The 57671-nt window shown below is 62.7% G+C and carries 48 protein-coding genes, 1 tRNA gene and 1 pseudogene (1 of these 50 running past the window's edge); 35 read left to right on the top strand and 15 right to left on the bottom strand.

Features of this window, described 5'->3' with window-relative positions; all coding sequences use genetic code 11:
- Window positions 1-325, top strand: partial view of a malonate transporter subunit MadL gene (gene madL / locus BM186_RS11235; RefSeq protein ID WP_072423615.1) — the 3' portion only. It extends 77 nt beyond the left edge of the window; 325 of the gene's 402 nt are visible here — the last part of the coding sequence; its start codon lies beyond the left edge, outside the window; the stop codon is at window positions 323-325.
- A gap of 5 nt (window positions 326-330) precedes the next feature.
- Complete coding sequence (gene madM, locus BM186_RS11230) at window positions 331-1095, top strand: malonate transporter subunit MadM (RefSeq protein ID WP_072423614.1); 765 nt, start codon at window positions 331-333, stop codon at window positions 1093-1095.
- A gap of 226 nt (window positions 1096-1321) precedes the next feature.
- Here madM and BM186_RS11225 read toward each other — a convergent pair whose 3' ends face one another.
- Window positions 1322-2233, bottom strand: coding sequence for a LysR family transcriptional regulator (locus tag BM186_RS11225; RefSeq protein ID WP_074915336.1), 912 nt, complete (start codon window positions 2231-2233; stop codon window positions 1322-1324).
- A gap of 226 nt (window positions 2234-2459) precedes the next feature.
- Between BM186_RS11225 and BM186_RS11220 the strand changes: the two genes are divergently transcribed.
- Together BM186_RS11220 and BM186_RS11215 are read left to right on the top strand one after the other, a co-directional pair.
- Window positions 2460-2912 carry a PaaI family thioesterase gene (locus tag BM186_RS11220; RefSeq protein WP_074915334.1) on the top strand — a complete coding sequence of 151 codons (453 nt, stop codon included), beginning with the start codon at window positions 2460-2462 and terminating at the stop codon, window positions 2910-2912.
- Window positions 2909-3925: a zinc-dependent alcohol dehydrogenase gene (locus tag BM186_RS11215; protein WP_074915332.1), complete on the top strand. Its 1017-nt coding sequence runs from the start codon at window positions 2909-2911 to the stop codon at window positions 3923-3925. The genes BM186_RS11220 and BM186_RS11215 overlap by 4 nt, the downstream gene beginning before the upstream one ends.
- Before the next feature lie 6 nt (window positions 3926-3931).
- Here the strand turns inward: BM186_RS11215 and BM186_RS11210 are convergent, their stop codons facing one another.
- Entirely contained in the window at window positions 3932-4399 is a 468-nt protein-coding gene (locus BM186_RS11210; protein WP_074915330.1) for a MarR family winged helix-turn-helix transcriptional regulator, read from the bottom strand.
- Window positions 4400-4478: 79 nt separating this feature from the next.
- Between BM186_RS11210 and BM186_RS11205 the strand changes: the two genes are divergently transcribed.
- The 9 genes from BM186_RS11205 (at window position 4479) to BM186_RS11165 (ending at window position 19616) form a co-directional block, all read left to right on the top strand.
- Window positions 4479-5084: a glutathione S-transferase gene (locus BM186_RS11205; RefSeq protein ID WP_072423609.1), complete on the top strand. Its 606-nt coding sequence runs from the start codon at window positions 4479-4481 to the stop codon at window positions 5082-5084.
- Between the two features lie 366 nt (window positions 5085-5450).
- A complete protein-coding gene (locus tag BM186_RS11200; protein WP_394327892.1) occupies window positions 5451-8222 on the top strand; it encodes a bifunctional glycoside hydrolase/polysaccharide deacetylase family protein in 2772 nt (923 codons plus the stop codon).
- On the top strand, window positions 8197-11799 hold the full coding sequence (locus BM186_RS11195; RefSeq protein ID WP_074915328.1) for a tetratricopeptide repeat protein: 3603 nt from the start codon (window positions 8197-8199) through the stop codon (window positions 11797-11799). Before BM186_RS11200 ends, BM186_RS11195 begins: the two co-directional genes overlap by 26 nt.
- 27 nt (window positions 11800-11826) lie before the next feature.
- Window positions 11827-12345: a penicillin-binding protein activator LpoB gene (locus BM186_RS11190; RefSeq protein ID WP_074915326.1), complete on the top strand. Its 519-nt coding sequence runs from the start codon at window positions 11827-11829 to the stop codon at window positions 12343-12345.
- A 5-nt stretch (window positions 12346-12350) separates the two neighbouring features.
- Window positions 12351-13718: a PelD GGDEF domain-containing protein gene (locus tag BM186_RS11185; protein WP_093048012.1), complete on the top strand. Its 1368-nt coding sequence runs from the start codon at window positions 12351-12353 to the stop codon at window positions 13716-13718.
- Window positions 13696-14685: a HEAT repeat domain-containing protein gene (locus tag BM186_RS11180; RefSeq protein WP_072423605.1), complete on the top strand. Its 990-nt coding sequence runs from the start codon at window positions 13696-13698 to the stop codon at window positions 14683-14685. The genes BM186_RS11185 and BM186_RS11180 overlap by 23 nt, the downstream gene beginning before the upstream one ends.
- Window positions 14682-16208 (top strand): GT4 family glycosyltransferase PelF, encoded by a 1527-nt coding sequence (gene pelF, locus BM186_RS11175; protein ID WP_074915321.1) that lies wholly within the window; start codon window positions 14682-14684, stop codon window positions 16206-16208. The genes BM186_RS11180 and pelF overlap by 4 nt, the downstream gene beginning before the upstream one ends.
- Window positions 16208-17578, top strand: a complete 1371-nt coding sequence (pelG, locus tag BM186_RS11170; RefSeq protein WP_072423603.1) for an exopolysaccharide Pel transporter PelG — start codon at window positions 16208-16210, stop codon at window positions 17576-17578. Before pelF ends, pelG begins: the two co-directional genes overlap by 1 nt.
- 454 nt (window positions 17579-18032) lie before the next feature.
- Window positions 18033-19616: an aldehyde dehydrogenase (NADP(+)) gene (locus BM186_RS11165; protein ID WP_074915319.1), complete on the top strand. Its 1584-nt coding sequence runs from the start codon at window positions 18033-18035 to the stop codon at window positions 19614-19616.
- A 69-nt stretch (window positions 19617-19685) separates the two neighbouring features.
- On the opposite strand, the gene BM186_RS11160 is transcribed toward BM186_RS11165, so the two are convergent.
- Window positions 19686-20459 (bottom strand): alpha/beta fold hydrolase, encoded by a 774-nt coding sequence (locus BM186_RS11160; protein ID WP_074915318.1) that lies wholly within the window; start codon window positions 20457-20459, stop codon window positions 19686-19688.
- Window positions 20460-20560: 101 nt separating this feature from the next.
- On the opposite strand from BM186_RS11160, the gene BM186_RS11155 reads away from it, so the two are divergent.
- A complete protein-coding gene (locus BM186_RS11155; RefSeq protein ID WP_074915316.1) occupies window positions 20561-21985 on the top strand; it encodes an HD domain-containing phosphohydrolase in 1425 nt (474 codons plus the stop codon).
- A 15-nt stretch (window positions 21986-22000) separates the two neighbouring features.
- On the opposite strand, the gene BM186_RS26285 is transcribed toward BM186_RS11155, so the two are convergent.
- Window positions 22001-22192 carry a hypothetical protein gene (locus BM186_RS26285; protein WP_139183718.1) on the bottom strand — a complete coding sequence of 64 codons (192 nt, stop codon included), beginning with the start codon at window positions 22190-22192 and terminating at the stop codon, window positions 22001-22003.
- Between the two features lie 109 nt (window positions 22193-22301).
- Window positions 22302-22378 (bottom strand) — tRNA-Arg (locus BM186_RS11150).
- 346 nt (window positions 22379-22724) lie between these two features.
- Between BM186_RS11150 and gabD the strand changes: the two genes are divergently transcribed.
- The 4 genes from gabD (at window position 22725) to BM186_RS11130 (ending at window position 27409) form a co-directional block, all read left to right on the top strand.
- A complete protein-coding gene (gene gabD / locus BM186_RS11145; RefSeq protein WP_074915314.1) occupies window positions 22725-24176 on the top strand; it encodes an NADP-dependent succinate-semialdehyde dehydrogenase in 1452 nt (483 codons plus the stop codon).
- Between the two features lie 140 nt (window positions 24177-24316).
- Complete coding sequence (gene gabT, locus BM186_RS11140; RefSeq protein ID WP_074915313.1) at window positions 24317-25597, top strand: 4-aminobutyrate--2-oxoglutarate transaminase; 1281 nt, start codon at window positions 24317-24319, stop codon at window positions 25595-25597.
- Between the two features lie 118 nt (window positions 25598-25715).
- Window positions 25716-26243, top strand: coding sequence for a TetR/AcrR family transcriptional regulator (locus BM186_RS11135; RefSeq protein ID WP_074915311.1), 528 nt, complete (start codon window positions 25716-25718; stop codon window positions 26241-26243).
- Window positions 26240-27409, top strand: a complete 1170-nt coding sequence (locus BM186_RS11130; protein WP_074915309.1) for an MFS transporter — start codon at window positions 26240-26242, stop codon at window positions 27407-27409. The genes BM186_RS11135 and BM186_RS11130 overlap by 4 nt, the downstream gene beginning before the upstream one ends.
- 74 nt (window positions 27410-27483) lie before the next feature.
- On the opposite strand, the gene BM186_RS11125 is transcribed toward BM186_RS11130, so the two are convergent.
- Complete coding sequence (locus tag BM186_RS11125; protein ID WP_074915308.1) at window positions 27484-27843, bottom strand: cupin domain-containing protein; 360 nt, start codon at window positions 27841-27843, stop codon at window positions 27484-27486.
- On the opposite strand from BM186_RS11125, the gene BM186_RS26635 reads away from it, so the two are divergent.
- The 3 genes from BM186_RS26635 (at window position 27836) to BM186_RS11115 (ending at window position 30931) form a co-directional block, all read left to right on the top strand.
- Entirely contained in the window at window positions 27836-27976 is a 141-nt protein-coding gene (locus tag BM186_RS26635) for a hypothetical protein (RefSeq protein WP_158234273.1), read from the top strand. The genes BM186_RS11125 and BM186_RS26635 overlap by 8 nt on opposite strands.
- 121 nt (window positions 27977-28097) lie before the next feature.
- Window positions 28098-29591, top strand: coding sequence for an aldehyde dehydrogenase (locus BM186_RS11120; protein WP_045733712.1), 1494 nt, complete (start codon window positions 28098-28100; stop codon window positions 29589-29591).
- A gap of 191 nt (window positions 29592-29782) precedes the next feature.
- A complete protein-coding gene (locus tag BM186_RS11115) occupies window positions 29783-30931 on the top strand; it encodes an MFS transporter (protein WP_017678271.1) in 1149 nt (382 codons plus the stop codon).
- A gap of 6 nt (window positions 30932-30937) precedes the next feature.
- On the opposite strand, the gene BM186_RS11110 is transcribed toward BM186_RS11115, so the two are convergent.
- The gene (locus tag BM186_RS11110; protein ID WP_074915306.1) at window positions 30938-32392 is read right to left on the bottom strand and encodes an aminotransferase-like domain-containing protein; all 1455 of its coding nucleotides are present in this window, start codon (window positions 32390-32392) and stop codon (window positions 30938-30940) included.
- 181 nt (window positions 32393-32573) lie between these two features.
- Here BM186_RS11110 and BM186_RS11105 point away from each other — a divergent pair, with 181 nt between their 5' ends.
- Complete coding sequence (locus BM186_RS11105) at window positions 32574-32798, top strand: DUF1127 domain-containing protein (RefSeq protein WP_074915304.1); 225 nt, start codon at window positions 32574-32576, stop codon at window positions 32796-32798.
- A 65-nt stretch (window positions 32799-32863) separates the two neighbouring features.
- Here the strand turns inward: BM186_RS11105 and BM186_RS11100 are convergent, their stop codons facing one another.
- Window positions 32864-34177, bottom strand: a complete 1314-nt coding sequence (locus BM186_RS11100; protein WP_074915302.1) for an NAD(P)/FAD-dependent oxidoreductase — start codon at window positions 34175-34177, stop codon at window positions 32864-32866.
- A 226-nt stretch (window positions 34178-34403) separates the two neighbouring features.
- Between BM186_RS11100 and BM186_RS11095 the strand changes: the two genes are divergently transcribed.
- The 4 genes from BM186_RS11095 (at window position 34404) to BM186_RS11080 (ending at window position 38861) form a co-directional block, all read left to right on the top strand.
- A complete protein-coding gene (locus tag BM186_RS11095) occupies window positions 34404-34757 on the top strand; it encodes a YkgJ family cysteine cluster protein (protein WP_074915300.1) in 354 nt (117 codons plus the stop codon).
- 60 nt (window positions 34758-34817) lie between these two features.
- Window positions 34818-35354 carry a sigma-70 family RNA polymerase sigma factor gene (locus BM186_RS11090; protein WP_074915298.1) on the top strand — a complete coding sequence of 179 codons (537 nt, stop codon included), beginning with the start codon at window positions 34818-34820 and terminating at the stop codon, window positions 35352-35354.
- 1 nt (window position 35355) lies between these two features.
- A complete protein-coding gene (locus BM186_RS11085; RefSeq protein ID WP_074915296.1) occupies window positions 35356-36201 on the top strand; it encodes a FecR family protein in 846 nt (281 codons plus the stop codon).
- Window positions 36202-36347: 146 nt separating this feature from the next.
- Window positions 36348-38861: a TonB-dependent siderophore receptor gene (locus BM186_RS11080; RefSeq protein ID WP_074915294.1), complete on the top strand. Its 2514-nt coding sequence runs from the start codon at window positions 36348-36350 to the stop codon at window positions 38859-38861.
- Between the two features lie 62 nt (window positions 38862-38923).
- Here BM186_RS11080 and dadR read toward each other — a convergent pair whose 3' ends face one another.
- Window positions 38924-39412 (bottom strand): transcriptional regulator DadR, encoded by a 489-nt coding sequence (gene dadR, locus BM186_RS11075; protein WP_013713454.1) that lies wholly within the window; start codon window positions 39410-39412, stop codon window positions 38924-38926.
- A gap of 156 nt (window positions 39413-39568) precedes the next feature.
- Here dadR and dadA point away from each other — a divergent pair, with 156 nt between their 5' ends.
- The 6 genes from dadA (at window position 39569) to BM186_RS11045 (ending at window position 46237) form a co-directional block, all read left to right on the top strand.
- Window positions 39569-40867 (top strand): D-amino acid dehydrogenase, encoded by a 1299-nt coding sequence (dadA, locus tag BM186_RS11070; RefSeq protein ID WP_074915292.1) that lies wholly within the window; start codon window positions 39569-39571, stop codon window positions 40865-40867.
- 39 nt (window positions 40868-40906) lie between these two features.
- Window positions 40907-41254, top strand: a complete 348-nt coding sequence (locus BM186_RS11065; RefSeq protein WP_074915290.1) for a RidA family protein — start codon at window positions 40907-40909, stop codon at window positions 41252-41254.
- A gap of 183 nt (window positions 41255-41437) precedes the next feature.
- Complete coding sequence (gene alr / locus BM186_RS11060) at window positions 41438-42511, top strand: alanine racemase (RefSeq protein ID WP_074915288.1); 1074 nt, start codon at window positions 41438-41440, stop codon at window positions 42509-42511.
- Between the two features lie 384 nt (window positions 42512-42895).
- Entirely contained in the window at window positions 42896-43444 is a 549-nt protein-coding gene (locus BM186_RS11055; protein ID WP_004423167.1) for a cupin domain-containing protein, read from the top strand.
- A gap of 113 nt (window positions 43445-43557) precedes the next feature.
- Window positions 43558-43980, top strand: a complete 423-nt coding sequence (locus BM186_RS11050) for a c-type cytochrome (protein ID WP_074915285.1) — start codon at window positions 43558-43560, stop codon at window positions 43978-43980.
- Window positions 43981-44104: 124 nt separating this feature from the next.
- The gene (locus tag BM186_RS11045; protein WP_074915283.1) at window positions 44105-46237 is read left to right on the top strand and encodes an acetyl-CoA hydrolase/transferase C-terminal domain-containing protein; all 2133 of its coding nucleotides are present in this window, start codon (window positions 44105-44107) and stop codon (window positions 46235-46237) included.
- On the opposite strand, the gene BM186_RS11040 is transcribed toward BM186_RS11045, so the two are convergent.
- The 3 genes from BM186_RS11040 to rep all read right to left on the bottom strand — a co-directional run bounded on the left by BM186_RS11040 (window position 46234) and on the right by rep (window position 49609).
- Window positions 46234-46806, bottom strand: coding sequence for a xanthine phosphoribosyltransferase (locus BM186_RS11040; protein WP_072423583.1), 573 nt, complete (start codon window positions 46804-46806; stop codon window positions 46234-46236). The two genes, BM186_RS11045 and BM186_RS11040, sit on opposite strands and share 4 nt — an antisense overlap.
- Before the next feature lie 150 nt (window positions 46807-46956).
- Entirely contained in the window at window positions 46957-47439 is a 483-nt protein-coding gene (locus tag BM186_RS11035; RefSeq protein ID WP_074915280.1) for a UPF0158 family protein, read from the bottom strand.
- 160 nt (window positions 47440-47599) lie between these two features.
- Window positions 47600-49609 carry a DNA helicase Rep gene (gene rep, locus BM186_RS11030; protein WP_074915278.1) on the bottom strand — a complete coding sequence of 670 codons (2010 nt, stop codon included), beginning with the start codon at window positions 49607-49609 and terminating at the stop codon, window positions 47600-47602.
- A gap of 271 nt (window positions 49610-49880) precedes the next feature.
- Here rep and BM186_RS11025 point away from each other — a divergent pair, with 271 nt between their 5' ends.
- Entirely contained in the window at window positions 49881-51548 is a 1668-nt protein-coding gene (locus BM186_RS11025) for a putative bifunctional diguanylate cyclase/phosphodiesterase (protein WP_074915276.1), read from the top strand.
- Between the two features lie 57 nt (window positions 51549-51605).
- On the opposite strand, the gene BM186_RS11020 is transcribed toward BM186_RS11025, so the two are convergent.
- Window positions 51606-52991, bottom strand: coding sequence for a NorM family multidrug efflux MATE transporter (locus BM186_RS11020; protein ID WP_074915274.1), 1386 nt, complete (start codon window positions 52989-52991; stop codon window positions 51606-51608).
- Window positions 52992-53130: 139 nt separating this feature from the next.
- On the opposite strand from BM186_RS11020, the gene BM186_RS11015 reads away from it, so the two are divergent.
- Both BM186_RS11015 and BM186_RS11010 read left to right on the top strand, forming a co-directional pair.
- Complete coding sequence (locus tag BM186_RS11015; RefSeq protein WP_074915273.1) at window positions 53131-54051, top strand: LysR substrate-binding domain-containing protein; 921 nt, start codon at window positions 53131-53133, stop codon at window positions 54049-54051.
- Window positions 54052-54357: 306 nt separating this feature from the next.
- Complete coding sequence (locus BM186_RS11010) at window positions 54358-56334, top strand: methyl-accepting chemotaxis protein (RefSeq protein ID WP_074915271.1); 1977 nt, start codon at window positions 54358-54360, stop codon at window positions 56332-56334.
- 1 nt (window position 56335) lies between these two features.
- On the opposite strand, the pseudogene BM186_RS11005 reads toward BM186_RS11010, so the two are convergent.
- Together BM186_RS11005 and BM186_RS26280 are read right to left on the bottom strand one after the other, a co-directional pair.
- Window positions 56336-56881: pseudogene (locus BM186_RS11005) on the bottom strand (ATP-binding protein); the annotation flags it as partial.
- Window positions 56882-56953: 72 nt separating this feature from the next.
- Window positions 56954-57577: a hypothetical protein gene (locus BM186_RS26280; protein ID WP_139228009.1), complete on the bottom strand. Its 624-nt coding sequence runs from the start codon at window positions 57575-57577 to the stop codon at window positions 56954-56956.
- Window positions 57578-57671 lie beyond the last annotated feature (94 nt).

The raw sequence follows: 57671 nt of genomic DNA, 5'->3' as shown, positions 1-57671 counted from the left end.
CATCGGCGTGCCCGCCAACGTTGGCGGTGTCGGTATCGCCATGATTCTGCTGATCTTCCTCGGCAGTTACCTGAAAAAGCGCGGCCTGTTCACCGGCAAGTCGGAACAGGGCGTGGAGTTCTGGAGCGCCATCTACATCCCCATCGTGGTCGCCATGGCCGCCCAGCAGAATGTCTACGGTGCCCTCAAAGGCGGCCCAATGGCGATTCTTGCTGGCACCGCTGCCGTCGCTATCGGTTTTGCGCTGGTCCCCGCACTGAGCCGTATTGGGCAAAAGAAGCCTGAACCCGACGTAGCCCCCTCCCTGAACAAAGCGCCACGGTGACTGCCATGTACGAATCTTTGATGAAGGTCATTACCGGCTACAGCCTGCTCAGCGGCTTCGCCATCATCGGCATCACCATGTGGGTGTCGTACTGGATTTCCGACAAATTCACCAAGGGCCGTCTGCACGGCTCGGCTATCGCCATCCTGCTCGGCCTGCTGCTGTCCTATATCGGCGGTGCCTACACCGGCGGCCAGAAAGGTCTGGTGGATATCCCGCTGTTCGCCGGCATCGGCCTGCTCGGCGGTGCCATGCTGCGTGACTTCGCTATCGTCGCCACCGGTTTTGGCGTCAGTACCGAAGAACTCAAGCGCGCCGGTTTCGCCGGGGTGCTGGCGCTGTTCGTCGGCGTCTTCGCCTCCTTCGTGGCGGGTGTCGGGGTGGCCATGGCCTTTGGTTACACCGATGTGGTCAGCCTGACCACCATCGGCACCGGCGCGGTGACCTACATCGTCGGCCCGGTAACTGGTGCAGCCATCGGCGCCAGCTCCGACGTAATGGCGCTGTCGATTGCTGCCGGCCTGATCAAGGCGATTCTGGTGATGGTGGCGACGCCCTTCATCGCGCCCTATATCGGTCTGAACAACCCGCGTAGCGCGGTGATCTTCGGCGGCCTGATGGGCACCTCCAGCGGCGTGGCCGGCGGCCTGGCGGCAACCGATCCCAAGCTGGTGCCATACGGCTGTCTGACAGCGGCGTTCTACACCGCACTGGGCTGTCTGCTTGGCCCGTCGTTGCTCTATTTTCTGATGCGAGGCCTTCTAGGCTGACCTTTGCCCGCCCTTGTGGCGGGCTTTTTCTTCGGGCTGAACGCGCTGCCCTGTGGGAGGCGCTTCAGCGGCGACGCTTGCGACTAAGAACCTGTTCACGATCTCGCGAGCTAGAGCCATACAAGGCAAAAACAGGCGAGGACGTGGAGTTTACGAGCTGTAAATGAGCAGTCCGAGCCTGTTTTTAACGCAGTAGGGCCGACGCGCAGCAGATCGTGAACAGGTTCTAAGACTGCCGGCTATACATCCGGCATTCGGCCAGCAACGCCAGCAGGTTCGGGTCGCGCTCCTTGGCCTTGAGAAAGACCACGCCGATATGCTGCTGCAGGTGATACTTGGCCTGCAGCGGGATCAGCTTCACGCGGTTCTCGTACACCGCCGCCACGCGTCCCGGTAGCAGGGCATAACCGACGCCCGAACTGACCATGCTGAGCAGGGTGAAGATGTCTTTCACCTGCATCGCCACCTTGGGCTCGAAGCCGGCCTGCTTGAACACCCGTTCGCCGTCGCGGAAGGTGGCGTAGCCCTGGGTCAGAGTGATGAAGGTCGAATCGCGCAGAGCGGCCAGGTCCACCTCGGCGTGATCGGCGAAGGGCGAGTCGTTCGGTGCGGCGAGGAAAATGTCGTCGGAGAACAGCGCCAGCTGCTCGCAATCCGGATCGCTGACGCTGTCGTCGAGGGCAATGAGGATGGCGTCCAGCTCCATGTTCTTCAGCTTGTACAGCAGGTCGACGTTGGAGCCGAGCACCAGGTCGATGTTCAGCTCGCTACGGCGCAGCTTCAGGCCCATGATCAGTTGCGGCACGGTCTTCACGGTCAGCGAGTAGAGCGCACCGAGTTTGAAACGCTCGGCGCCGAAACCCGCCGCTTCGCGGGTCAGACGTACCATCTCCTGGGCGTCCTGGATCAGCTTCTGCGCCTTTTCTTCCAGCACGTAGGCGCTCTCTAGCGGGATCAGGTTGCGCCCTTCATGCTTGAACAGCGGGCAGCGCAGCGCGCTTTCCAGCGAATGGATGGCGCGGTGCACACTGACGTTGCTGGTCTGCAGCTCGCTGGCGGCACGCGCCAGGTTGCCGCTGCGCATGAAGGCGAGAAAGACCTCCAGCTTTTTCAGAGTCAGTTCTTCATCGATCAGCATCGTGCATTTCCCGAGACGCGATGAGCCATTGTGCCGCATCCACGCCGGTCAGCGGTGATCGCTCGGTGCGACTTTGGTTGCAGGCGGCGATGTCTGGAATGCCCCCTTGTTTGTCATTTCAATAGTGTTGATATGATTGCCGCGCAGGCACTACCGTAGAAGCAGTCCCGCATTGGTAAAGGCCAGCGCCTTCACCAAGCGCCATTGCTGTTCGAGGAGTACCGCCATGAACGATTTCGCTTCACTGCCCGCGACCTCCGGCCTAAAAGCCCTGCAGGCATTGATCCGCGGCGAACTGCCGGCGCCGTCCATCGGCGAGACCATGGGTATCCATGCGGTGCAGGTGGAGGCAGGCAGCATCACCCTGGAGGGCCGTCCGGATCAGCGTCACCTGAACCCAGCCGGCGCCGTGCATGGCGGCTTCGCGGCCACCTGCCTGGACGGCGCCGCGGCGCTGGCGCTGTTCTCCACCCTGGAGGCGGACGTGCCGCACTCGACGGTGGATCTCAACGTCAAGTACGTGCGTCCGCTGCGCCCCGGCGAGGTCTATCAGCTGCGCGGCTGGGTGGTCGAGCGCACCCGTAGCCTGGCGATCTGCGACGCGCACATCCTCGATGCGCAGGGCAAGCTGTGCGCCAAGGCCACTACCACCTTCGTCATCGGAGTGGCCAAGGCATGAAGGAACTCATCGTTCAGGGCCCCGGCCAACTGGCCTGGGTCGAGGCGCCCGATCCACAACTGGCTACTCCAGCCAGTGCGTTGGTCAGGCCCATCGCCTCGGCCTCCTGTGATCTGGATAGACGCCTGATCGCCGGCACCACACCGTTCAAACCGCCGTTCGCGCTGGGCCATGAATGTGTGGCCGAGGTGCTGGAGGTTGGGTCGGCCGTGCGTAACCTGCGCCGTGGCGATCTGGTGTCAGTGCCCTGGAAGATCGCCTGCGGCAGTTGCGCTCAATGCCTGGTCGGGCGCTCCAGCGCCTGCACGGCAGTACCGCGCATGGCCGCCTACGGCGTGCCGGCCGGCGGGCATTGGGGCGGTCTGTTCTCGGAAATGGTGCTGGTGCCCTTCGCCGACGCCATGCTGGTGCCCTTGCCTGCCGGGCTCGACCCCGTGGCCGTGTCCAGTGCCAGCGACAACCTCACCGATGCCTGGGTGGCCGCCAGCCGGCCGCTGGCCACACGGCAGGATGCCCGTGTGCTGGTGGTCGGCGGCACGGAAAGCCTCGGCGTGCTCGCCGTGCAAATGGCGCGGGCCGCTGGTGCGGCCAGCGTGGACTACCTCGATGAGCATCCACTGCGCCAGCAGCTTGCCGCATGCAGTGGTGCGGGTGTCGACCTGGCGGGGCGCGATCTCGATCGCAGCTACGACCTGGTGATCTCCGCCACGCGCGATCATCAGGCGCTGCGCCGTGGCCTGTTGGCGCTGGCACCTGGTGGGCATTGCTCGTGCATCGGCATCATCTTCGACGATCCGAAGATTCCGCTGTTCGACATGTACCTGCGTGACGTCACCTTTTCGGTCGGCGCCTGCAGCGTGCAGCAGCACATCCCCAAGGTACTGGATCTGGTGCACAGCGGCCGTTGCGATCCGTTGCTGGTCAATCCGCAGGTGGTGGGCTGCGAGGATGCGCCGCAAGCGCTGATTCAGCCGCTGACCAAGTGCATCGTGGTGCGCGAGCGCATCACCTGAGACGGCTCAGTTGAGATGCTCGGCAAGCGCCAGCATCACCCGGCGCCAGGCGTCCTGACCGTCGGCGTCGGTGGTGGCGAAGGCGTCGCGCAGGGTACGTCGTTCCAGCTCGGTGGCTTCGGCCTCCAGCGCCGTGCCTGCCTCGCTCAGCGCCAGCAGCTTGAAGCGATGCCGGCCCGGTTCGCGGCTGTATTGCACCAGCGCCTGCTCGAACAGGTGCGACAGCGGACGATGCAGCGCCTGATTACTGACGCCCAGGGTGATGGCCAGTTCACCGACGCTGATTGCATCGGCGCGGGCGATCACATACAGAATACGGTGGTGCACGCGGGACAGCCCGCGCGCCTCGAGAAAACGGTCGGCCTCCACCGTCAGGCCGCGGAAACCGAAGTGCAGCAGCTCGAGGCTATGGTCCAGTGGGTGCAGCGATTTCAGGTTCACGGACGCCGTATTGATCTTTTTCTCGATGACCATGGGATATTCACGCGGATTGAAGTGACGCACAGCCTAAGGCCTGCACCCGCCCCTCACAACACGACACAGGAACATGCACATGCAACTGATCTACGCTGCTGCTTCACCTTTCGCCCGCAAGGTTCGCGTGCTGGCCGCGGAAACCGGCCTGTTGGATCGAATCGAATTGCTCGACACCGCCGTGCTGCCGACCACGCTCAACGAACGGGTCAATGCCCTCAATCCGTTGGGCAAGATACCGGTGCTGCTGACCGATGACGACCAGGTGCTGTACGACAGCCGGGTGATCTGCGAATACCTCGACACCCTGCACGCGGGGGCGAAGCTGCTGCCGAGCGGTGCTGCGCGCTGGCAGGTGCTGCGCCTGGCCGCACTAGCCGACGGCCTGATGGACGCGGCCCTGCTCGCGCGTTACGAGCGCGGTGTGCGCCCGGCCGAGCTGCAGTGGGCGGCCTGGCTGGATGGCCAGCTAGGCAAGGTGCAGCGCTCCCTGGCGGAGCTGGAGCGCCAGGTCGAACGACTACAGGGCCCGCTCGACCTGGGGCAGATCGGCGTCGCCTGCGCGCTGGGCTACCTGGACTTCCGCTTCGCCGACCTCGACTGGCGCGCCGCTCATCCTGGTCTGGCCGCCTTCCAGCAGACCTTCGCCCAGCGCGCCTCCATGCTGGCCAGCGCGCCGGTGTGAGAGTGTGGCAGTGCTGAGGGGGTGAGTTTCATCCCTGCGTTGAGATGCGAAGCGAGGATTGTCGAGTCTCTGGCGCAAGATTGCTCGGCATGATGCCAAAAGGCTATTATTCTGGCGCGCATATTGCTCTGTTTTAGTCATTTAATTGACTTTCCCAAGGTGTAATTGCCGCTTGTCTGAGCTTTGTATCGGAAAATTGACAGTTTGCTGGTCGTGCTGATTCAATGCCGATACATACAAGCGTCATGATTGTGCTCGAGGTCCAGGGGTCGACTAGAGTTTCAGCAAGTGACGGGGGGACGCCTCGCCAGAGGTTTCTGAGAGAAGTAGGCGTGCAAGCGCTTTTCAGTTCAGTGGGTTGATCAGTTGAAATTCTCAAAGGGAATAGCCGGGCTTCTCAGCCTGGCCGTTGCGTTTTTCGCTAGTACAGCACTTGCCCAGCCCTCCAGCGTGGCTTTCTGGTACGCAGATGAGCCGCCGCTCCCCGAGCTTTCGCAGTTCGAGTGGGTGGTTGTTGAGCCCGGACATGTCTCCGCTTCCGACCTTGCCTATCTAAAGGCCCAGGGCCGCACGGTGTTCGCTTATCTGTCGGTCGGTGAATACCATGGTGATCTCACCGCGGCCGGCTTGAAGGACGCCGCCAGCAGCATCAGAAACAGTGCCTGGAACAGTCAGGTCATGGATCTTGAGGCATCCGCCTGGCGCGACTATCTTCTTGGTCGAGCCAGTGCTCTGAAAGGGCAAGGTTACGACGGCGTTTTTCTCGATACGCTGGACAGTTTCCATCTCCAACCCAAAGCTTTTCAGGAGCCGCAGCGCCTGGCCCTGAAAAGTCTTCTGCAGCAGATGCATCGCCGCGAGCCCGAACTCAAGTTGTTCTTCAATCGCGGCTTCGATGTTCTACCCGAGCTGCCGGGCGTCGCTTCTGCCGTGGCCGTAGAGTCCCTTTATGCAGGGTGGGACGCTGCAGGGGGCGGTTATCGCCAGGTGCCGCAGAGTGATCGCGACTGGTTGTTGCCGCACCTCGATGACGCACGGTCAAAAGGCATTCCGGTCGTGGCGATCGAATACCTGCCCCCAGAGCAGCGCAAGGAGTCACGCGAGCTTGCTGCGCGCCTGGTTCGTGAGGGCTTCATTCCCTACATCACGTCGCCTGAATTGAATGCGTTGGGGATGAGCGTCATCGAGGTCCAGCCACGTCGTATCGGTCTGGTCTACGACCCTCGGGAAGGCGAGGTCGAGGACAACCCGGGCCATATCTATCTTGGCGGGCTGCTCGAGTACCTAGGCTATCGCGTCGACTACTGGCCTGCCGATGCGTCGCTGCCGCAACGTTCTCTCAAGGGACTGTATGCCGGCGTCGTGGTATGGATGACCAGTGGTGCCCCGGAGAAGCGCGACATCTTCGAGGATTGGCTGAACAAGCGGCTCGATGAACAGGTACCGCTGGCTTTCTTTTCCGGTCTACCGCTGGACAACGACAGCCTGCTCAGCCGTCTTGGTATTCGCACCCTGTCGCAGCCGATTGCCGATGACGCCGTACTGGAATCACATGATGCCGCGCTGGTCGGTGGGTTCGAGGCGCCCATGCGCTTGCGTACCCGGGAGCTGCCCGCGCTGACGGTTACCAATCCTGACGTGACCCAGGCCGCTGTGGCTCTGCGTAGCGGTGAGAGACGCTATGTACCGGTTGCGACGGGCAGTTGGGGTGGTTTTGCGCTGACGCCCTATGTGTTCGAAGAGGGGCTGGATCACCGTCGCTGGATCGTCGACCCCTTCGCTTTCCTCCAGCGCGCCTTCGCCTTGCCTCCCATCCCCAGACCTGACACGACGACGGAAAACGGCCGACGGATCGCCACCGTCCACCTCGATGGCGATGGTTTCGTTTCCCGCGCTGAAGTAACCGGTACGCCTTATTCCGGTATCCAGGTACTGGATGATTTCATCACCCCTTATCCGTTGCTGACTTCGGTTTCGGTGATCGAAGGCGAGGTCGGCCCCAAGGGCATGTATCCGCACCTGGCTCGCGAGCTGGAGCCGATCGCCCGCAAGATATTTGCCGACCCAAAGGTCGAGGTCGCCAGCCACACCTTCAGTCACCCGTTCTTCTGGCAGCCGGAGAAGTCGTCGCAGCGTGAGGACTTCGAGGCGCAGTACGGCTACATGATGGCCATTCCGGGCTACAAGACGCTGGATATGCCGCGCGAGGTCGTGGGCGCGCGCGACTACATCAACCAGCGCCTGACCACGCCTGAGAAGCCGGTGAAGATGATCTTCTGGTCGGGTGATGCCATGCCCAGTGCCGAGACGCTCAAGCTGGCGTATGACAGCGGTCTGCCCAACGTCAACGGCGGCAACACGGTTCTGACCAATGCCCACCCTTCGCTGACCGGCCTCTATCCGTTGATTCGCCCGACCCCCGGAGGCCTGCACTTCTATGCGCCGGTGATCAACGAGAACGTCTATACGAATCTATGGACGGGGCCCTACTACGGCTTCCGTGGTGTGCAGGAAACCTTCGCGCTGACCGACAGCCCGCGCCGGCTACGTGGCTTTCACCTGTATTACCACTTCTACTCGGGGACCAAGCAGGCCTCCATTCGGGTGATGAAGCAGACTTATCAGGCCATGGTCGACAGCCAGCCGCTGTCGCTGTGGATGAGCGATTACATTCAGCGCGTAGAGGGCCTTTACCGAGCGAGCCTGGCCAAACGTAGCGATGGCGCGTGGTTGATCAGGGGGCTGGTGGGCATGCGTACGTTGCGTCTCGACCCGGCTCTGGGCTGGCCCGATCTGTCGCGTTCCGAGGGGGTTGCGGGTGTGCGAGATCTGCCGCAGGGGCGATACGTGCACCTCAGTGGGCCTACGGCCGTGCTGGCGCTGCGCGAAACGCGTGATCCGCGTCCGTCTCTGGAAGAGGCCAACATCCCGTTGACTGCCTGGCGTTACAACGATGACAGAAACGTCACGTTTTCCTTCGAGGGGGAATTTCCGCTGACATTCAGCGTTCGCTCGGACAGGGCGTGTCAGGTACAGGTGGGGGGCAGTCGCTTTCAGGCGAAGGCTGATAAGGGGATCTGGCACTTCGAGTTGCCAATGAAGCGGGTGAGAGATGGAAAGCTTATCTGCAACCAGTAAACGTGAGCGTCAGACGCGCCTGCTCAACCCATGGATGATCGTGCTTGTCGCGCTCTTCGTGATTGCGTTGCTGGCCCTGTCCTACAAGAGCGAGGATGTATTTCTTCCGGCCGCTGATACGGCGCCTGACGCTGTGGCCATCAGCTATACCGAGCTGCTGATCAAGGCACACCCCGAGGATGACCAGCTGCGGCTGAGGCTGATCGATCAGTTGATTCAGGTCGGTGACTTCAAGCGTGCCCGCGAGTACCTCGAACAACTGCAAGGCCGCCTTTTGGCCATTACGCCGTTCTATGTGGTGATGCTGGATATCCTCAGGGCTCAGGCCGATCCGAACGGTATCAGCGAGGCGCAGCGTGCGCAGCTGATCGAGGAGTTGCGGGCGCTGAACATCGCTGATCTGGATAACTCCATGCTGGAGCGCACGGCGCGTTACGCGCTGGAGATCGGCGGCCTGGATGTGGCCGTGACGTCCTACAGGGCACTCGCCGAGCGTGATGCCGAGCGACGCACTCACTGGCTGGGCGAAGCCGCCCTGTGGAGCCTGGCGAACAATGACCAAAGCGGCGCTGCGCAACTCTACCTGCAGTTGGCCGCGGCGGAGCCGGATGCGCAAAAGCGTGTCGAGCACCTGCGTGAGGCATTCAATGCCTTGCGCGCCGCAAACCACTCCGCGCAGGCCGCGGAGCTGCTGGCACAGCATCTTGGTGAGTTGAATGCCGAGCAGGAATCGCTGGATTGGCTTGCCGAGGGTGTGGACGCTGCACAGGCGGCGCAGCGCTTCGATCTTGCCGAGACCTTCGTTCAGCACTGGTTGAGCCTGAAGTCCGATGATCATCGGGCACTCAATGCCGATTTCCGCCTCAGTCTGGCATCCGGTGCCATCGAGCGTGCCTGGCAGCTCGGGCCACAACTGTTGGCGCAGGCCCCCGATGATTTCGAGTTGATGGCTGAACTGGCACGCCTGGCAGAATGGACCGGACATACCCAGCAGGCATTGAACTACTGGGTACAGATGCTCGCTCATCAGGAAGACCCGGCAATGCGTGAGCGTGTCTGGCGCTATGCATTGCAGCTGTTCGATTTCGATCAGGTGGTCAGTACGCTCTCGGCCATCGATCGTCAGCGGCAGATGACGGATCAGGAGGTGGACACGCTGGTATACAGCCATGAGGTCCGCGGCACGCCTGAAGATGCGGAGTCCTGGCTACGGGCTTATCTGCAGCGTTACCCCAATCATCTGTTTGCTCGCAAGCGCCTGCGCATGCTGCTGGAGAACACCCAGCAGCTCGACAAGGAAGCTGAGCTCTGGGCCAGCATGGCTGAGCGCACGAGCCTGAGCACCGAAGATCGTATCCGCTGGGCCAAGGTGCATTGGAACCTCTTTCAGGCGGATCAGGCCTGGGCGGTACTGACCGCGGTGGATGCGAGCAAGGTGGATGATCCCGAATACTGGCAGTTGCGCGCTGACCTTGCCTGGAAGCTCGAGCGGGATGCCGACGTTCGCGCGGCATACGAGCGGCTGGTCAGCCTCGACGTGCCGTTGGGCAGGGATGATGAAGACCGCCTGATACGCATCTACTGGGACAAAGAGCCGCGCCGTGCCCTGCAGATCCTCGTCGAAAGTTGGCGGCGTACCGGCAGAGTGGCGCGGTTGACCGTGGCATTGCAGCTGGCCGAGACCTTGCGTGACTGGGATACGCTCAGAGCGCTGCTGTCTGAGGCAGAGCAGTCGTCAGCGGGCCGTGGCAGTTCGCAGTACTGGCTCGCCCGTGCTGCGCTCGCCGCCCAGGACGGGCAATACGAGCAGGCCAACGCGTTCTACAAGCAGGCCCTGGCCCAGTTCCCGGAAGACAACCTGGTGCGGCAGCGCATGCTCTGGTTCTACATCGACAATGCTCAGCGCGATGTCCTTGCCGCGCTGCTGCCGCAATGGCGCTCACGAGCTGTCGCTGACAGTCGCTTGTGGCTGCCCTATGCGACCGGCCACATGATGCTCAACAACACACGCGAGGCCTTGCTCTGGTTCCGCCAGCACCTCAAGTCCAATCCATCGGATCGGCTGGCGCTGGCTGCATATGCCGATGCTGCCGAGGCGGCGGGTTATGCCGACTTGGCCTGGCGCCTGCGTCGTCAATTGCTCAAGGATATGGACCGCACGCGCATCATCGCGACGCCGGAAGGTTATGCCATGTACCTGCGCCTGCTCGCCGGTAGCCAGGGCTCGCTGGTTTCGCTGGCGCAGGCCAGGCAGTTGTGGAACGGCGAGCAGGCGACGCTGCAACTCTGGTTCCAGCATTTCCTCGAGCGGCTGGACGCGGGCAACCAGGCGGCGCTCAAGGATGACTGGCTGGCGTGGGGGGCTTCACGCGGCCTCGAGCCAGGCAATTATGATCAGATTCAGCAGGCGCTACGCAGCGATAACCGTGAGCAGATGCAGCGTCTTCTGCAGCGCGGCGGCCTGGACGTGGCGCATCAGGTCGAGGTTCTTGCTCGCCTGGGGCATGACGGCGAGGCATTGGCCACCGCGCTCAGCGCCCAGGGCGACGAGCAGCCGGTGTCCATTCGCCAGCAACTGCTCTATCAGGCTACCGGCATGCTGGAGCGCTCACCGCAGGGTATCCAGCTGGGGTGGCACAAGATGGACTTCGGCGACCTGGATATCTCCGGGCCTCGCTTGCGCGTCGCGCGCAATCTGGGCGACGACTGGTATGCCGATCTGCAACTCGACCAGATGCGCTATGACAGCGCCAACCTGGACAGCGCGGTGATGGGTAATGAGCGCAATCTCAAGCTGCATACCCGTCGAGAGCTGTCCGATGGCGACCTCAGCCTGTACCTCGACAGCAGTCTGCGCGATGACGATGACCGCCATGGCTTGGGCGTTGAGCGGACCTGGCGCCTGAGCTCGCGCGACGAGCTGGGCGTCGCCGTGGATTGGCACAGGCAAGCCGATGACACCGGGCTGTTGCGCGCCCTGGGTAAGCGTGACGGACTGGGTCTGAGAGGTCAGCACGGCTTTTCCGCGCGTGACCAGCTGAGCTGGTCGATCACGCACAGCCGCTACAGCTCGAGAAGCGGCGATGCGCTCGGCACGGGCAATGGCGTATCCGTCGAGTGGGGGCACATGCTGTTCTTCGACGATCCTTCCTGGCTGCTGCGTACCGGCCTCGATTACCAGAAGAACAGTGTCGAGAGCGAGGTTCCCGGTGAGCTGCTGAGTACGAACGGAGGTGCCTACATACCCTTCGATACCACGCCGGGGGCGACGATCCCGGGCGAGGAGCTCATGCAGGATCGTTACGGCCAGGTGTACGTCGCCAGCACCTGGCGCCGAGGCTTCCCCGGTGCACTGAATCGAACCCGTCCACAGTTCACCTGGATGGTCGACACCATTGCCGGCTGGCAGTGGACGGAAAAGCAGTTCAACTACGGCATCAACCTGGGGGTTGGCGTCGAGTTGTTCGGTGATGACGAGTTGGCGGTGACCCTCGGCTATCAATCCGCTCCCCGTGGTGGAGAGGGTGATGCCGGCGGGTCCATGGGTATTACCTACAGCACCCGCTTTGGGCGCTAAGCAAGGATTCTCAAAGGAGGAATGACGATGCAAATCATCCGTTGCCTGACCCTGGTGGTCATTGCAGCACTCGCGACCGGGTGCTCGAGCTTCACCCGCGAAAGTGGCCAGACGCTGCCGCGCAACGCCTCCTGGGGCGTGGCGCCGCTGGTCAACTACGCCCAGACTCCGCAGGCCGGTGAGCGCGCAGAGCAGATACTGATCAGCATCCTGGCGGAAGAGGGCGTGCGTCCGCTCATGTATCCCCAGGCGCCGCGGCAGGACCTGTTGCTGCAGGACGACCGTGAGCGCCAGATCCAGGCGCTCGACTGGGCGCGCCAACAGCGTCTGGCTTACGTGATCACCGGCAGCGTCGAGGAGTGGCAGTACAAGAATGGCCTCGATGGCGAACCCGCCGTGGGCATCAGCCTGCAGGTGCTGGAGCCGGCTACCGGGCGCGTGGTCTGGAGTTCGAGCGGCGCCCGTGCGGGTTGGTCGCGTGAGAGTCTGGCGGGGGCGGCGCAGAAGGTGCTGCGTGAGCTGGTCGGTAACCTCGACTTCGAGTAATGACGATGCAGTCTGCCCACAAGGATTTCATTCTTGCGCCGAGGGCCAGTGGCCGTGTTTCCTGGTGGGAAACCTGTCTGCTGAGCCTCCTCGCCCTAGGTTTCGGCTACTGGCTATCGCCGGACGACCCCCTGCTCGTGGTGGCGTCGTTCCCCTGGATGATTCTCGTACCGATCCTGCTCGGCGTTCGTTACGGATTCCTGCAGGGGCTGTTCAGCGCCGCATTGCTGATTGCTGCGCTGTTCGTGTTTCGGCTGTCGGGGTGGGCGCTCTATCTGGACATCCCGGCGTCCTTCATCGTCGGCATGTTGCTCTGCAGCATGCTGGTCGGAGAGTTCCGCGACATCTGGGAGCGCCGCCTCGAGCGGCTCAGTCTGGCCAACGAGTATCGCCAGCTGCGGCTCGATGAATTCACCCGCTCCCACCATATTCTGCGCATCTCGCATGATCGCCTGGAGCAACGTGTAGCGGGCAACGATCAGAGTTTGCGCAGCTCACTGCTCAGCTTGCGCGAACAGCTGCGTGCCTTGCCGGGTGATCGCGACGCCCTGAAGACCCTGGCCGATACGGTCATCTCCCTGCTTGCCCAATACGGCTCATTGCGAGTGGCAGGGCTCTATCGGGTCACGGACAACGCTCAAGTCGACCCTCGGCCTTTGGCCACACTGGGGGAAATGGGCGAACTGAACGGCAACGATGTGCTGTTGCGCCAGTGCCTGCAGCGCGGTGAGTTGGTCAGTGTGCGCTCCGAGGTGCTGGATCGTGGCGAAGGCGTCCGGCATTCCGCGTTGCAGGTCTGTGTACCGCTGATCGATACCGAAGACCGCATTCTGGCCGTGCTGGCGATTCAGCAGATGCCGTTCTTCATGTTCCATGAACGCAGTTTCAGCCTGCTGGCGATTCTCGCCGGGCACATTGCCGATCTGTTGATGAGCGATGCGCAGGCTCTGCAATTGCCAGATGCCGATGCCCAGCACTACTCGCAACTGCTCAAGCGCTCGCTGTCCGATGCGCGCGACCACGACCTGCCGGCCAGCCTGTATGCGTTCGAACTCTCCGAGGAAAATGGAGAAGAGGTTCAGCGCCTGCTGGAAGGCAGCCAGCGCGGTCTTGATGTCCAGCTCAAGGTCGTCAACGGGCGCGGCAGTCGCCTGGTGCTGGTGCTGCTGCCGCTGACCTCGGGTGAGGGCGCGCAGGGATACCTGGTGCGTATCCGGCAGCTTTTCGCAGAACGTTTTGGCCAGGGCCGAGATCTTGATTCGCTGGGGGTGCAGATGCACCAGTTCCTGTTCGAGGGCGGTGATGAGCGGGATGCCTTGAGACACTTCCTCTTCAACGAGTGCGCATTGAATGATCAGCAAGTGGCTGTTTAGCGGCGCTGCGCTGCTCGAGGTCGGGAGCTGGGCCAGTGCGGTCAGCGATCTCCCGATTCATCAGGCCGCGTTGCTCTATGCCTCCGCGCATGGCCTGGGCAGTGCGATGCTGGCTGCCGGGATCTGGCTGCTGCTGCCGCGCCGCTATCGCTACCCCTTGCCTTGGAGCCTGCTGTTCATTTTCAGCATCTCGTTCTTCATCCCCCTGATCGGCATGATCGGCGTGGCGCTGGCGTTGTTTCCCGCCCTCTACTTGCCGCGCAAGCGCAAGGTGCAGTCTTGGGAGGCGACCGCCGTTCCCGAGCTGCCTTTCCGACCGCGTGAGCGCAAGCAGGAGTTGATGTTCAGCGATGGTGGCCTTCAGGACGTGTTGCGTCATGCGCGTGACCCCGATCAGCGCCTGACGGCGATCTTCGCCACACGACGCATGCGCAGCAAGGAGGCCATCCCGATTCTCAAGCTGGCGCTGCGCGATCCATCTGACGACGTGCGTTTGCTGGCCTACTCGATGCTCGATCAGCGTGAAAGCCGAATCAACCAGCGTATCGAGCGCGCTCTGGCAGATATGGAGAGCGCCAGCACGGACCGCCAGTTCGCCCTGCATGGGCAACTGGCGCGTTGGTACTGGGAGCTTGCCTATGTCGGCCTGGCCCAGGGCAGTGTTCTGGAGCACGTGCTGCAGCAGGCCTGGAGCCATGTGATGGCGGCGCTGCAGGGCAACTCGGGTGGTGAGCTGCACTTGTTGGCCGGGCGTATCGCCATGGAGCAGGGCAATCTCGACGAGGCGTTGGCGCAGTTCGACCAGTCGGCACAGGCCGGGATGGATGCGGTGCAGTTGGCGCCGTATCGGGCCGAGATCGCGTTTTTGCGTCAACGCTATGAGGAAATTCCAGACATGTTGGCGACGATGCCGGCCGAGCTGTTGCAACGTCCCCCCTTCGCGGCTTTGGCAAGATACTGGTTATGAGTGAGAAATCCGCTGTTCCTGACGTACAGAGCGTCGATGTCTGTCTGTTGCTAGAGGGGACCTGGCCCTATGTGCGTGGGGGCGTGTCTAGCTGGATCAACCAGCTGATCCTGGGGCTGCCTGAGCTGACTTTCTCGGTGCTGTTCATCGGCGGTCAGAAGGAGGCCTACGGCAAGCGCCATTACGCTATCCCGGACAACGTGGTGCACATTCAGGAGCATTTCCTCGAAGACTCCTGGAGTTCGATTCCCACCACCAGTACCCGTGCGAGCGCTGAGCTGGCCGAGCTGATGCTGGATGTGCACCGTTTCCTGCACAACCCGGAGGAACCCAGCACTGAGCAGGGCGATGCATTCGTCGATACCCTGGCTGCCGGACGCATCGGCCGTGAGGCCTTCCTGCAAAGTCGTGCCAGCTGGGACGCCATCGTCGATGGTTATACCCAGCATTGCGCCGATCCGTCGTTCGTCAATTACTTCTGGACGCTGCGCTCCATGCAGGCGCCGCTGTTCATGCTTGCGGAGGTGTCCAAAACGCTACCGCGCGCGCGCATGCTGCATTCCATCTCTACCGGATATGCGGGCATGTTGGGCAGCGTATTGCAGCGCCGTTGGGGTTGTTACTACCTGCTCAGCGAGCACGGTATCTATACCAAGGAACGCAAGATCGATCTGGCGCAGGCGGGCTGGATCGCCGAAAGCCCCGACGAGCGCCTGAGCACCGGCCTCGATGCGGAGGTCAGCTACATCCGTAGATTGTGGATCCGCTTCTTCGAGCGTATTGGGCTGATCACCTACCGATCTGCGCACTCCATCATCGCGCTGTACGAGGGCAACAGGCGGCGTCAGGTTCTCGATGGCGCTCCTGAGGAGCGTACTAGGGTCATTCCCAATGGCATCGATCTGGCCAGTTGGGATCAGGCGCTGCTCAGCCGGCCAGAAGGCGTGCCGCCGGTGGCCGGCCTGGTTGGGCGGGTGGTACCGATCAAGGACGTCAAAACCTTCATCCGCGCCATCCGTGGTGTGGTCAGCGTCATACCCGAAGCCGAGGGCTGGATCGTCGGGCCGGAAGAAGAAGATCCGGATTACGCGGCCGAGTGCCACAGCCTGGTGGCCAGCCTGGGGCTGCAGGACAAGGTGCGTTTTCTCGGCTTCCGCCAGGTGCGCGAAGTCGTACCGCAACTGGGCGTGATGGTGCTGACGTCGATCAGTGAGGCGCAGCCGCTGGTGGTACTTGAGGCCTGGGCGGCCGGCACGCCAGTGGTGACCAGTGACGTCGGCTCGTGTCGCGAGCTGGTCGAAGGCTCCACGCAGGAGGATCGCCAGCTCGGTACGGCGGGGGAGGTGGTAGCAATTGCCGACCCGCAGGCCACCTCGCGCGCCATTCTCTCGCTGTTGCGCAACCCGGAGCGCTGGAAGGCTGCGCAGGCTGTCGGCCTTGAGCGTGTGCGGCGTTACTACACCGAAGAACTGATGCTCGCGCGCTATCGCGAGTTGTATCGCGAAGGCACGGAGAGCGCGTAATGGCGGGTATAGGCTTTGAACTGAGGAAGATCCTGTCCAAGGACTCCTATACATCGACGATGCGCGCCTACCTGTATGCCGGCCTGATCAGTTCCGGCCCTTGGGTGTTGTCGATCATCAGCGTGATGCTCATCGGTGTACTGAGCCTGGGGGCGGTGCTGCCGGAAACGCTGATCGGCCAGTTCCTGGTCACCGTGACCTACCTGATGGCCACGTCGCTGATTCTCACCGGCGGGCTGCAGCTGTTCTTCACCCGCTTCGTCTCCGACCGGTTGTTCGAGAAACGCCTGGACCTGATCCTGCCCAACCTGGTGGGCATACTGCTGCTGGTAACGATCGTCTCGGGGCTGCTGGCAATCTGCGTGTTGGGCTTGCTGTTCGATCAGTCGTTTTCCTATCGCCTGCTGGTGATGGCCAACTTCGTGGTGCTGTGCAACCTGTGGCTGGTGATCATCTTCCTGTCGGGGATGAAGGCCTACAACCGCATTCTCGGCGTGATGTTCCTCGGCTACTCGCTGATGGTCGCCTCGGCCTATCTGCTGCGCTTTCTCAATATCGACGGCCTGCTGCTGGGCCTGCTGATCGGTCACTCCAGCCTGCTGTTCATCTTCCTCTTCGACATCCTTCGCGAGTACCCGGCCGAGCGCCTGGTCGCGTTCGATTTCCTCAAGCGCCGTCAGGTATTCGGCAGCCTGCTGCTGACAGGGCTGTGCTACAACCTGGGTATCTGGATCGACAAGTTCATCTTCTGGTTCAACCCCTCGACTTCCGAAGCCGTGATCGGCCCATTGCGCGCATCGATCCTCTATGACCTGCCGATCTTCCTCGCCTATCTGTCGATCATCCCCGGCATGGCGGTGTTTCTGGTACGTATCGAAACCGACTTCGCCGAGTGGTACGAGCGGGTCTATGACGCGATCCGCGGCGGGGAAACCCTGCAGCACATCGGCTGGCTCAAGGAGCAGATGATCCTGGCGATTCGCCAGGGTCTGATGGAAATCTGCAAGGTCCAGGGGCTGACCCTGGTTCTGCTGTTTCTGCTGGCGCCGCAGTTGTTGTCCTGGCTCGGCATCTCGCACTACTACCTGCCGCTGTTCTATATCGACGTGATCGGCGTGAGCATTCAGGTGGTATTCATGGCCTTGCTCAACGTGTTCTTCTATCTGGACAAGCGCGCCATCGTCCTCGAACTCTGCGTTCTCTTCGTCCTGGCAAACGGTGCGCTGACCCTGTTCAGCCAGATGCTTGGCCCGACATTCTTCGGCTATGGCTTCACCCTGTCGCTGCTGCTGTGCGTGCTCCTGGGGTTGTATCGTCTCAACGAGGCGCTGGACGATCTCGAGTTCGAAACCTTCATGCTCAGCCGCTGATGGCGGCTGGGCAAGACCTTCACGTGAGCCGGGGATCCCCGGCTCACCATCGCGCAGTGCGTATTGCTGCTTCTGGTGGTCAGCGAGTCATGCACGTCCTCTGGTGACGGGCGCTGTAGTCGATTGACTGGGTGATCCCTATCCATACCTGATCTGCCGATCGAACAGGTTCGAGCGCTGAGTCAGCGCCTTGCTGGTCGGCCCCCTCGTCTGCTGCACCTGCCGCTCTTCTGCGTGATGAACGCGCTCACCTGTAACGGCCCGCCGCGGATTCCCGAAAAAGATTTTCAACTTAAGCCCGGCTTCTACGTTCGTATGGGAGGACAAAAGGATAAGTTGTCACTTATCATACGTCCTACAACTGCGCAGGCGGTTGTGGATCCCGGCACCGCAGCCGGGTCTCATTCAATGTCCCGGTGGCGCCTTGTTCGCCATCCACTGACAGGAGAACGCCATGCTGAGTCTGACTGGCCACAATTACATCGGCGGTGAGCGCCGCGCCGCCGGCACCGCCCTCCACAAGAGCCTCGACGCCAGCAGCGGTGAAGCGCTGCCGTACACCTTCATCCAGGCCACGCCGGAAGAAGTCGACGCTGCCGCCCAGGCTGCCGCTGCCGCTTATCCGATCTATCGCAACCTGTCGGCCGTGCGCCGCGCCGAGTTTCTCGAAGCCATCGCCGACGAGATCGATGCCCTCGGTGACGACTTCGTTGCCCTGGTCTGCCGCGAAACCGCACTGCCGGCTGCCCGCATCCAGGGTGAGCGTGGTCGTACAAGTGGCCAGATGCGCCTGTTCGCCAAGGTGCTGCGCCGTGGCGACTTCTACGGTGCGCGCATCGACCGCGCCCTGCCGGATCGCCAGCCGCTGCCGCGTCCGGATATCCGTCAGTACCAGATCGGTGTCGGCCCGGTTGCCGTGTTCGGTGCCAGCAACTTCCCGCTGGCCTTCTCCACCGCCGGTGGTGACACCGCGTCGGCCCTGGCCGCCGGCTGCCCGGTGGTGTTCAAGGCGCACAGCGGCCATATGGCTACTGCCGAGTGCGTAGCCGATGCGGTTATCCGCGCGGCCGAGAAAACCGGCATGCCCAAGGGCGTGTTCAACATGATCTTTGGTGGCGGTGTCGGCGAGCTTCTGGTCAAGCACCCGGCCATCCAGGCCGTCGGCTTCACCGGTTCGCTGAAAGGCGGTCGTGCCCTGTGCGACATGGCTGCTGCCCGTCCGCAGCCGATCCCGGTGTTCGCCGAGATGTCCAGCGTCAACCCGGTGATCGTCCTGCCGGGCGCCCTGAAGGCGCGTGGCGCCACCGTGGCGAAGGAGCTGGCTGCTTCCGTGGTGCTGGGTTGCGGCCAGTTCTGCACCAACCCGGGCCTGGTCATCGGCATTCGCAGCGCCGAGTTCAGCGACTTCGTCGCCGGCCTGGCCGACGCCATCGGCGCGCAACCGGCACAGACCATGCTCAACGCCGGCACCCTGCGCAGCTACGCCAACGGTGTGGCGCAGTTGAGCGGCCATGCCAAGGTCAGCCGCCTGGCAGGCAACGAGCAGGCCGGCAACCAGGCGCAACCGCAGTTGTTCAAGGCCGACGTGAGCATGCTGCTCGAAGGCGACCACCTGTTGCAGGAAGAAGTCTTCGGCCCGACCACCATCGTCGTCGAAGTCGCCGACAGCACCGAGCTGACCCGTGCCCTGCAGAGCATGCACGGCCAGCTGACCGCGACCCTGATCGCCGAGCGTGAAGACCTCGCCACCTTCCGCGACTTGCTGCCGCTGCTGGAAGTCAAAGCCGGCCGCATACTGCTCAACGGTTACCCGACCGGTGTGGAAGTCTGCGACTCCATGGTCCATGGCGGCCCGTACCCGGCGACTTCCGACGCTCGCGGTACTTCGGTCGGCACCCTGGCGATCCACCGCTTCCTGCGTCCGGTCTGCTACCAGAACTACCCGGACGAGGTACTGCCGGAGGCGCTGCAGAACGCTAACCCGCTGGGTATCCAGCGTCTGGTCGACGGCGTGCACAGTCGTGACGCGCTGAGCTGATCGGCACGCTGCAACGAAAAATGCCGCACCCGTTAGGGTGCGGCATTTTTCATTCAGGCGGCTGCGTCCTTATTTGGCAGCGGCCTGGGTTTTCTCCACCGCCTGGATGATCACCTTGGCCACATCGCTCGGGCGAGACTGCTGCGGCACGTGGCTGGCGGCGACCTCGGTGGTCTGCGCGCCGATCTTCTTGGCGAAGTCGCGCTGCATTTCCGGCACGATCATGCGGTCGTCGCTGGCGACGAGGTACCAGGACGGCTTCTGCTTCCAGGCCGCGACGCTGGTGCGGTCATCGAACGCCGCCGCGCGGATCGGGCCCTGCGTGGCGGTCATGATCGCCGTCTGCTTGGCAGGCAGATCCTGCGCGAAGTCGGCGGCCATGCCCTGTGGCGTCAGGTAGAGGAAGCCGTTCTTGTCGGCCGCGATCTGGCTCGAGCCCGGCGCGGTGGGATAGCCGCCGTACAGCTCGCCGGTGGATTGGCCCGCATTCGGCGCGAAAGCCGCGACATAGACCAGGCTGCGCACCTTGTCGTCGCTACCGGCCTGGCTGATCACCGTGCCGCCCCAGGAGTGGCCGACCAGTACCACGTCGCCATCCTGATTGTTCAGCACGCGCTGGGTGGCCGCGACGTCGTCGGCCAGCGAGGTCAGCGGGTTCTGCACCACGGTAACCTTGATGCCCTTATCCTGCAGCAGCGGCACGACCTTGGCCCAGTCGGAACCGTCGGCGAAGGCGCCGTGAACGATAACTACCGAAGGCTTGGCGTCGGCGGCCTGGACATTGAATGCGAAGAAGGGGCTGGCGATGGCGAGGGCGAGGATCAGCGGCTTGGTATTGAACATGATTGAATCTCCTGTGCTTGGGGGAGTTCAGTGTCGATAATGCGCCGGTGTCCCGGTATCGGTCGTTTATCCGAGGCCTGCAAATAAAGGAGAGCTGCAAGGTGAATGACGCCGTCGCGCTGGAAGACGTCATGCTGGCACTGGCCATGGTCGGCGATCTGAGCATGGGCCAGCCCATCGATCAGTCGCGGCGTACCGCGCGCCTGGCGCAATGGCTGGTACAGGCCGGTGGCGGTGATCAGGCGCAAATCGATGCAGCTCGGCAGGTGGCGCTGTTGCGCTGGTCCGGCTGTACCGCCAACGCCGACGGCTTCATGCGTCTGCTCGGTGACGACGTCGGCGGCCGCCGCGCCATGCTGGCGCAAACCCTGGATGCCGCCGGCCAACGTGCCATGCTGCGTACCACGCCGCTGGCCCAAGTGCATTGCGAGATTGCCGGCGATATCGCCCGCACCCTGGCGCTGGGCGTGGAAGTCGAGCGAGGTCTGCGCCATATCTTCGAGTGCTTCGACGGTAGCGGCCGCCCGCTGGGCCTACGCCACCCCGATGTCCCGCCGGTGGTGTATCAGGTCGTGTTGGCGGGCGATCTGGAAATTCTATCGCGGGCCCACGGCCTGGACGCGGCGCTGGAGTGGATCGGCGCGCAGGGTGATCGTCGTTATCCCGCTGCTCTCGTCGACCTGCTCAGCCGCCATGCAGCGGATTGGCTGCAAGCGCTGCGCATACCCGAGGGCGCGCAGCCTGTCGGCGGGTCGGAGGTTTCCCTGACCCTGGTGGGTGACGTGATCGACCTCAAACTGCCCTGGCTGGCCGGCTATTCACGCCAGGCCGCGAGCCTGGTGCGCGACGCTGCTCGTCTCTGGGGCTTGCCCGAAGCGCGTATCGAACTGCTGGCCAAGGCCGCGTTGATCCATGGCCTGGGCCGGGCGGCCGTGCCCAATCGAATCTGGAGCACGCCCGGCCCGCTGCTCGATGGTGATCTCGAAGCGGTGCGCCTGGTGCCCTACTGGACGCACCGCGCCTGCAGCCAGATCGGCGGCCTGAACGAAGCCGGACAACTGGCTGCGCATGCCTACGAACGACTGGATGGCAGCGGCTATTTCCGCTCATTGAGTGGCGACGCCCTACAGGCCGAACACCGTCTGCTGAGCGCCGCGCTGGCCTGGCTGGCGCTGCGTGGCGAACGCCCCTGGCGCGCTGCCTTCAGCGATGAGCAGGCCGCCCACGTATTGCTGGATGAAGCCGAGCAGGGGCGCTTCGACCCACGCGCCTGCCAGGCGGTGATCAGCGCCGCGCATGGCGAGCAGGCTCCACTGGTCAGCAAACCCGGCAACGGCCTGCTCAGCGAACGCGAGACGCAGATTCTGCAGCGCATCAGCAGCGGAGCCAGCAACAAGGAAGTGGCGCGCGACCTGGGCATCAGCCCGAGCACGGTGCGCACCCACGTCGAGAGCGTGTTCCGCAAGCTGCAGTGTTCGACGCGCGCGGCGGCAACCTTGAAGGCGCTGACCTTGGGGGTGATCTGAGGCGAGGCCGGTGGATCAATCACCTCCACCGCCGCCATCGCCGCCTCCACTGTAGTCGAAGCCCCCGTCACTGAAACCTGAGCCGGAGTCCTGTCCGGTCAGGCCGCTGCGCTTCCTTTTGCCCGGAGGTTGTCTGGGCCTTGAGCGTCGCCACGAATAGATGAAGATCACCACGAATCCGGCGGCGATCAGTAGCAGAATATCCATGCGTATTCCCCCCATTGCCTGGCGCTCATCCTAGGCGGTAATAACACTCGAGGTAAGGCTGAGGGAAGCGCAGAAACGCAGAAGCCCGCACATTGACGGGCTTCTAAAATGGCGCACTCGGCGGGATTCGAACCCACGACCCCTGCCTTCGGAGGGCAGTACTCTATCCAGCTGAGCTACGAGTGCGTTGCGGGGCGCAATCATACGCATCTCGGCGGTTAGCGTCCATTCTGCATGAGTGTGCATTATTCAGAACGGACTTTACACTTTCTGGCTGCCAGAACCTGTATTTCAGAAGTTTCTGCCATTATTTTAAGGTTTTTGCCCGGCCACCTATTGCCCTTTACCCTTGCCGATCCTAGGATTCGTTTGAGATTTCAAACGGCGTGTTCGGTCATTCTGAACCCTCGCACGTTCAACGGCTCTGAATCCATTACCAGGCCCCGCACGGCTCAATTTCGGCCTGCGGGCTCTGCCCGTGACTCCAACGACTTACGCCGACGCCCGGGTGTCGGAACTGAAGGAGACTGCCATGCAACTGAAAGACCCCCAGCTGCTGCGCCAACAGGCTTATATCGATGGCCAGTGGTTGGACGCCGACAGCGGTCAGACCATTGCCGTGAACAACCCGGCGACTGGCGAGATCATCGGCCACGTTCCGAAGATGGGCCGAGCTGAAACCCGCCGCGCCATCGAGGCTGCCGAGAAGGCGCTGCCGGCCTGGCGTGCGCTGACCGCCAAGGAGCGCGCGAACAAGCTGCGCCGCTGGTTCGAGCTGCTGATGGAAAATCAGGACGACCTGGGTCGCCTGATGACCCTGGAGCAGGGCAAGCCGCTGGCCGAAGCCAAGGGCGAGATTGCCTACGCCGCCTCCTTCATCGAGTGGTTCGCCGAAGAAGCCAAGCGCGTCTACGGTGACGTGATCCCTGGCCACCAGCCGGACAAGCGCCTGATCGTGATCAAGCAGCCGATCGGCGTCACTGCGGCCATCACCCCGTGGAACTTCCCGGCGGCGATGATCACCCGCAAGGCCGGCCCGGCGCTGGCGTCTGGCTGCACCATGGTGATCAAGCCGGCTTCGCAGACCCCGTTCTCCGCCCTGGCCCTGGTCGAGCTGGCCGAGCGTGCCGGTATTCCTAAAGGTGTGCTGAGCGTGGTCACCGGCAGCGCTGGCGAAGTGGGTGGCGAGCTGACCAGCAACCCCATCGTGCGCAAGCTGAGTTTCACCGGCTCCACCGAGATCGGTCGCCAACTGATGGCCGAATGCGCGCAGGACATCAAGAAGGTATCGCTGGAGCTGGGCGGCAACGCGCCGTTCATCGTCTTCGACGACGCCGACCTGGATGCCGCTGTCGAAGGTGCGCTGATCTCCAAGTACCGCAACAACGGCCAGACCTGCGTCTGCGCCAACCGTATCTACGTGCAGGATGGTGTCTACGATGCCTTTGCCGAGAAATTGATCGCTGCCGTGGGCAAGCTGAAGATCGGTAACGGTCTGGAAGACGGTACCACCACCGGTCCGCTGATCGACGAGAAGGCCGTGGCCAAGGTCCAGGAGCACATCGCCGACGCGGTGAACAAGGGCGCCAAGCTGGCCCTGGGCGGCAAGCCGCATGCCCTGGGTGGCACCTTCTTCGAACCGACCATTCTGGTGGACGTGCCGAAAACCGCTGCCGTGGCCAAGGAAGAGACCTTCGGCCCGCTGGCGCCGCTGTTCCGCTTCAAGGACGAGGCCGAGGTGATCGCCATGGCCAACGATACCGAGTTCGGCCTGGCCTCCTACTTCTATGCCCGTGACCTGGGCCGCGTGTTCCGCGTGGCCGAGGCGCTGGAGTACGGCATGGTGGGCATCAACACCGGCCTGATCTCCAACGAAGTCGCGCCGTTTGGCGGCGTGAAGGCTTCCGGCCTGGGCCGCGAAGGCTCCAAGTACGGGATCGAGGATTATCTCGAGATCAAGTACATGTGCCTGGGCGGCATCTGATGCCAAGACGGGGCAAGGTGCGAAAGAGCGTGCGGCGCCCCGGTTGTAAGTCGTAACCCTATTGAGTCCCTCGCGGGCTCGGTTCAGTCGATCATCGCATGCTGAACCGACCTCCCGCCGGGGACGACCATGAGGACACCATGAGCAAGACCAACGAATCCCTGCTGCAACGCCGTGCCGCTGCCGTACCGCGCGGTGTAGGCCAGATCCACCCGATCGTCGCCGAGCGCGCCGAGAACGCCACCGTGTGGGACGTCGAAGGCCGCGAGTACATCGACTTCGCCGGCGGTATCGCCGTGCTGAACACCGGCCACCTGCATCCGAAGGTGATCGCTGCCGTTCAGGAGCAACTGACCAAGCTGACCCACACCTGCTTCCAGGTGCTGGCCTACGAGCCCTACATCGAGCTCTGCGAGGAGATCGCCAAGCGCGTGCCGGGCAACTTCGCCAAGAAGACCCTGCTGGTGACCTCCGGCTCTGAAGCCGTGGAAAACGCCGTGAAGATCGCCCGCGCTGCCACCGGCCGCGCCGGCGTGATCGCCTTCACCGGCGCCTACCACGGCCGCACCATGATGACCCTGTCGCTGACCGGCAAGGTCGTACCGTACTCCGCCGGTATGGGTCTGATGCCGGCTGGTGTTTACCGCGCCCAGGCGCCGTGCCCGCTGCACGGTGTGAGCGAGGACGAGTCCATCGCCAGCATCGAGCGCATCTTCAAGAACGACGCGCAGCCGCAGGACATCGCCGCCATCATCATCGAGCCGGTGCAGGGCGAGGGTGGTTTCTACGTCAACTCGCCGGCCTTCATGCAGCGCCTGCGCGCCCTGTGCGACCAGCACGGCATCCTCCTGATCGCTGACGAAGTGCAGACCGGTGCCGGCCGCACCGGTACCTTCTTCGCCACCGAGCAACTGGGCGTGGTGCCGGACCTGACCACCTTCGCCAAGTCCGTCGGCGGTGGCTTCCCGATCTCCGGCGTGTGCGGCAAGGCCGAGATCATGGACACCATCGCCCCCGGTGGCTTGGGTGGCACCTATGCCGGCAGCCCGATCGCCTGCGCCGCGGCCCTGGCCGTGCTCAAGGTGTTCGATGAAGAGAAGCTGCTGGAGCGTTCCAACGCCGTGGGCGAGAAGCTCAAGGCCGGCCTGAAGACCATCGCCGAGAAGCACAAGGTGATCGGTGACGTGCGTGGCCTGGGTTCTATGGTCGCCATCGAGCTGTTCGAAGGCGGCGACCACAGCAAGCCGGCTGCCGAGCTGGTCGGCAAGATCGTCGCCCGTGCGCGCGAGAAGGGCTTGATCCTGCTGTCGTGCGGCACCTACTACAACGTCATCCGCTTCCTGATGCCCGTCACCATCCCTGACGCGCAACTGGAAAAAGGCATCGCCATCGTCGCTGAGTGCTTCGACGAGCTGGCCTGAGCCGGACGCTGAGCACGCCTTTGCGTGCTGATGAAAAGACCCGCCCTGTGCGGGTCTTTTTTTGTCTGATACCCGATAATTGGTTGACGAGGTAAAATGATCGTTTTACCTTGGCTTTATGAATGTAAACGCCAAACTCATTTCCGTGGCCGAAGGGCTGTTCGACCGCCAGGGCTTCAATGCAACCGGCATGGACCGCCTGGCTCAGGCCGCCGGGATGTCCAGCCGTACGCTGTACAAGCACGCGGGCAGCAAGAACGAACTGATTGCCGCCGTGTTGATGACACGCGGGCAGCGCTTCCTGCAGCGACTGGAGTTGGACAGCGTCGAGGCGCTGTTCGATGCACTTGCATGCTGGATGAGCGAGGAGGGTACGCGCGGTTGCCTGTTCCTGCGTGCCCAGGGCGAGATTGGCAGCGCGGTGACGGAAGTCACCGATGCCCTGACGGCCTACAAGGCACGTTTCAGCGAGACGGTCAGGCGGATTCTCGTTCGGCAGTTGGGCGCCGATCCTGACGAGGAACTGATCGAACAGGTGGTCATTCTCTTCGAGGGTGCGACGGCGGCTGCCAGCTACCGCGGCCTTGCGGCGGTGGCCACGGCGGGCCGGGCCGCGACATTACTTGTCGAGCGAGCGCGGGCGTGAGCCGCGCATTGCATCTAGGTGCCACGGGCTTCGGCCTGATCGCGGTGTGCTACGGTTTCGCCCGCTTCGCTTTCGGCCTGTTCCTGCCGCAGATCGAAGCTGACCTCGTATTGCCGGATGCTGTCGGTGGCCTGATCGCCGGCGGCTCCTTTCTTGGCTACTGTCTGGCCATTGTCGTCGCCGCGCAACTGACTGAGCGCATCGGTGCTCGGGCGGTCGCGGTGTGCGCTGCGCTGGTTGCCGCCCTGGGCATGCTGGGTATCGCCCTGGCGCCTTCAGCTGCGTGGCTCGCTGCTGCAGTATTGTTGGCGGGGATGAGCACGGGGCTGGCGTCCCCGCCCATGGCTGCAGCAGTGGCGGCGGTAATAGAGCCGCGGCGGCAGGACACCAGCAACACCCTGATCAATGCCGGTACCAGTGGCGGAGTGATTCTCTCCGGCCCTGTCGCGCTGTTGCTAGGCGCTGAATGGCGCCTGGCCTACGCCGTGTTCGCCTGCTCGGCACTGGCCCTGGCGTTGTTTGCGAGCTTCTGCGTGCCGAGTGCCACGGGTTCGCGAGTGCGGGCTGACAAGGCCGGGCCGCTGTTCAGCGTGACGCTGAAGCGCCTCGTCGTCGCTTCGTTGCTGATGGGAGCGGCAAGCACGGCGTTGTGGTCGTTCGGTAGTCAGATCGTCGCCCAGCGCCTGGGGTGGGGTAGCGCTGGTTCCGGGTTGCTCTGGGTGGTGATTGGTGCTGCCGGCATCGCCGGCGCGGGTGCCGGCAGCCTGATCGCTCGGCTGGGTGTGGACTGGGCGAATCGTCTGTGTCTTGGCGCTCTGGCGGCAGCCATAGCCCTGGTCGGCATGGGCAGCATGCCGGCATTGGCGCTGCTGGGCGGCGCGTTGTTCGGAGCGGCCTACATTACCCTGAGTGGCATCTATCTGGTCTGGGGTGTAGCGGCGCTTCCCGAGCGGCCCGCGACCGGGCTCACCGTCGCCTTTCTCGGCATCGCCATCGGTCAGACGCTGGGGGCGCCGATTTTCGGTCTGCTGATGAGCTGGCTGAGCATGGACCACGCTGTGGGTCTGTTCGCGTTGCTGGCATTGGCTGCCGGAGTGATGCGCTCGAACGTCGGTGACACGATGCGTTCGAGCCCCGTCGGTTGCCCAGAAAAAGGCCCGTACTAGACGGGCCAAAGGGTGACAAGCAACAACAGGATTCGGGGTGGCGGGAACCTGCCAGGCACTTCCCAGTCAAGTGCTTACTTGGCTTCGAAGATCACGTAGACCTTGCGGCAGGCTTCGAGTACTTCCCAGGTGCCGGAAAAACCGGCAGGTATCACGAAACGGTCGCCAGCGCGTACGGTTTTGGTATTGCCGTCGGCGTCACGCAGCACGGACACGCCCTGGAGAATCTCGCAGTACTCGTGCTCGGTGTAGCTCACCGTCCACTGACCCACGGCGCCTTCCCAGATGCCGGTGCTGAACTGGCCGCACGGGCTGCTGTAGTGGTTGCGCACGCTTTGCTCCGGGTCGCCCTTGAGCACTTTTTCCGGCGCTGGGCGATAGTGTTCGGCGGCCGTGCCGGCCTGGGCGAAGTCGACGATCTGTTCGATGTTCATCTGGCTGTTCCGTGGTTTCGGTGGCGGCAACCGCGCGACCAGCAAGGCCTTCGCGGAAAAGTCGTGGCAGCAGTCTATGTTTAAAAAAACGAACATGACAAGGGCTTTTGCCAGCCTGTGTCAAAAATATTGAAAAGCCACAGCCCTCTGGTTTAGTGTGTCGGACAGGATTTGGCCAGCGATCTGGCCTTGCAGAATTATTGACAGTGCGCGCCCTCGCGGGCGCCGCTTCCACCCATTGAGAGGATGCCGGAATGACTAGCCTGACTCGTGCCGACTGGGAACAGCGTGCCAAGACCCTGACCATCGAAACCCGTGCGTTCGTACACGGTGAGTACCGCGCCGCCGAGTCTGGTGCTACCTTCGAATGCATCAGCCCGGTCGACGGCCGTCTGCTCGGCATGGTGGCCAGCTGTGACCAGGCTGACGCTGACGTGGCGGTCAAGGATGCCCGCGCCACCTTCGAATCCGGTGTGTGGTCGCGCATGGCCCCGGCCAAGCGCAAGAAGGTGATGATCCGCTTCGCCGAGCTGATCGAAGAGCATGGCCAGGAGCTGGCGCTGTTGGAAACTCTGGACATGGGCAAACCGATCAGCGACTCGCTGAGTATTGACGTCGGCAGCGCCGCCAACGCCATCCGCTGGAGCGGCGAGGCCATCGACAAGATCTACGACGAAGTCGCCGCCACCGCCCATGACGAGCTGGGCCTGGTCACCCGCGAGCCGGTCGGTGTGGTCGCCGCCATCGTGCCGTGGAACTTCCCGCTGCTGATGACCTGCTGGAAGCTTGGCCCGGCGCTGTCCACTGGTAACTCGATCATCCTCAAACCGTCCGAGAAGTCGCCGCTGACCGGTATCCGCATCGCCCAGCTGGCCATCGAGGCCGGCATTCCGGCGGGCGTGTTCAACGTGCTGCCAGGCTTTGGCCACACCGTCGGCAAGGCCCTTGCTCTGCACATGGACGTCGACACCCTGGTGTTCACCGGTTCGACCAAGATCGCCAAGCAGCTGATGATCTACGCCGGTGAATCGAACATGAAGCGCGTCTGGCTGGAAGCAGGCGGCAAGAGCCCGAACATCGTCTTCGCTGACGCGCCGGACCTGCAGGCCGCTGCCGAAGCGGCTGCCAGCGCCATCGCCTTCAACCAGGGCGAAGTCTGCACCGCCGGTTCGCGCCTGCTGGTGGAGAACGCCATCAAGGACACCTTCGTGCCCATGGTGGTCGAGGCGATCAAGGCCTGGAAGCCGGGCAACCCGCTGGACCCGGCGACCAACGTCGGCGCGCTGGTCGACACCACGCAGATGAACAATGTGCTGAGCTACATCCAGGCCGGCCATGACGACGGCGCCAAGCTGGTGGCCGGCGGCAAGCGGGTGATGGAAGAGACCGGCGGTACCTACGTCGAGCCGACCATTTTCGACGGCGTGAACAACGCCATGCGCATCGCCAAGGAAGAGATCTTCGGCCCGGTGCTGTCGGTGATCGGTTTCGACGATCAGGACGAAGCCATTGCCATCGCCAACGACACCGTCTACGGCCTGGCCGCGGCAGTATGGACCAGCAACCTGTCGCGTGCCCACTTGGTGGGCAAGGCGCTGCGTGCCGGCAGTGTGTGGATCAACCAGTACGATGGAGGCGACATGACCGCGCCGTTCGGCGGCTTCAAGCAGTCCGGCAACGGCCGCGACAAGTCGCTGCACGCGTTCGACAAGTACACCGAGCTGAAGTCCACCTGGATCAAACTGTAACGATAGCGGGGCGATCTCCCGCTCGTCGGCCAGGTAATCGGTTCCCCTCTCCCATTTATGGCAGAGGGGCTGGGGAGAGGGCCGAGAACGCAGAGAAACTGCCGGCTACCTCGCTCCTGAAACCTACGGCCGGGTTCCCGAGGAACCCGGCCGTTGTCTTTGCAGCCACTCGTTAACCAAGGAATTCGGCAATGCGTTGGGGCACCTACTTCGCCGTCTGTGCGGCGGTTATCAGTATCGGTCTGGCGCTCGGCGTGACCATGCCGCTGGTGTCGCTGCGCCTGGAAAGCTGGGGCTACGACTCCTTCGCCATCGGCGTGATGGCGGCGACTCCGGCCGTCGGCGTGCTGCTCGGTGCGTTGCTGGCCGGGCGTCTGGCGGCGCGCTTGGGCACCACCGTGCTGATGCAGCTGTGTCTGCTGCTGGGTGCGATATCGGTGGCGGGGCTGGCGCTGGTGCAGAACTACGCAGTCTGGGTGGGTCTGCGCCTGTTCATTGGCGTGGCCCTGACCGTGGTGTTCATCCTCGGCGAAAGCTGGATCAACCAGCTGGCGGTGGAGAAGTGGCGTGGTCGCCTGGTGGCGCTGTATGGCACCGGTTATGCCCTCAGTCAGCTCAGTGGCCCGTTGCTGCTGACGGCGCTCGGTACCGCCACCGATGCCGGTTTCTGGACGGGCGTGTGCCTGCTGATCGGCGGCTCACTGGTTCTGCTCGGGCGCACCGGCGCACCCAAGGTGGATGCGCACAGCGCTTCTGGGCGTGGTCTGCTGGTGTTCTGTCGCAAGCTGCCAGCGATTGCCTGGGCGGTGATGTTGTTCGCTGCCTTCGAAGCGATGATGCTGACCCTGCTACCGATCTACGGTCTGCGCCAGGGCTTCACCCAGGAGGTGGCGCTGTTCATGGTCAGCGTGGTGGTGGTTGGCGATGCGGTGCTGCAGCTGCCCATCGGTTGGCTGGCTGACCGCATGTCGCGGCAGTTGCTGTTCCGTGGTTGTGGCATCGTGCTGCTGGTGTCCAGCCTGGCGATTCCGCCGCTGTTGCATACGCCGGTGATCTGGCCGGTGCTGGTGGCCTTCGGTGCCAGTGCCGGCGGCCTGTTCACTCTGTCACTGATCATGATCGGTGAGCGATACCGCGACGACGAACTGGTGCGCGCCAATGCCCATGTCGCCCAGCTGTGGGGCCTGGGCTGCCTGATCGGGCCACTCACTACAGGCGCCGTCAGCCAGTGGCTGAGCGGCCATGCGCTGCCGCTGATGATGGCCACTGGCGCCTTCGTGTTCATCATCCTGGCGAGCAAGCGCGGGGCCTTCAGCGAGATGGAAGCGGCGCGTTCCTGAATCGGCTCAGCGCCACTGCCCGAGCGCCTGCGTGTGCTGCAGGTCGGCCTCGTCGATCAACTCGGCGATGGTCGCACCGATCTGCTTCACTGCCGCCTCGATCACATCGCTCGGCGGTTCGGCGTAGTTGAGGCGGATGCAGTTACGGTATTTGCCTGCCGCCGAGAAGATGCTGCCCGGCGCGATCTGGATCTTGTGCGGCAGCAGGGCGCGGTTGAGCTTCTGGCTGTCGAAGCCCTGCGGCATCTCCACCCACAGCATGAAGCTGCCCTGCGGACGGCTGACCCGGGTGCCGGCCGGGAAATAGCGGCTGACCCAATCCACCATCAGGTCACGGCTGCGCAGGTACTGCGCGCGCATGCGCCGTAGGTGCGGTTCGTAGTGCCCGTCCTTGAGGTACTCAGCGATGGCCAACTGCGGTAGCTGTGCGGTGCTGCCGGTGCCCAGGTATTTCATGTGCACCACCTGCTCCAGGTATCGCCCAGGGGCGATCCAGCCGACGCGCAGGCCCGGTGCCAGGGTCTTGGAGAAGGAGCTGCAGAACAGTACGCGGCCGTCCTCATCGAAGGACTTGATGCTGCGTGGGCGTGGGTAGCTGTAGGCGAGGTCGGCGTAGACGTCGTCCTCGATGATGGCCACGTCGAAGCGTTGCGCCAGGGCCACCAGGGCGCGCTTGTTGGCGTCGGGCATGATGTAACCGAGCGGGTTATTGCAGTTGGGCGTGAGCTGGATGGCCTTGATCGGCCACTGTTCCAGGGCCATTTCCAGGGCGTCGAGGTTGATCCCGGTGAGCGGGTCGGTGGGCAGTTCCAGCGCCTTCATGCCGAAACCCTTGAGCGCCTGCATCACGCCGTGGAAGCTCGGCGAGTCGACCGCGACGATATCGCCGGGCTGGCAGATGGCGCGCACCGCCGCCGACAGTGCCTCGTGGCAACCGGTGGTGACCACCAGGTCTTCGGCTTCCAACTGGCAGCCGGAGTCGAGCATCAGTCGGGCGATCTGTTCGCGCAGGCGAATGTCGCCGCGAATGCTGCCATAGGTGAGCACGTCCGGGTCCTGCCGACGCGCCTGGCGCGACAGGTTGCGCAGCAGCGGTTTGAGCGTCGGACTGCTGATATCCGGGCGGCCGCGGCCGAGCTGCAGCATGTCGTGCTGCGGTGAACTGCTGATCAGCTCCAGCACGTGATCCCACTGCGAAACTTCCACCGGCCTCTGCGCCGCACGGCTGATCTGCGGCAGTGCGGGCATCTGTCGTCCCAGTGGCACGAAGTAGCCGGACTTCGGCCGTGGCGAGGCCAGGCCCATGTCCTCGAGGTGGCGGTAGGCCTGCTGCACCGTGCTGAGGCTGACGCCATGTTCCTGGCTCAGGCTGCGTACTGAGGGCAGGCGGTCGCCGGGGCGGTACAGCCCCTGCTCGATGCGGGTGCCGAGCAGCTCGGCCAGGTTCAGATAGAGCGTCATGACAGTCGTCCGGCTTGTGCGGGTGAGTGAACTGAGACCAGTACAGATCGGCGCGAAAATTCCCATTCAGGGGAAATTCGACGAAGTCTGTATGGAGTTAATAAGAGTTTTTTGAATCTGTCATGACTTTTCTTCTCACGGCATTCTGATCTCCCATGACAGAAGACAGCGGGAGAGAGCCATGACCGGGTTCAGCAATACAGATTTCGTAACAGTGAGCGAGGCCGCGCGTATTGCGACGCACAAGGGCGAGGTTCGCTACTTCGGCCGCGACTGGCCGGCCTTCTGGCGGCGCTTTAATACCCGCCGCGTACTGCTCAAGCTCAACGACCAGCAACTGCGTGATATCGGCCTCAGCCGCGCCCAGACCGAGCGCGAGGCGAGCCTGCCGTTCTGGAAGCTGTAGCCCGGATGCATGCCGGGTTGGGTCGTCGCATCGACTGGCGTAGGAGCGGCTTCAGCCGCGAATCCCTACAGCAGCTCTTTCAGCCGGTGCCAGGCCATGCCCATGGCCAGCAACGGCGAGCGCAGGTGCTTGCCGCCGGGGAAGGTCATGTGCGGTACCTGGGCGAACAGGTCGAAACCGCGGCTTTCCTGCCCAGCGATGGCCTCGGCGAGCAACTTGCCGGCCAGGTGCGTGGCGTTGACGCCGTGGCCGGCGTAGGCCTGGGCGTGGAACACGTTGGGCTGATCCTTGAGTCGGCCGATCTGCGGCAGGCGGTTGGCGCCGATACCGATCATCCCGCCCCATTGGTAGTCGATGCGCACGTCGCCCAGCTGCGGGAACACCTTGAGCAGCTTCGGCTTCATGTAGCCGGCGATATCGGCCGGGTCACGTCCCGAGTAGTGACAGGCACCGCCGAACAGCAGGCGGCGGTCGGCGGAGAGTCGGTAGTAGTCGACGGTCACGCGCTGGTCGCACAGCGCCATGTTCTGTGGGATCAGCTGATGCGCCTGCTCTTCGGAGAGCTGTTCGGTGGCAATAATGTAACTGCCGGCCGGTAGCACCTTGCCGCTCAGGGTCGGGTTGAGGCCGTTGATGTAGGCATTGCAAGCCAGCACCAGGTATTTGGCGCGCACCTGGCCGTTGGTGGTGTGCACGCGCACTTCGTTGCCATAGTCGATGCGATTCACCGGCGAATCTTCGAACAGTTGCACGCCTAGTGACTGGGCGGCGGCAGCTTCGCCGAGCGCCAGGTTGAGCGGGTGCAGATGGCCCGAACCCATGTCGATCATGCCGCCGTGATAGTTGTCGGAGCCGACCACTTCATGGATGCGCTCCTTCGGCACCATGCGCAGCTCGTGACGATAGCCGAGGCTTTCCAGCTCGGCCTTGTCTTCGGCGAAGCCTTCCATGTGCGCCGGCTTGTTGGCCAGGTCGCAGTAGCCCCAGGTCAGATCGCAATCGATCTGGTACTGGGCGACGCGTGCGCGCACGATCTCCACCGCCTCCAGGCCCATCAGCTTGAACTGACGCACGCCGTCCTTGCCGACCACCGATTCGAACTGTTCGACATCATGGCCAACGCCGCGAATCAGCTGCCCGCCGTTGCGCCCGCTGGCGCCCCAGCCGATCTTGCGCGCCTCCAGCAGCGCCACCGACAGGCCTTTCTGGGCCAGCTCGATGGCGGTGTTCAGGCCGCTGAAACCGCCACCGACGATGCACACCTCCACCTGCAACTCACCGCTCAGGGGCGGGTAGGCCTGCTGGCGATTGACGCTGGCGGCGTAATAGGAAGCGGCATGCTGCGGGCTGTGGACGGGCTGGTGAACGCGGGCGTTCATGTGCGAAATCCTGATTTTGTTGTGTGGAAAATTCAACGCAGCATAAGCGCGTGATCCGTCCGACGCCAAGAGGCCAGCGGAAAAAAGCGGGATTTCCCACCAGGTATCGCGGGATCGCCAAGGTCCTGCGCATCACAATCTCGCAACAGTTCCCGGATTGCATCCGGGCTACGCCTGGTCTGCTGGGGCGCTGTAGACTGCCAACTTCGTATCAGGGCGCCCGAACATGAGCTGCACCGACCGCAAGATCGATCACCTGCGCCGCCAGATCCCCCGCTTCGACTGTGTACCCGGTTGCCACGATTGTTGTGGGCCGGTTACGGCTTCGTCCGAAGAGCTGGCGCGCCTGCCGGTGAAAAGCGAGGCCGAGCATGACGCGGCGCTGGCCGAGTACAACTGCGTGCACTTGGGGCCCAATGGTTGCGAGGTGTACGACCAGCGCCCGTTGATCTGTCGCCTGTTCGGCACCACACCCAATCTCCCCTGCCCACATGGCCGTGGACCGGAGCAGCCGATCGAGCCTGCGGTGGAGCGTCAGGTACACCGCCTGATCGCCACGACGCGGCAGCGGTTGGTGTAGTGGATTTATCGAAGCGTGGATATAATGCGACTCACTATCAATTAGTTGTATTCCCTTACCATGACCAAGTCCTCCCCCAGCGTCGAGCTGATTGGCGCGCTCGCGCTGCATTACGACGATCTGGTGGAGTACGTCCGACGACGTTTCCAGGGCTCTCAATTTGCCCGTGAAGTGGTACACGACGTCTGCGTGCAATTGCTGGAAAAACCCCCTCAGCAGCCGGTCAGCCTGCCTTTTGCCTTTCTGCGTCGCGCCTCGTTCAATCGCGCTATCGACCGCCGTCGTGCTGATAACACCCGCGACGCCTACTTCGAAGTGACTGCCGAGGTGCCGGACTGGCACGTACACGAACTCGATGGCGCCGTCGCGTTGGATTTTGAACAACAGCTCGAAGCCCTGCTGGCAATCATCGATGCTTTGCCGGCACGTGCCCGCCAGGTATTCCTGTTGCATCGCATCCATGGCATGCAGCAGCGTGAGATCGCCGACGAGCTGGGCATTTCCACCAACATGGTGACCCAGCATTTCTCCCGCGCCATGCGCAGCATCGCCAGCGACTGGGAGCCGGCGCGGCGAGCGCTGGCGGGACGCTACTGAAATGCTGGAGCGCCCCGATGATCCTCGACGCGGCACCGGTGCCGACCCGCTGTCGACGTTCGAGCAAGCCCTGCGTGATCGGGTGCCGTCCCGCGAGGCGCTGCTGACAGAGGGCAAGGCACAGACGGCACGGCAGCGGCGGCGCAAGCAGGCGCTCGGTGGCGGGCTGTCGGTACTGCTGATGGCTGTTGCACTGTGGATGGCCGATCCGGCCTGGCATAGCGAGGAAGTGCGTACCGCGGTTGGCCAGCGTGACAGCCTGACGCTGGCCGATGGCAGCCAGGTACTGCTCAACAGTGCCACTCACTTGCGCGTCGAGCGGCGCCTGCGCAGCCGGCAGATCGAACTGCTGGCCGGCGAGGCCACCTTCACTGTCGAACACGCCGATAGCCCTTTCATCGTGCGCAGCCAGGGTGTGTCCGTGCTCGACATCGGCACGGTGTTCAATGTACGCAGTGACGCACGCGGTGTGGCGGTTGCGGTGCTCGAAGGCGAGGTCGAGGTGTCCAGCACGCAGTCGCCGCCGCAGCGTCTTTACAACGGGCAGCAGGTGCTGGCCACAGGTGGGCGGATCGGTGCCGGTGGTGTGGTCGACAGGGTACGCGTCACCGCCTGGCAGCAGGGCAAGCTGCGTTTCGACGGCACGCCGCTGCGTGAGGTGGTCATCGACATCCAGCGCTACCGTCTGGCGCCGGTGCGCCTGGCTGATCCGCGCCTCGGCGAATTGCGTGTATCCGGCGAGTTCGACAGCGCTGCCATCGAGGAACTGATTGAACTGCTGCCGGCCATCCTGCCGGTACTCGTGGTTCGCGGCGGGGATGGCAGCGTGGTGATCAGCGGGCTCTGAGCGTGAGTCACCGGTGCTCGTAGGAGCTGGTCGGGCGAGCGTTGAAAAAAATAAACGAGAATTTTTTGCATTCACCCTCAACATCGGTGACCTCTCATCCGCCACTCCCTGTGAACGCCATTTCTGATCGTGTCACGGGGAGCTTCATGGACACTAGAACACCATCGCGCCGCTCGCGGCTGAGCCGTCTTTCACTGTTGGCCGCCGGCATCGTGCTGACCACGACGCTGCACGCGCAGGACACCACGCATGCGCTAAACCTGCCGGCACAGCCGTTGGATCAGGCCCTCAATGCGCTGGCTGGGCAGACTGATAGTCGCATTCTGTTCGCCACCGATATCGCCGAGGGTCTGAGTGCTCCGGCGGTGGCGGGCGAGATGACTTTGCAGCAGGCGCTTGAGCGCCTGCTGAAAGGCTCTAATCTGACGGTGCAGCAAACCAGTGACGGCAGCTTCGTGATTGCTGCCCCGGTAGCGAGCGACGCCGCGCTGGATCTGGGGGTGATCACCATCCAGGGGCAAGGCATGGGCGAAACCACCGAAAACACGGGCTCCTACACGCCTGGCCTTATCAGCGTCGGCTCGAAGAGTCCCACGTCGCTGAAGGGAACCCCGCAATCGGTATCAGTGATCACTCGCCAGGTCATCGAGGATCGCCAGATCACCGACATCAACGAGGCCATGAAGGCGGTGCCGGGCATTACGGTGCAGAGCAACACCTTCCGTATACAGGATTTCTACTCGCGCGGCTTTCCCATCCAGAACATCCAACTCGACGGTGCTGCGCCAATGGCTCTTGGAACTACTGCCGGTAGTTTCTACTCGTCGAATATCTACGACCTGGCCGAGTTCGACCATGTGGAGGTGCTGCGCGGCAGCAGCGCGCTGTTCGGTGGCACCGGCGACCCCGGCGGCATCATCAATCTGGTACGCAAGCGCCCGCTGGATACCTACCAGCTCAAGTTCAGCGCCTCGGCCGGCAGCTGGGACAACTACCGCAGCGAGCTGGATGTGACCGGCCCGCTAGGGTTCGACGGTAGGCTGCGTGGGCGTATGGTGGTGGCTTATCAGGACCGTCAGTACTTCGTCGACAACCGTGCGACTGACAAGCCGCTGGTTTATGGGGTGCTGGAGGCGGATGTCAGCGACGACACCATGCTCACCGCCGGTCTGCGCTTCAACAAGGTGCACGAAACCGGCACCGCTTCGCAGCTGCCGCGTTACAGCAATGGTGCCGACCTGGGCCTGCCGCGTCACACCGGCCTGTCCACCACCTGGGCCTATGCCGACGGCTTTTCCCGCGAGTACTTCGCCAAGCTCGATCATCGCCTGAACGATGACTGGAAGCTCAATCTCAGCTACACCAACATCTACGACACCATCGACACCAATAACGCCACCACCCTGGGTTCGGTCAACCCAGTCACTGGCGTCGGCGTGACTCGCTATGGCACCTATGTTACCCAGTGGAGCGAGCAGAACCTTTGGGATGCCAATCTCTCTGGCGACTTCAGCATGTTCGGTCTCGACCATAAGCTGGTCGTGGGTGCGGACTATCAGGAGATCGACAGCCGCTGGCTGGGTACCGGCCGCTTCACTACCGCCGGTGGTGCGGTCAACGTGTTCGACCCGAACTCGACGCCCTGGGACGATCCAGGCGCTCGGCCAGTATTCAGCCGTAACTACAGCCCCAACAGCCAGGAGCAGTACGGCCTGTATTCGAACCTGCGCCTGCAGTTGGCCGAGCCGCTGCACCTGATCCTTGGCGCGCGCGTGCAGCGCTACAAGTTCGACCAGACCTATCAGGTCGCCGACGCCACCGGGATGGTCTGGGCCCAGCAATCGCGCGTTGACATGCATGAGCCGACCAAGGTCACGCCCTTCGGCGGTATCGTCTACGACCTGACCGACGAGTGGGCCGCGTACGCCAGCTACGCCGAGATCTTCAAGCCGCAACAGAACCTGCTCAGCGGCCCGGCCAGCGCCGGTTCTCCGCTCGACCCGATGACCGGCAAGACCTACGAGACGGGGATCAAGGGTGAGCTCTTCGGCGGCGCGGTCAACACCAGCATCGCGCTGTACTACACCAAGCGCGAAGACCAGTCCGTGCAGGATGCGAACTACCCGGCTACCCAGGTGCTCTTCGGTGGCAACTGCTGCTACCTGAATGGCGGTGAAACCATCAGCAAGGGCATCGACATGGAGATTTCCGGCGAGCTGCTGCGCGATTGGATGCTGATGGCCAGCTACACCCTCAACCTCAACAAGAACCGCGACACGGGCTCGGCGCTGAGCACCGTCACGCCCAAGCATGTGGCCAAGCTGTTCACCACCTACCGCCTGCCAGGTGAGTTGGAGGACTTTCGCGTTGGTGGCGGTGTGGACATCCAGAGCGCCACCTACGTCAGTGGTAGCGCGTCGACCTTTGACAGCCTGGGCGCTGTAGTGCAGGCCAATGTCCCGTTCGAATACAGGCAGGGTGGCTATGCCATCTGGAACGCGATGGTCGACTACCGCATTGACGAGCACTGGAACCTGACCCTCAACGGCAACAACCTGCTCGACAAGAAGTACTACCAGACGGTTGGCGGCGCGACCTACGGTAACTACTACGGCGACCCACGCAACTACATGCTGACCCTGCGTGGTACCTTCTGGTAAGCCTGTTCCCAGCCGAAAAACAAACGCCCGCTGTGCAGCGGGCGTTTTCCATTGCGTGGGGGTTATTCCGGCACCGGCAGTGCCAGGCTCTCCTTCACCTCTTCCATGACGATATAGCTCTTCGACTCGCGCACGTGCGGCAGCTTGAGCAGGATGTCGCCGAGCAGCTTGCGGTAGCTGGCCATCTCGTTGATGCGTGCCTTCACCAGATAGTCGAAGTCGCCGGAGACCAGGTGGCATTCCAGCACGTGCGGCAGCTTGAGCACGGCGCGGCGAAACTCCTCGAAGGTGTCGCCGGATTTGTAGTCCAGGCTGATCTCGACGAACACCAGCAGGTTGGCCTTGAGGTGTTGCGGATTGAGGCGGGCGTGGTAGCCCATGATGATGCCTTCGCGCTCCAGACGGCGTACGCGCTCGGTGCAGGGCGTGGTCGACAGCCCCACGCGCTCGCCCAGTTCGGTGAAGCTGATGCGCCCGTCCTCCTGCAGGATGCGCAGGATGTTACGGTCGATCTTGTCCAGTTCACGACGGCTTTGATGCTGGGTTCTCATGGGGAATCCGCCTCTGCAAAACGGCTTTTTGCCAAGAATTCTCGCCAAATATAGCTGTGTATATGGTGAAAAGCACTGCACGGCTCTTCCTATACTGCGCCCATCGACAACAATGGCCTGTAACGCACGCGCCTTGGGCGCGGCGGGGAGAAAAACATGCGTGTTCTGGTTCTCGGCAGCGGTGTGATTGGTACCGCCAGTGCTTACTACCTCGCCCGTCAGGGCTTCGAGGTGGTGGTGGTCGACCGTCAGAACGGCCCGGCGCTGGAAACCAGCTTCGCCAACGCCGGCCAGGTTTCTCCGGGCTACGCTTCGCCCTGGGCCGCCCCGGGCGTGCCGCTGAAGGCCATCAAGTGGCTGCTGCAGAAGCACGCGCCGCTGGCGATCAAGGCCACTGGTGACGTCGACCAGTACCTGTGGATGGCGCAGATGCTGCGTAACTGCACCGCCAGCCGCTATGCGATCAACAAGGAGCGCATGGTGCGCCTGTCCGAGTACAGCCGCGATTGCCTCGATGAGCTGCGTGCCGAGACCGGCATCGCCTACGAAGGCCGCCAGCTCGGTACCACCCAGCTGTTCCGTACCCAGGCCCAGGTCGATGCCGCTGCCAAGGACATCGCCGTGCTGGAGGCCTCCGGCGTACCGTTCGAGCTGCTCGACCGCGATGGCATCGCTCGCGTCGAGCCGGCCCTGGCTGGTGTCAAACACAAGCTGGCCGGTGCCCTGCGCCTGCCCAATGACCAGACCGGCGACTGCCAGATGTTCACCACCAAGCTGGCGGACATGGCCAAGGCGCTCGGCGTCGAGTTCCGTTTCGGCCAGAACATCCAGCGCCTGGATGCCGTGGGCGACCGCATCAATGGCGTGTGGATCGATGGCAAGCTGGAAACCGCCGATCGCTACGTGCTCGCCCTCGGCAGCTACAGCCCGCAATTGCTCAAGCCGCTGGGCGTGCGTGCACCGGTGTATCCGCTCAAGGGTTATTCCTTGACCGTGCCTATCGTCAACGCCGACATGGCGCCGACCTCGACCATTCTCGACGAGACCTACAAGGTCGCCATCACCCGCTTCGATGGCCGCATCCGCGTCGGTGGCATGGCCGAGATCGCCGGTTTCGACCTGTCGCTCAACCCGCGTCGTCGCGAAACCCTGGAGATGATCACCGCCGATCTCTACCCGCAAGGTGGCGATCTGCAACGTGCCGATTTCTGGACCGGCCTGCGTCCGGCCACGCCTGACGGCACGCCGATCGTAGGGGGCACCGCCTTCCATAACCTGTTCCTCAACACCGGCCACGGCACCCTGGGCTGGACCATGGCCTGCGGTTCCGGTCGTCTGCTCGCCGATCTGATGGCCAACAAGCGTCCGCAGATCAGCGCCGATGGACTGGATATCTCGCGTTACTCGCGCAAGGCGCGTGAAGTGCAAGCTGCACCGCAGCCGCTGCGCACCTGATAGCCTTCGCGCTTTCGCACTCCAAGGAGCTTTAGCTTTATGTCGATTCAGCGCCTGCATGTGGCCAAACGCTACAGCGAAGTGGTGATCCACAACGGCACGATTTACCTCGCCGGCCAGTTGGCTGACGACTTCGCCGGTGACATCCGCGAGCAGACCCGCCAGACCCTGGCCAATATCGACAAGATGCTGGCCGAGGGTGGCAGCGACAAGAGCAAGATCCTCTCGCTGACCATCTTCCTCAAGGATATGGCCGACTACGACGGCCTCAACGCCGAGTACGACGCCTGGGTTGCCGATGGCAATGCGCCGGCCCGGGCCTGCGTCGAAGCGAAGATGTACAAGCCCGAAGTGTTGGTGGAAATGTGTGTGGTGGCTGCCGTCTGAGGTGGTCACAGCCTCTGTTTGTGTTGGCTTTTCACCCGGCTCCCCCGCCGGGTTTTTTTTGAATGACGATTTGCCTGCGTGTAGCCCGGATGCAATCCGGGAACCATGCGTCGGCATGGCCCCGGATTTCATCGGGGCTACGAAAATCTGTCGTCTAAGCGAATGATTGAGAGATAAACGACCATGCGTCCTGCCCGTGCCCTGATCGACCTCGACGCCCTGCGTCACAACTACCGCCTGGCCCGCGAAATGAGCGGCGCCCGCGCCCTCGCCGTGATCAAGGCCGATGCTTACGGGCATGGCTCGGTGCGCTGTGCGCAGGCACTCGAAGCTGAGGCCGACGGCTTTGCTGTGGCCTGCATCGAAGAGGCGCTGGTACTGCGCGAGGCGGGGATTGCTGCGCCGATTCTGTTGCTCGAAGGCTTCTTCGAGGCTGACGAGCTGGCGCTGATCGACCAGCATGACCTGTGGTGCGTGATTCATGCGCAGTGGCAGATCGAGGCCATCGAGCAGGCCCGGCTGAGCAAGCCGCTGACTGCATGGCTCAAACTCGACAGCGGCATGCACCGTGTCGGCCTGCATCCGGCCTATTATCAGCATGCCTATCGTCGCCTGCTGGCCAGCGGCAAGGTCAGCAAAATCGTGCTGATGAGTCACTTCGCCCGTGCCGACGAGCCCGAGTGCGAGCGCACGGCCGAGCAACTGGCGGTGTTCCAGCAGGCTCGCGACGGTCTGAGCGCCGAGGTCAGCCTGCGCAACTCGCCGGCCGTGCTCGGATGGCCACAGGTGCCCAGTGACTGGGTGCGCCCAGGCATCATGCTGTACGGCGCCACGCCGTTCGAGCAGGCTCAGCAGCAGGCTGCGCGCCTGCAGCCGGTAATGACGCTGGAATCGAAGATCATCAGCGTGCGTGAGCTGCCGGCCGGTGAGCCGGTGGGTTATGGCGCGCGCTTCGTGGCCGAGAGACCGACTCGCGTTGGCGTGGTCGCCATGGGCTATGCCGACGGCTATCCGCGTCACGCACCGACCGGCACGCCGGTGCTGGTGGACGGCCAACTGACCCGGCTGATCGGCCGTGTGTCGATGGACATGTTGACCGTGGACCTGACCGATCTGCCGCAGACCGGCCTCGGCAGCTGTGTCGAACTATGGGGCAAGCAGGTGCTGGCCAGCGACGTGGCCATGGCTGCTGGCAGCATTCCCTATCAGATCTTTTGCAACCTGCGGCGAGTGCCGCTGGTCTATGTCGGGGGCTGAAACCCTTTAAAAGACTGCTGCGCGTCGGTCCTGCTGCGTTAAAAACAGGCTGGTTCGCCAGCCCGGTCGGAAGCCGCTTGCGGCTAACGCACTCTAGTGCGGCCCCGAAGGGGCGAGCGAAGCGAGTATTGCTCATGTACAGACCGTACAGTCGAGCGCGACTCCGACCGATCCTCCCCTATGTGATTCACGGGCGCTCTCCCTTCGGGCCAGCCTTCGGCTGTTACTCCCGAGGGTCGTTGCGCCTTGCGGCTTCAGCTCGAGGCCTTTTGACGGGTTTGCTGGGGGGTGTAGGCGAAGGGTGAACGCAAGTGTTGTAAATTCCGAACGCTATGCCATGATACGGACACTTTTCCGTCTCTTATCCCAAGGGGGATTCCAGCATTGGACGTCGGCGTTCGACTGCAATCGATTCGTAAGCTCAAAGGCCTATCCCAGCGTGAACTCGCCAAGCGGGCGGGCGTCACCAACAGCACCATTTCCATGATCGAGAAGAACAGCGTCAGCCCCTCGATCAGTTCGCTGAAAAAGGTGCTTGGCGGCATTCCCATGTCGCTGGTGGAATTCTTCTCGCTCGACATGGAGCAGGAGAACCAGACCCAGGTGGTCTATCGTGCCGCCGAGCTGACCGATATCTGCAGTGGTGCCATCACCATGAAGCTGATTGGCAAGGCCCATCCGAGTCGCGCCATTTCCTTTCTCGACGAAACCTACCCGGCCGGCACCGACACCGGTGACGAAATGTACGCCCATGAAGGCGAAGAGGCTGGCATGCTGGTCGAGGGCAAGCTGGAGCTGACCGTTGGCAACGAGGTGTTCATCCTCGAGCCGGGCGACAGCTATTACTTCGAAAGCAGCAAGCCGCATCGTTTTCGCAATCCGTTCGATGTACCGGCGCGTTTGATCAGTGCCACCACACCAGCGAACTTCTGATCAATAACCCTGCGACAATATGGGTTGTTTCGGCCAGGCCCGCTTGCCGTTATACTGTCGCCCGCTCGCGAAACCGTGGCCGCGGGCGTGACTAGCCACGAAGAGGGTGTACCGTGAATCTGATGAAGAAAATGCTGGCAGTACCGGCTGCCGTATTGGCCCTGTGGGCAGTGACTGCTCAGGCCACGACTGATGAAGCCATCGCCGAGCGTCTCAAGCCTGTAGGCGACGTGTGCATCATGGGCGAAGAGTGCAAGGGCGTCGAAACCGTCGCCGCATCCGCCGGTGGTGGTGCACGTACCGCTGACGACATCATCGCCAAGCATTGCAATGCCTGTCACGCCACCGGGGTGCTGGATGCACCGAAGATCGGCGACACCGCTGCCTGGAAAGAGCGTGCCGACCACCAGGGCGGTCTCGACGGCATCCTGGCCAAGGCCATTTCCGGCATCAACGCCATGCCGCCGAAAGGCACCTGCGCTGATTGCTCGGACGACGAACTGCGCGAAGCGATCAAGAAGATGTCTGGTCTGTAAGGCTCGTCTCTTCCCTGAAAACCGCCCTCCGGGCGGTTTTTTCGTTTCTGCCTGCTGCACGCAACCATGCCGGCGGCTATACAGTCCAAGCTGCATTCGTCATGGATGTCGCGAGGAGCGTCAGATGCCGCACACCTGTACCCTCGAACAAGCCGTCGACCGCGTATTGAGCGAGATCGCCGGGCCGATTCATTTGGGTTTACCGCTCGGTCTGGGCAAGCCCAATCGCTGGGTCAACGCGCTGTATGCACGGGTGCGGGAGATGCCCGAGCGGCAACTGACCATCTACACCGCGCTGTGCCTGGCGCGTCCGCGTGCCGCCCAGGACTTGCAGCGGCGCTTTCTAGAACCTTTCGTCGATCGGGTCTACGGCGATTATCCCGAGCTGGATTTTCTCGCCGACCTGCACGGCGGCAAGCTGCCGCCCAACGTGCGTGTCGAGCAGTTCTTCTTCCAGCCGGGCAGCCTGCTCGAATGCGAGCCGGCGCAGCAGGACTACATCAGCAGCAACTACAGCCATGTCGCTCGTGATCTCAATGCCAAGGGTTTGAATCTGGTCGCCCAACTGGTTGCCGTCGACGCCGCGCAGCCCGAGCATTTCAGCCTGAGCTGCAACCCGGACGTCACCCTCGATCTGCTGCCGCTGCTGGATAAGCGCCGGGAAGCTGGCGAGACCGTGCTCAGTGTCGCCCAGGTCCACAGCGACCTGCCCTACATGGCCGGCGATGCCCAGGTGCCGCGCGATACCTTCGATATCCATATCGCCGAGGACGAGCGCACCTCGCTGTTCTCCACGCCGAACATGCCGGTGACCCTGCAGGATCATTGCGTCGGCCTGTTCGCCAGCTCCCTGGTGCGCGATGGCGGCACCCTGCAGATCGGCATCGGTGCGATGGGCGATGCCCTGGCGTCGGCCTTGATGGCCAGGCAGAACGACAATGCCCGTTACCGTGCGCTGTTGCAGGCGCTGAGTGCAGATGATTGGACCGGCGTGATTGCCGCCTATGGTGGTCTCGAGCCGCTCCATCATGGTCTCTATGGCTGCAGCGAAATGTTCGTCAACGGCTTGCTGGCACTGGCCGAGGCTGGTCTGCTGCGGCGTCGGGTCTACCCGGATCTGCGCCTGCAGCGTCTGGCGTCTAGTGGTGCGCTGGATGAACAGGGTCGGCCCCATAGCGTTCAGGCGCTGGTTGATGCGGGGCTGCCGACGAAGTTGCAGCCGAGCGATCTGGCCTGGCTGCGCGATAGCGGTCTGCTGCAGGGCGATATGCAACTGGAGGAGGGCGAGCTGCAGTTGTATGACGGTAGTCGCGTCGCAGCGGATCTCGGTGATCCCCAGACGCAGGCTCGCCTGCAATGCTGTCTCGGCAGCGCGCAGGGCGGTGTGGTGCTGCATGGCGGCTTCTTCCTCGGTCCGGAAAGCTTCTACCGGCGTTTGCGCGAGCTGAATGACAGCGAACGGCAGCGCTTTGCCATGACCGGCATCCGCTACATCAACGAGCTGTACGGCCAAGAGGAACTCAAGCGTCTGCAGCGCCGTGATGCACGCTTCATCAATACGGCTTTCACCATGACCCTGCTCGGTGCGGGCGTGGCCGATCAACTGGAGGACGGTCGGGTGCTTAGCGGCGTAGGCGGGCAATACAACTTCGTCGCCCAGGCCCATGCCCTGGAGGATGCGCGCTCGATCCTGCTGCTGCGCAGCTGGCGCGAGTCAGGCGGTGAGGTGAATTCGAACATCGTCTGGGAATACGGCCACGCTACCATCCCCCGGCACCTGCGCGATATCGTGGTGACCGAATACGGCATCGCCGATCTGCGCGGCAAGACTGACGCCCAGGTCATCGAGGCACTGCTGAAGATCAGCGATTCACGTTTTCAGAACGAGCTGATCGAGCAGGCGCAGCAGGCCGGCAAGCTGCCGGCGGATTTCCGGCTCGATGAGCGCTTTTGCAACAACCTGCCCGAGCGTCTGCAGGCACTGCGTGCTGAGCATTCAGCATTGTTCGCTGAATACCCGCTGGGCAGCGATTTCAGCGTGGTGGAGCAGGACCTGCTGCGGGCGCTGAGCTGGCTCAAGAGCAAGCTGCGTCTGACCGAGGTATTGGAACTGGGCAAGGCCACGCTCGATGCGCCCGAGCCGGCCGCCTATGTCGAACATCTGCGACGCATGAGCCTGGAGGCGCCGGACGGGGTGCGTGAAGCCCTTTGCCAGCGCTTGCTGCTGGCGGGGCTGCAAGCCACCCGCGGGGCTTAATCGAGAAAACGGACCTGGCCGTTCTCCAGTGCGGCAACACGGGCCAGCGACTCGACGCGGTAGCCTTCGCTCTCCAGCAGGTTGCGGCCGTCCTGGAAGGATTTCTCGATGACGATGCCGATACCGGCAATCTGAGCGCCGGCCTGCTGAATCAGGTCGATCAGCGCCTTGGCGGCGTGGCCGTTGGCGAGGAAGTCGTCGATCACCAGTACGCGGTCCGCTGCGGTCAGGTGACGGGCGGAGATGGCAATGGTGCTTTCGGTCTGCTTGGTGAAGGAGAACACCTTGGAGATCAGCAGGTCATCCTTGAGCGTCAGCGACTGGAACTTGCGCGCGAAGATCACCGGAATGCCCAGCTCCAGGCCGGCCATCACCGCCGGGGCGATACCCGAAGCCTCGATGGTGACGATCTTGGTGATGCCCTGGCCGGCGAAACGCTGGGCGAACTCGTGGCCGATCTCCTGCATCAGGCGCGGATCGATCTGGTGGTTGAGAAAGGCGTCCACCTTGAGTACATGCTCGGACAGCACGATGCCTTCGCTGCGAATCTTCTGTTTCAACGACTCCACGGTCGATCCTCTGGTTGAGCAGAAAAGCTGCGGATTTTCGCTCAAAACGACCTGCATTGTGTAGCAAAACCGCAGCCTGCCCGATAGTCGTAGCCAGTTGACCGCTTGGACAGGTTGGTAGCCCGGATGTAATCCGGGGGCGCACTCTGCTCAGGCGCTTTTGCTCAGCCGACGCAGAATGTCCCTGGGAATTCCGCGCGTATCCAGCGGCAGCTTGTCCGGCGCGGGCTCTATGCCCAGTTCGTAGAGCCAGTTTAGGGCGTACTCGCGCAGTTGCTTGATCTCGTAGGCTTGCCACTGTTCGCGAATCGCTGGAAAGGCCTCGATCTCGTAGTCGAACGCGCGCAGCGGCCTGCGTCCAGTCAGCGCGGCGCTGAGCAGCGGGTGGGCATGCGGATCGTCAAGGGTGAACAGGAAGGATTCACGCATGGCCACGCGCTGGGGAATGTCGAGGTTGGGCACCTGGCTGTAGCGCTCGGGATCGAGTTCGATCTGCTGGCGTTCGTCGCTGTAGTGATCTTCCGCAGGCAGGCTCAGCACGCTACCGCTCTCCAGATCCAGCCAGTTCTCCTGTTGTTCGCGACCGTTGATCAGTCGAGTCAGGGCGTCGAGGTCGAGCGTGAATTTGCGCATGGTTTCAGCCCCTGTTTCCGAACGATGTCTTCTTTCTGACTGGCAAATATGGCGAGGGTGCCAGTTGAAGTGGTCGGCTGAAGCGGATCGCCGCCCAGCCCACCCGGCGCTGTGCATGAGTAGGGTGGGCTTCAGCCCACCAGACAACAAGCCCCGCGCTTCAGCGCTTGAGCATCGCCCGCATATTGGCCAGGGCGTCATTGCCGCGCGCCGCCTTGACCTCCACCGGCGCCTCTTCCAGGCCTTCCCACACCAGGTCTTCCGGCGGCAGTTCGTCGAGGAAGCGGCTCGGCGAGCAGTCGATCACCTCGCCATATTGCTTGCGCTTGGCGGCGAAGGTCAGCGCCAGGTTGCGCTTGGCGCGGGTGATGCCGACGTAGGCCAGGCGCCGCTCTTCCTCGATGGTGTCGGCCTCGATACTGGAACGGTGAGGGAGAATCTCTTCCTCGAAGCCGATGATGTACACCGACGGAAACTCCAGGCCCTTGGAGGCGTGCATGGTCATCATCTGCACGCCCTCGGCGCCTTCTTCCTCTTCCTGCTGGCGCTCGAGCATGTCGCGCAGCACCAGCTTGCCGATGGCGTCTTCGATGGTCATGTCGCCGTCTTCGTCACGCTCCAGCGTGCTCTTCAGCGCATCGACGAGGAACCAGACGTTGCCCATGCGCGCGTCGGCCACCTTGTCGCTGGAGGCGTTCTGGCGCAGCCAGTTCTCGTAGTCGATGTCCATGACCATGCTGCGGATGGCGGCGATCGGATCGTTCTGCGCGCACTCCTGGCGCACCCGATCCATCCAGCGGGTGAAGCGCTGCAGGCGCTCGGTGAAGCGCGCGTCGAGATGCTCGCCGAGGCCCATCTCGCCAGCCGCGGCGTACATGCTGATCTTGCGCTCGTTGGCGTAGTTGCCGAGTTTTTCCAGGGTGGCGGAGCCGATCTCGCGGCGCGGCACGTTGATCACGCGCAGGAAGGCGTTGTCGTCGTCCGGGTTGACCAGCAGACGGAAGTAGCTCATCAGGTCCTTCACTTCCTGGCGAGCGAAGAAGCTGGTGCCGCCGGACAGGCGATAGGGAATCTGGTGGTGCTGCAGTTTCAGCTCCATCAGCTTGGCCTGGTAGTTGCCGCGATAGAGGATGGCGAATTCGCTGTAGGGACGCTGGGTACGCAGATGCTCGGTGAGAATTTCCAGGGCCACCCGTTCGCACTCGGCGTCTTCGTTGCGGGTGCGGATCACGCGAATCTCGTCGCCCATGCCCATCTCGCTCCACAGCTGCTTCTCGAACACGTGCGGGTTGTTGGCGATCAGCACGTTGGCGCATTTGAGGATACGGCTGGTGGAGCGGTAGTTCTGCTCCAGCATCACCACTTTCAGCGACGGATAGTCCTCTTTCAGCAGCATCAGGTTTTCCGGGCGCGCGCCACGCCAGGCGTAGATCGACTGGTCGTCGTCGCCGACCACGGTGAACTGGTTGCGCATGCCCACCAGCATCTTCACCAGCAGGTACTGGCTGGCGTTGGTGTCCTGGTATTCGTCAACCAGCAGGTAGCGGATGCGGTTCTGCCATTTCTCCAGGATGTCGGCGTGCTCCTGGAAGAGTTTCACCGGCAGCAGGATCAGGTCGTTGAAGTCCACCGCGTTGTACGCCTTGAGCGTGCGCTGGTAGTGCAGGTAGACGATGGCGGCAGTCTGTTCCTTGGGATTGCGCGCCTTGGCCAGGGCTTCGTCGGGCAGGATCAGGTCGTTCTTCCAGCTGTCGATGAGGTTCTTTACCTCGTCGGCACCGTCGTCGCCGGAATACTCCTTCTGCATGATGTCGCTGAGCAGCGCCTTGATGTCGCCGTCGTCGAAGATCGAGAAACCGGGCTTGTAGCCCAGGCGCGCGTATTCCTTGCGGATGATGTTCATGCCCAGGTTGTGGAAGGTGGACACGGTCAGACCACGCGCCTCACTGCCCTTGAGCAGGGTGCCGACGCGCTCCTTCATCTCGCGCGCGGCCTTGTTGGTGAAGGTCATGGCGACGATGTGCTGGGCGCGGATGCCGCAGTTCTGCACCAGGTGGGCGATCTTGCGCGTGATCACGCTGGTCTTGCCGGAACCGGCACCGGCGAGCACCAGAAGCGGGCCGCCGACGTAGTTCACGGCCTCTTGTTGCCGGGGGTTCAGTCGGGACATGGGATCGTTCGCAGAAAAAGGGCCGCGCATTTTAACAGGCCTGGCGACTTCTGCCGCGACCGTCCGGAACTGTGGCCTAGCGCACGAAATTGCATAGCCATGCACTTGGTTAATCACTTTATTCCAGTACTCTGGTCCCACTTGTCGGTTTACTGGCTATACCTCAGGATCTGCACTACCTTTCGCACGGATGTGATTGATTAGACGCCGATTACGGCGCGTTCAGGCGACGCGATTCGCCATCATTCTTGTGGTCATTGGGGGAGGTTGCTTGTCCACGCTCGTCGAACCCTTGCGGTTGGTCCTGTTGGCGGAAACGCCGGACTGGGCCGAATTGTTGCGCGAGCAGTTGAGCGCCCTGGGCAGCCCATCCCCGCTGATTACCGCGCCGTCATGGGAAGCGGCCAGCAACCTGTTCGATGATCACGCCAGTGGTCTGTTGCTGAGTACCCCGGATCGCCTTCCCGAGCCCCATCAGTGCCCCTTGCCCATCGTCCTGCTGCTTGACGAGGAGCCAATCGAAGAGCCCGCCGGCGTCAGCGACTGGCTGGTGCGCGGCAGCCTCAACCTCGACGTGCTGCGTCGTTGCCTGCGCTACGTGCGCGAGCAGGGCAACCTCAAGCACACCCTGCAGCGCCTGGCCGAACAGGACCCTTTGACCGGCATCGCCAATCGCCAGGGTTTCCAGACCCTGCTCGCGGCGCGCCTGGCCGAGTGTGGCGGCCGTGGCCTGGTGCTGGGTCACCTCGATCTGGATAACTTCCGCCACGCCAACGATGCCCTCGGCTACCAGGCCGGAGATCGCCTGATCCTGCAGGTGGTGGCGCGGCTCAAGGGGTTGCTGCAGCCCTGCGATCAGATCGCCCGCCTGGGCAGCGACGAATTCGCTCTGTTGCTCGATGTACGCCGCGATCCGCAGCGCGTGGAGCGCCTGGCCGAGCGCGTCACCGAGGTATTGGGAGAGCCATACTGGGTTGATGGCGAGAGTCTGCTGATCGGTTGCAGCCTTGGCCTGGCCCATGCCCGCGCGGGCGAGGGCGCCGATCCGCTGCTGTGGCACGCGCATATCGCCATGCAACAGGCCAAGAATCAGCAAGGCTGCGTGTTTCATGTCTATGACGAACGCCTGAACCGCAGCGCACGTAGCCAGGCCGATCTGGAAGGCGAGCTGCGCCGCGCTCTACGCCGTGACGAACTGGAGCTGCATTATCAGCCCCGGCTGTGCCTGAAGAGCGGGCGCATCGTCGGCCTGGAGGCGCTGGTGCGCTGGCAGCACAGCGAGCGTGGGCTGCTTTCGCCCAATGAGTTCGTACCGCTGGCCGAAGAAACCGGGCTGATCGTACCGCTCGGTTACTGGGTCATTTCCCGTGCCCTGCGCGATATGCAGTGGCTGCGTGGGCGCGGCCTGCCGGCACTGCACATGGCGGTCAACCTGTCGTTCCGCCAGTTTCAGGACAGCCAGTTGCTGCCGACCCTCAGCCGCCTGATCGAGGAGCGTGGGGTCGATGCGCAGTGGCTGGAGTTCGAATTGACCGAAACCGCGGTGATGCGCCGCAGCGATCAGGTGCAGCAGACCATGCTGGCGCTGGGACGGCTCGGCGTGCGTTTCTCGCTGGACGACTTCGGCACCGGTTTCTCGTCGTTCGTTCATCTCAACAACCTGCCGATCACCCTGCTGAAGATCGACAGGAGTTTCGTCGGCGGCATGGGCGAGCGCGCCGAGAACCGTCAACTGGTGCGGGCGATGATCAATCTGGCGCACAACCTCAATCTCGAGGTGGTGGCCGAAGGGGTGGAGAACATCGAGCAGCTCGACATGCTGCGCCAGTTTGGCTGTGATCAGGTACAGGGTTACCTGATCAGCAAGGCCATACCTCTGGCGGAGCTGGCACGCTTTCTGGTGTTCGGCCTGCGCCAGCCGCTGCTCGGCGGCGGCTGATTCTGGCCCGGACGCAAGCTGGTTAATATGCGGCACACGACCTGGCTTGCATGCGGGCTACGACAGGCAGGTCTCGCCTTCCACTACAGGTGGTTGCTGCAGGCGCGCGGTCTTCCACTGGAAGCCCAGCACCAGACCGCTCGCCGTTACCGCCAGGCCGGCAGCCAAGCCCCACCAGACGCCCTGTGCGCCCCAGCCAAGGGCGAAGGCGAACAGCCAGACCAGCGGTGCGCCCACGCACCAGTAGCCGGTCAGACCGATCAGCAGGGTGGTGCGGCCGTCATTCAGCCCGCGGATCGCGCCCATGGCGATGCTCTGCAAACCATCGAACAGCTCGAACCAGGCGGCGATCGCCAGCAGGCTCACCGCGAGGGTGACGATATCGGCGAACGCCGGGTCGTGGCGGTCGAGGAACAGACCGATGATCCACTCCGGCAGCAGCCAGAACAGCAGGGCAAACAGCAGCATCAACGCCGCCCCCAGGGCCATGCCCAGATGGCCGCTGAGGCGCGACAGGTGCAGGTGCCCGGCACCGTAATGCAGGCCGACGCGGAAGGTCACCGCGTAGGACAGCCCTTGCGGCACGATGAACGCCAGCGCCACGGTCTGCATGGCGATCTGATGTGCCGCCAGTTGCACACTGCCAAGCGCACCCATGCACAGGGTGGCGAAGGTGAACAGCCCCTGCTCGGCGGCGTAGGTACCGCCAATGGGCAGGCCCAGGCGCAGCAGGGCGCGCATTTCCGCCATTTGTGGGCGGCCCATACCGCCCCGCAGTTTGTAACGGTGGTAGGTTGGCGAGAGCAGGATGTACAGCGCCAATGCCAGTGCCATGGCGCTGCTGACCAGCGCAGTGGTCATGCCGATGCCGCTCAGGCCCAGACTGGGCAGGCCGAACCAGCCCTTGATCAGCGCGTAGTTGATGACGAAGTTGGCGATGGTGCCGACGATGCTGATGGCCATCACCGGGCCGGGATGACCGATGGCACTGGTGAAGCCGCGCAGCGCCATGAAGCACAGGTAGCCAGGCAAGGCCAATGACAGTGGGCGCAGGAACTCCATGGCCTGGCTGGCCGCGCCTGGGTCCTGACCCAGATGCGGCAGCAGCGGGCCCAGACTGTTAAGGCACAGCGCACTGGCCACGCCCAGCAGCATGGCCAGCCACAAGCCATTCTGGATCAGGCGCGTGATACCCCGCGGATCGTCCGCGCCATGGCGGATGGCGATCAGGCTGCCCACCGCGGCGATCACCCCGGTGCAGAAGATCGAGAAGATGAAATAGCAGGTGGCGCCCAATGCACCACCGGCCAACTGCTGCGGGCCGAGCATGGCCATCATCAGCGTGTCGGTGAAAATCATCAACGCGTGGGCCAGCTGTGCGGAGATCAGCGGGCCGGCCAGGCGCAGCAGCGCACCCAGCTCGTGGCCAAGGGAATTCTTCATGATGAGTAATACTTCGGCAGGGTAAGCATCCCCAGGCTGTCGGGGAATGAGCAATGACCGCTATTCTGTGGTTCTTGTCGATTGCTCACAAAAGGAAAATAGCCATGCCAGGCATGATTAAAACTCATGGTTCGATGCGGTGAGCCGTCGTTTACCACCGCTTTACGCTCTGCGCGCCTTCGAGGCCGCAGCCCGGCACGCCTCCTTCACGCGCGCCGCCGAAGAGCTGGCAATCACCCAGAGCGCGGTGAGTCGGCATATCCGTACGCTGGAGGAGTACTTCGCCTGCCGTCTGTTCGAACGCCGTGGCCGCAGCCTGCACCTGACCGATTCGGCCCGTGCCCTGCTACCGGGGCTGAGTGAGGGTTTCGATGCACTGGAGCGTGCCAGCGCTGTCTTGCGCGCCGACGATGAGGTGCTGCGCCTGAAGGCACCCTCGACCCTGACCATGCGCTGGCTGTTGGCACGCCTGTCGCACTTTCGTCTGGCCAACCCGGACAGCGAAGTGCAGCTCACCAGCGCCTGGATGGACGTGGACAAGGTCGACTTCCGCCATGAACCCTTCGACTGCGCGGTGCTGCTGTCCGATGGCCAGTTTCCGGATGAGTGGGAGAGCGTGCTGCTGTTCGAGGAGTGGCTGATTCCGGTGTGCGCTGCCGGCGATTCCGAGGCCGGCCCCTGGTCGCTGGCGCGGCTGCGCGCGGCGGAGCAACTGCACCCGACGCCGGATCGCCGCGACTGGCGGCGCTGGTTGCAGGCTACAGGCCTGATCGAACAGGTGCCGCTGAAGAGCGGGCAGCTGTTCGACATGCTCGAATTGGGCATCGTTGCGGCGGCACGCGGCTATGGCGTGTCCATTGGTGATCTGCTGATGGTGGCCGAGGACGTGAATGCCGGCCGGCTCGGGGTGCCCTGGCCGACGGCGGTATTCAGTGGCGACAGCTACTATATGGTGTGGCCGCGTGGACATCGTGCGCAGACACGTCTGCAGCGTTTGCGTGACTACTTGCTGGCGGAGGTCGCCGCGCTGGCACTACCTGGGGTCGAGCGTTTGCGCTGAACGGTCATGGCCACCGCTCAGGGCTCTGACAGCCATCCAGGACCGGGCAGGCCGACTGTAGTGGGGGCAGGCTGCTCTCTATGGGCATGAGTGCCATCATCTATCGAGTGATCGATAAAACCTATCAAAAATCACTCCGTCACACTGTTTTGATAATAAATGACGACCGTATGGCGCTTTGATATTGACCGAGCGGAGTGCTCAAGTATCCTCGCGACCTTTCGCCAAGTCATATGACGACTGGGTGGTATCGAAATTGCCTGAGTTATCTGCCCATATGCTCGTGGGCGCACATCTGGAGTCCTCATGAATCCTCCTCGCTCTCGTATAGCCCTGCAACTGGCTGCCATGCTGGCTTTGGTGCTGGTGTTGCTGATCAGTGTCAGCACCCTGTTTGCCCTGCGCTCACTCAACGAGGCCAATCTGGTCACTCGCGAAAAGCACCTGGGCAGCGAGGCGGGGCTGCTGGCCGACCAGCTCGAAACCTTCCACGGCAGCCTGCGTGAGAGCACGCAGCGTCTGGCTGGATTGTTCGAACAGCGCTTCAGCACGGGGCTGCAGGTGCGCAGTGAAGAGCGTGTGAGCGTCGGCAGCCTGCAGACACCTGCGCTTTACCTGGGGGCTACGCGCTTGAACAACGAGTTCACCGAGGTCGATGACTTCACGCGCATGACTGCGGGTGTGGCCACGGTATTCGTGCGTGACGGTAGCGAATTCATCCGCATCACCACCTCGCTGACCAAGCAGGATGGCGCTCGTGCTCTGGGAACGGCGCTTGATCACCAGCACCCGGCCTATCAGCGCCTGCTGGCCGGGCAGAGTTACGTGGGCCGGGCTTTGCTCTTCGACCGCAACTACATGACCCAGTACACCCCAGTGCGTGATGGTAGTGGGCAGGTCATTGCGGTGCTGTTCGTCGGCTTCGACTACACCGACGCGCAGAAGCTGCAATTCAACAAACTCAGCGAATTTCGCATTGGCGAAACGGGCTCACTTGCCCTGCTCGACGAGCAGGGCAAGTGGCTGGTCAAGCCTGCTGGTACTGGCGCTCTGGATACACTGCCGGCAGCCCTCGGCGATCTGATCGCACACTCGGGGGACGGCGGTTTCTGGAACGATGGCCAGAATGAATTCTACAGCGTCGCCATGCCCTTTACCGGCGGACCCTGGGTGGTGCTGGCGAGCATGCCGCGCGAGGAAATTCAGGCCGTTACCTGGCGTGTCGGTACCCAGTTGGCCATCGGTAGCGCACTGACCCTGCTGCTGGCGGTGATCGCCGTGGTCTGGCTGCTGCGACGCAAACTGCGCCCGCTGGGCGATCTGGTCCAGCAGGCGCAGGCGCTCGGTGCCGGTGATCTCGGCGCGCGCATGGCGCAGTCCAGCGACGATGAAATCGGTGAGCTGGCGCGCAGCTTCAACCGCATGGGCGAGGCGCTGGCGAGCATGGTGGCAGGTATTCGCAGCGCAGCTCAGGATGTCAGCGCGCGCTCGCAGGGGATGTCCATGCTGTCGCGTGACGCCTATCAGGGCATCGATCAGCAATCCGGCGAGATCAGCAGCATGGCCGGCGCGGTGGAGGAGTTCAGTGCCACCTCGCAGAACATCGCCGACAACATGCGCAGCACCGAACGTCTGGCCAGCGACAATGCCCAGCAGACCCGCATCGGGCGTACCTCGATGGATCAGGCTTCCGAAGCGCTGGTACAGATCGCCGAAGCACTTGAGCAAACCTCCACGGCGATCAACGGCCTCGGCCAGCGCTCCCAGGAGATCGGCGGTATCGTCAGCGTCATCACCGCGATCGCCGACCAGACCAACCTGCTGGCGCTCAACGCTGCCATCGAAGCAGCGCGGGCCGGCGAGCAGGGCCGCGGTTTTGCCGTGGTCGCCGACGAGGTGCGCAACCTGGCTGGACGCACCCGTGAGGCGACCAACGAGATTTCCACCATGATCGGCAGCATCCAGAGCGAGACCAGCAGCGCCATCGCCACCATGGAGCACGGCCGACAGTTGATGCAGGACGGCCTGGAACGTAACGCCAAGGTGGCTGCGGCGCTGGCGCAGATCAGTGAGCAGAGCGCCGAGGCCGGCGAGCAATTCGCCGCCATCACCACCGCTACCAGCGAGCAGAGCAGCACTGCGACCGTGCTAAGCGCCAACCTGCAGAGCATCGCCCAGGCCAATGGCGAGCAGCGTGAAGTGGTGGCCAACCTGGCCGATACCGCGCGCGAGCTGGATCGCCTCGCCGCTCAGCTGCGTCAGGAGGTCGAGCGCTTCCGCTGATTCATCCCGCGGCGGGGCGATACTGCAGTGCTTCGGCCAGATGTTCCCGGCTGATCTGCTGCTGCTCCGCCAGGTCTGCCAGCGTGCGCGCCACCTTGAGCACTCGGTGCGCGGCGCGTAGCGACAGGCCGAGGCGTTCGCATGCGCTCTCCAGCCACTGGCGATCCGCGTCGCTCAGGGCGCAGTGCCGACGCAGGCCTGGCAAGTCGAGAAAGGCATTGGCCGTCCCTTGACGTTGCAATTGTCGCTCACGAGCCCGCGCCACTTTGGATGCCGCCTGCACAGTGCTTTCGCCATCTTGCGCTGGGGCGTTCAATATTGTCGTTTCGCGGGCGACCGTCAGGTGCAGGTCGATGCGATCGAGCAGTGGCCCGGACAGCTTGGCGCGGTAACGCTGGATCTGCTCCGGTGTGCAACGACAGCGGTTGCTCGGGTCGCCGAGATAGCCGCAAGGACAGGGGTTCATGGCGGCAACGAGCTGAAAGCGCGCGGGAAAACGTACCTTGTCGCGCGCCCGGGCAATGACGATGTGGCCGCTTTCGAATGGTAGGGGTGAATCTCACACATCAAGGTCTTTTAGGACGGTTGAACTCGTTCAAGCGTTCTAAATGACCAGCCGTCAGCACTCAACCATATTGACCAATTGTTGTATGTCATCGTCCATTTCTAACAAATACCAATCCCTGTATTTGATGACATTTGGCTGATTTTCTTTTCTATCAATTCTCATCATTGTTGCTTTTCTTTCAGTAGCAAAATGATTATTGGAGAAAATCACAGTTCCAATTCCAATATTTCTTTTGATTATTACTGTTTCTTTAGTTGCATAATCTTTATATGAGAGATAAAGACAATCTTGGAAAACTTTCTCATATAATTTGATTTTCCCTGCACTCACATTTTCCATTGTGAAAATTTCTGCAAGATTAGGGTTTTCACTCACATAACTATTAAGAAGAAGAGCAGAGCACTTCTTTGACTTAATAAGTTTAAATGATGGGAAATTCGTTGCGTTTATCTTTGCGAAGGTTTTACTAGGCACTTCAATAAAAGAGACTTTCCTAGCAAATGAATATTTGCTTTCAATCTCTTTTACTTTTTCGATGATTGACAAATAAGCGTCATAATCATCAACCAAATAAACACTACAAACATCATAAGCAGTTTCTTTATTGACATAAGAAACTAAAAGGTCGTTTATTTCACCAACATATTTATCAAACTTTTTATTATCTTCACTCATATATTCCTCTTTCTTATTCTCTTACTTATATTTTCCCATATAAATATATAATGTCAAGAAAGTCGGAGGAACTTTTTAAATATATTTTCAATGG

Origin of the sequence: Ectopseudomonas toyotomiensis, assembly GCF_900115695.1 — a bacterium.
In the GTDB taxonomy this organism is placed as follows: domain Bacteria; phylum Pseudomonadota; class Gammaproteobacteria; order Pseudomonadales; family Pseudomonadaceae; genus Aquipseudomonas; species Aquipseudomonas toyotomiensis.
This window is presented reverse-complemented; position numbering and strand designations above follow the sequence as displayed.

Coding starts and splice junctions, on each gene's coding strand:
- BM186_RS11090 (WP_074915298.1), top strand. CDS start 34,818: ATGACCAAGTCCTCCCCCAGCGTCGAGCTGATTGGCGCGCTCGCGCTG.
- BM186_RS11220 (WP_074915334.1), top strand. CDS start 2,460: ATGAACGATTTCGCTTCACTGCCCGCGACCTCCGGCCTAAAAGCCCTG.
- rep (WP_074915278.1), bottom strand. CDS start 49,609: ATGTCCCGACTGAACCCCCGGCAACAAGAGGCCGTGAACTACGTCGGC.
- BM186_RS11160 (WP_074915318.1), bottom strand. CDS start 20,459: ATGTTCAATACCAAGCCGCTGATCCTCGCCCTCGCCATCGCCAGCCCC.
- pelF (WP_074915321.1), top strand. CDS start 14,682: ATGAGTGAGAAATCCGCTGTTCCTGACGTACAGAGCGTCGATGTCTGT.
- BM186_RS11085 (WP_074915296.1), top strand. CDS start 35,356: ATGCTGGAGCGCCCCGATGATCCTCGACGCGGCACCGGTGCCGACCCG.
- BM186_RS11125 (WP_074915308.1), bottom strand. CDS start 27,843: ATGAACATCGAACAGATCGTCGACTTCGCCCAGGCCGGCACGGCCGCC.
- BM186_RS11190 (WP_074915326.1), top strand. CDS start 11,827: ATGCAAATCATCCGTTGCCTGACCCTGGTGGTCATTGCAGCACTCGCG.
- BM186_RS11105 (WP_074915304.1), top strand. CDS start 32,574: ATGACCGGGTTCAGCAATACAGATTTCGTAACAGTGAGCGAGGCCGCG.
- gabT (WP_074915313.1), top strand. CDS start 24,317: ATGAGCAAGACCAACGAATCCCTGCTGCAACGCCGTGCCGCTGCCGTA.
- BM186_RS11210 (WP_074915330.1), bottom strand. CDS start 4,399: ATGGTCATCGAGAAAAAGATCAATACGGCGTCCGTGAACCTGAAATCG.
- BM186_RS11120 (WP_045733712.1), top strand. CDS start 28,098: ATGACTAGCCTGACTCGTGCCGACTGGGAACAGCGTGCCAAGACCCTG.
- BM186_RS26285 (WP_139183718.1), bottom strand. CDS start 22,192: ATGGATATTCTGCTACTGATCGCCGCCGGATTCGTGGTGATCTTCATC.
- BM186_RS26635 (WP_158234273.1), top strand. CDS start 27,836: ATGTTCATCTGGCTGTTCCGTGGTTTCGGTGGCGGCAACCGCGCGACC.
- BM186_RS11035 (WP_074915280.1), bottom strand. CDS start 47,439: ATGCGCAAATTCACGCTCGACCTCGACGCCCTGACTCGACTGATCAAC.
- BM186_RS11115 (WP_017678271.1), top strand. CDS start 29,783: ATGCGTTGGGGCACCTACTTCGCCGTCTGTGCGGCGGTTATCAGTATC.
- alr (WP_074915288.1), top strand. CDS start 41,438: ATGCGTCCTGCCCGTGCCCTGATCGACCTCGACGCCCTGCGTCACAAC.
- dadR (WP_013713454.1), bottom strand. CDS start 39,412: ATGAGAACCCAGCATCAAAGCCGTCGTGAACTGGACAAGATCGACCGT.
- BM186_RS11165 (WP_074915319.1), top strand. CDS start 18,033: ATGCTGAGTCTGACTGGCCACAATTACATCGGCGGTGAGCGCCGCGCC.
- BM186_RS11205 (WP_072423609.1), top strand. CDS start 4,479: ATGCAACTGATCTACGCTGCTGCTTCACCTTTCGCCCGCAAGGTTCGC.
- BM186_RS11080 (WP_074915294.1), top strand. CDS start 36,348: ATGGACACTAGAACACCATCGCGCCGCTCGCGGCTGAGCCGTCTTTCA.
- BM186_RS26280 (WP_139228009.1), bottom strand. CDS start 57,577: ATGAGTGAAGATAATAAAAAGTTTGATAAATATGTTGGTGAAATAAAC.
- gabD (WP_074915314.1), top strand. CDS start 22,725: ATGCAACTGAAAGACCCCCAGCTGCTGCGCCAACAGGCTTATATCGAT.
- BM186_RS11215 (WP_074915332.1), top strand. CDS start 2,909: ATGAAGGAACTCATCGTTCAGGGCCCCGGCCAACTGGCCTGGGTCGAG.
- BM186_RS11095 (WP_074915300.1), top strand. CDS start 34,404: ATGAGCTGCACCGACCGCAAGATCGATCACCTGCGCCGCCAGATCCCC.
- BM186_RS11110 (WP_074915306.1), bottom strand. CDS start 32,392: ATGACGCTCTATCTGAACCTGGCCGAGCTGCTCGGCACCCGCATCGAG.
- BM186_RS11065 (WP_074915290.1), top strand. CDS start 40,907: ATGTCGATTCAGCGCCTGCATGTGGCCAAACGCTACAGCGAAGTGGTG.
- BM186_RS11180 (WP_072423605.1), top strand. CDS start 13,696: ATGATCAGCAAGTGGCTGTTTAGCGGCGCTGCGCTGCTCGAGGTCGGG.
- BM186_RS11225 (WP_074915336.1), bottom strand. CDS start 2,233: ATGCTGATCGATGAAGAACTGACTCTGAAAAAGCTGGAGGTCTTTCTC.
- madM (WP_072423614.1), top strand. CDS start 331: ATGTACGAATCTTTGATGAAGGTCATTACCGGCTACAGCCTGCTCAGC.
- dadA (WP_074915292.1), top strand. CDS start 39,569: ATGCGTGTTCTGGTTCTCGGCAGCGGTGTGATTGGTACCGCCAGTGCT.
- BM186_RS11020 (WP_074915274.1), bottom strand. CDS start 52,991: ATGAAGAATTCCCTTGGCCACGAGCTGGGTGCGCTGCTGCGCCTGGCC.
- BM186_RS11135 (WP_074915311.1), top strand. CDS start 25,716: ATGAATGTAAACGCCAAACTCATTTCCGTGGCCGAAGGGCTGTTCGAC.
- BM186_RS11195 (WP_074915328.1), top strand. CDS start 8,197: ATGGAAAGCTTATCTGCAACCAGTAAACGTGAGCGTCAGACGCGCCTG.
- BM186_RS11100 (WP_074915302.1), bottom strand. CDS start 34,177: ATGAACGCCCGCGTTCACCAGCCCGTCCACAGCCCGCAGCATGCCGCT.
- BM186_RS11010 (WP_074915271.1), top strand. CDS start 54,358: ATGAATCCTCCTCGCTCTCGTATAGCCCTGCAACTGGCTGCCATGCTG.
- BM186_RS11185 (WP_093048012.1), top strand. CDS start 12,351: ATGCAGTCTGCCCACAAGGATTTCATTCTTGCGCCGAGGGCCAGTGGC.
- pelG (WP_072423603.1), top strand. CDS start 16,208: ATGGCGGGTATAGGCTTTGAACTGAGGAAGATCCTGTCCAAGGACTCC.
- BM186_RS11045 (WP_074915283.1), top strand. CDS start 44,105: ATGCCGCACACCTGTACCCTCGAACAAGCCGTCGACCGCGTATTGAGC.